Origin of the sequence: Massilia sp. ST3, assembly GCF_018119405.1 — a bacterium.
Classification (GTDB): domain Bacteria; phylum Pseudomonadota; class Gammaproteobacteria; order Burkholderiales; family Burkholderiaceae_D; genus Telluria.
Window position 1 is genome coordinate 1 of sequence record NZ_JAGPWC010000036.1, and the last position, 47,636, is coordinate 47,636.

49 protein-coding genes, 1 pseudogene and 1 riboswitch are annotated in these 47,636 nt (G+C 66.1%); of the genes and pseudogenes, 26 read left to right on the plus strand and 24 right to left on the minus strand.

The window, feature by feature from the left end; genetic code table 11:
* Positions 1-337: pseudogene (locus KBW98_RS13750) on the minus strand (hypothetical protein); the annotation flags it as partial.
* Positions 338-689: 352 nt separating this feature from the next.
* Here KBW98_RS13750 and KBW98_RS13755 point away from each other — a divergent pair.
* From KBW98_RS13755 to flhA, 3 genes are all read left to right on the plus strand, one after another.
* Entirely contained in the window at positions 690-1,883 is a 1,194-nt protein-coding gene (locus KBW98_RS13755; RefSeq protein WP_211520715.1) for a glycosyltransferase, read from the plus strand.
* A 242-nt stretch (positions 1,884-2,125) separates the two neighbouring features.
* Positions 2,126-3,322 (plus strand): flagellar biosynthesis protein FlhB, encoded by a 1,197-nt coding sequence (gene flhB, locus KBW98_RS13760; protein ID WP_211520716.1) that lies wholly within the window; start codon positions 2,126-2,128, stop codon positions 3,320-3,322.
* Positions 3,319-5,430 (plus strand): flagellar biosynthesis protein FlhA, encoded by a 2,112-nt coding sequence (gene flhA / locus KBW98_RS13765; protein WP_211520717.1) that lies wholly within the window; start codon positions 3,319-3,321, stop codon positions 5,428-5,430. The genes flhB and flhA overlap by 4 nt, the downstream gene beginning before the upstream one ends.
* Positions 5,431-5,533: 103 nt before the next feature.
* On the opposite strand, the gene KBW98_RS13770 is transcribed toward flhA, so the two are convergent.
* Positions 5,534-5,770: a hypothetical protein gene (locus KBW98_RS13770; RefSeq protein WP_211520718.1), complete on the minus strand. Its 237-nt coding sequence runs from the start codon at positions 5,768-5,770 to the stop codon at positions 5,534-5,536.
* 399 nt (positions 5,771-6,169) lie between these two features.
* Here KBW98_RS13770 and flhF point away from each other — a divergent pair, with 399 nt between their 5' ends.
* From flhF to KBW98_RS13800, 6 genes are all read left to right on the plus strand, one after another.
* Positions 6,170-7,624: a flagellar biosynthesis protein FlhF gene (gene flhF / locus KBW98_RS13775; RefSeq protein ID WP_211520719.1), complete on the plus strand. Its 1,455-nt coding sequence runs from the start codon at positions 6,170-6,172 to the stop codon at positions 7,622-7,624.
* Positions 7,617-8,438: an antiactivator of flagellar biosynthesis FleN protein gene (locus KBW98_RS13780; protein WP_211520720.1), complete on the plus strand. Its 822-nt coding sequence runs from the start codon at positions 7,617-7,619 to the stop codon at positions 8,436-8,438. Before flhF ends, KBW98_RS13780 begins: the two co-directional genes overlap by 8 nt.
* Before the next feature lie 63 nt (positions 8,439-8,501).
* Positions 8,502-9,230: an RNA polymerase sigma factor FliA gene (locus KBW98_RS13785; protein ID WP_211520721.1), complete on the plus strand. Its 729-nt coding sequence runs from the start codon at positions 8,502-8,504 to the stop codon at positions 9,228-9,230.
* Positions 9,212-9,955, plus strand: a complete 744-nt coding sequence (locus tag KBW98_RS13790; RefSeq protein ID WP_211520722.1) for a flagellar motor protein — start codon at positions 9,212-9,214, stop codon at positions 9,953-9,955. Before KBW98_RS13785 ends, KBW98_RS13790 begins: the two co-directional genes overlap by 19 nt.
* 13 nt (positions 9,956-9,968) lie before the next feature.
* Positions 9,969-10,724 (plus strand): flagellar motor protein MotD, encoded by a 756-nt coding sequence (gene motD / locus KBW98_RS13795; RefSeq protein ID WP_211520723.1) that lies wholly within the window; start codon positions 9,969-9,971, stop codon positions 10,722-10,724.
* Between the two features lie 111 nt (positions 10,725-10,835).
* Positions 10,836-11,309, plus strand: a complete 474-nt coding sequence (locus KBW98_RS13800; RefSeq protein WP_211520724.1) for a hypothetical protein — start codon at positions 10,836-10,838, stop codon at positions 11,307-11,309.
* A gap of 253 nt (positions 11,310-11,562) precedes the next feature.
* Here the strand turns inward: KBW98_RS13800 and KBW98_RS13805 are convergent, their stop codons facing one another.
* Both KBW98_RS13805 and KBW98_RS13810 read right to left on the minus strand, forming a co-directional pair.
* Complete coding sequence (locus tag KBW98_RS13805; protein WP_229429183.1) at positions 11,563-12,522, minus strand: M35 family metallo-endopeptidase; 960 nt, start codon at positions 12,520-12,522, stop codon at positions 11,563-11,565.
* A gap of 335 nt (positions 12,523-12,857) precedes the next feature.
* Positions 12,858-13,943: a M35 family metallo-endopeptidase gene (locus tag KBW98_RS13810; RefSeq protein WP_211520726.1), complete on the minus strand. Its 1,086-nt coding sequence runs from the start codon at positions 13,941-13,943 to the stop codon at positions 12,858-12,860.
* Positions 13,944-14,254: 311 nt separating this feature from the next.
* On the opposite strand from KBW98_RS13810, the gene KBW98_RS13815 reads away from it, so the two are divergent.
* Entirely contained in the window at positions 14,255-16,831 is a 2,577-nt protein-coding gene (locus tag KBW98_RS13815) for an EAL domain-containing protein (RefSeq protein ID WP_211520727.1), read from the plus strand.
* A gap of 35 nt (positions 16,832-16,866) precedes the next feature.
* Here KBW98_RS13815 and KBW98_RS13820 read toward each other — a convergent pair whose 3' ends face one another.
* The 4 genes from KBW98_RS13820 to KBW98_RS13835 form a co-directional block, all read right to left on the minus strand.
* Complete coding sequence (locus tag KBW98_RS13820) at positions 16,867-19,278, minus strand: ATP-binding protein (RefSeq protein ID WP_211520728.1); 2,412 nt, start codon at positions 19,276-19,278, stop codon at positions 16,867-16,869.
* A 64-nt stretch (positions 19,279-19,342) separates the two neighbouring features.
* Entirely contained in the window at positions 19,343-19,945 is a 603-nt protein-coding gene (locus KBW98_RS13825) for a C39 family peptidase (RefSeq protein WP_211520729.1), read from the minus strand.
* Positions 19,946-19,983: 38 nt separating this feature from the next.
* Positions 19,984-20,718, minus strand: a complete 735-nt coding sequence (locus KBW98_RS13830) for a hypothetical protein (RefSeq protein WP_211520730.1) — start codon at positions 20,716-20,718, stop codon at positions 19,984-19,986.
* A gap of 425 nt (positions 20,719-21,143) precedes the next feature.
* Positions 21,144-21,234, minus strand: a riboswitch (glycine riboswitch).
* 99 nt (positions 21,235-21,333) lie between these two features.
* The gene (locus KBW98_RS13835) at positions 21,334-21,762 is read right to left on the minus strand and encodes a hypothetical protein (RefSeq protein WP_211520731.1); all 429 of its coding nucleotides are present in this window, start codon (positions 21,760-21,762) and stop codon (positions 21,334-21,336) included.
* A gap of 214 nt (positions 21,763-21,976) precedes the next feature.
* Between KBW98_RS13835 and KBW98_RS13840 the strand changes: the two genes are divergently transcribed.
* From KBW98_RS13840 to KBW98_RS13855, 4 genes are all read left to right on the plus strand, one after another.
* A complete protein-coding gene (locus tag KBW98_RS13840; protein WP_211520732.1) occupies positions 21,977-22,570 on the plus strand; it encodes a hypothetical protein in 594 nt (197 codons plus the stop codon).
* A gap of 83 nt (positions 22,571-22,653) precedes the next feature.
* The gene (locus KBW98_RS13845; protein ID WP_307727599.1) at positions 22,654-23,232 is read left to right on the plus strand and encodes a DinB family protein; all 579 of its coding nucleotides are present in this window, start codon (positions 22,654-22,656) and stop codon (positions 23,230-23,232) included.
* Entirely contained in the window at positions 23,225-23,602 is a 378-nt protein-coding gene (locus KBW98_RS13850) for a hypothetical protein (protein WP_211520733.1), read from the plus strand. Before KBW98_RS13845 ends, KBW98_RS13850 begins: the two co-directional genes overlap by 8 nt.
* A gap of 131 nt (positions 23,603-23,733) precedes the next feature.
* Complete coding sequence (locus KBW98_RS13855; protein ID WP_211520734.1) at positions 23,734-24,219, plus strand: hypothetical protein; 486 nt, start codon at positions 23,734-23,736, stop codon at positions 24,217-24,219.
* Here the strand turns inward: KBW98_RS13855 and KBW98_RS13860 are convergent.
* Both KBW98_RS13860 and htpX read right to left on the minus strand, forming a co-directional pair.
* Positions 24,216-25,283: an AI-2E family transporter gene (locus tag KBW98_RS13860; RefSeq protein ID WP_211520735.1), complete on the minus strand. Its 1,068-nt coding sequence runs from the start codon at positions 25,281-25,283 to the stop codon at positions 24,216-24,218. The two genes, KBW98_RS13855 and KBW98_RS13860, sit on opposite strands and share 4 nt — an antisense overlap.
* Before the next feature lie 39 nt (positions 25,284-25,322).
* A complete protein-coding gene (gene htpX / locus KBW98_RS13865) occupies positions 25,323-26,195 on the minus strand; it encodes a protease HtpX (RefSeq protein ID WP_211520736.1) in 873 nt (290 codons plus the stop codon).
* Positions 26,196-26,426: 231 nt separating this feature from the next.
* Between htpX and KBW98_RS13870 the strand changes: the two genes are divergently transcribed.
* A complete protein-coding gene (locus KBW98_RS13870; protein ID WP_211520737.1) occupies positions 26,427-26,873 on the plus strand; it encodes a hypothetical protein in 447 nt (148 codons plus the stop codon).
* Positions 26,874-26,994: 121 nt separating this feature from the next.
* On the opposite strand, the gene KBW98_RS13875 is transcribed toward KBW98_RS13870, so the two are convergent.
* From KBW98_RS13875 to flgA, 3 genes are all read right to left on the minus strand, one after another.
* On the minus strand, positions 26,995-27,468 hold the full coding sequence (locus KBW98_RS13875; protein WP_211520738.1) for a flagella synthesis protein FlgN: 474 nt from the start codon (positions 27,466-27,468) through the stop codon (positions 26,995-26,997).
* A 3-nt stretch (positions 27,469-27,471) separates the two neighbouring features.
* The gene (gene flgM, locus KBW98_RS13880; protein WP_211520739.1) at positions 27,472-27,783 is read right to left on the minus strand and encodes a flagellar biosynthesis anti-sigma factor FlgM; all 312 of its coding nucleotides are present in this window, start codon (positions 27,781-27,783) and stop codon (positions 27,472-27,474) included.
* Positions 27,784-27,884: 101 nt separating this feature from the next.
* Positions 27,885-28,589, minus strand: coding sequence for a flagellar basal body P-ring formation chaperone FlgA (flgA, locus tag KBW98_RS13885; RefSeq protein ID WP_211520740.1), 705 nt, complete (start codon positions 28,587-28,589; stop codon positions 27,885-27,887).
* Positions 28,590-28,755: 166 nt separating this feature from the next.
* Between flgA and flgB the strand changes: the two genes are divergently transcribed.
* The 11 genes from flgB (at position 28,756) to flgL (ending at position 39,624) form a co-directional block, all read left to right on the plus strand.
* Positions 28,756-29,166: a flagellar basal body rod protein FlgB gene (gene flgB, locus KBW98_RS13890; RefSeq protein WP_211520741.1), complete on the plus strand. Its 411-nt coding sequence runs from the start codon at positions 28,756-28,758 to the stop codon at positions 29,164-29,166.
* Between the two features lie 14 nt (positions 29,167-29,180).
* Complete coding sequence (flgC, locus tag KBW98_RS13895; protein WP_211520742.1) at positions 29,181-29,582, plus strand: flagellar basal body rod protein FlgC; 402 nt, start codon at positions 29,181-29,183, stop codon at positions 29,580-29,582.
* 19 nt (positions 29,583-29,601) lie between these two features.
* Positions 29,602-30,309, plus strand: a complete 708-nt coding sequence (locus KBW98_RS13900) for a flagellar hook assembly protein FlgD (RefSeq protein ID WP_211520743.1) — start codon at positions 29,602-29,604, stop codon at positions 30,307-30,309.
* 37 nt (positions 30,310-30,346) lie between these two features.
* The gene (locus KBW98_RS13905) at positions 30,347-31,882 is read left to right on the plus strand and encodes a flagellar hook protein FlgE (protein ID WP_211520744.1); all 1,536 of its coding nucleotides are present in this window, start codon (positions 30,347-30,349) and stop codon (positions 31,880-31,882) included.
* 133 nt (positions 31,883-32,015) lie between these two features.
* Positions 32,016-32,756 (plus strand): flagellar basal-body rod protein FlgF, encoded by a 741-nt coding sequence (flgF, locus tag KBW98_RS13910; RefSeq protein WP_211520745.1) that lies wholly within the window; start codon positions 32,016-32,018, stop codon positions 32,754-32,756.
* A gap of 64 nt (positions 32,757-32,820) precedes the next feature.
* Positions 32,821-33,603: a flagellar basal-body rod protein FlgG gene (flgG, locus tag KBW98_RS13915; protein ID WP_211520746.1), complete on the plus strand. Its 783-nt coding sequence runs from the start codon at positions 32,821-32,823 to the stop codon at positions 33,601-33,603.
* Entirely contained in the window at positions 33,600-34,250 is a 651-nt protein-coding gene (locus tag KBW98_RS13920; RefSeq protein WP_211520747.1) for a flagellar basal body L-ring protein FlgH, read from the plus strand. Before flgG ends, KBW98_RS13920 begins: the two co-directional genes overlap by 4 nt.
* A gap of 17 nt (positions 34,251-34,267) precedes the next feature.
* Complete coding sequence (locus KBW98_RS13925) at positions 34,268-35,386, plus strand: flagellar basal body P-ring protein FlgI (protein ID WP_211520748.1); 1,119 nt, start codon at positions 34,268-34,270, stop codon at positions 35,384-35,386.
* A 12-nt stretch (positions 35,387-35,398) separates the two neighbouring features.
* Positions 35,399-36,340, plus strand: coding sequence for a flagellar assembly peptidoglycan hydrolase FlgJ (gene flgJ, locus KBW98_RS13930; RefSeq protein WP_211520749.1), 942 nt, complete (start codon positions 35,399-35,401; stop codon positions 36,338-36,340).
* 80 nt (positions 36,341-36,420) lie between these two features.
* Complete coding sequence (gene flgK / locus KBW98_RS13935; RefSeq protein ID WP_211520750.1) at positions 36,421-38,388, plus strand: flagellar hook-associated protein FlgK; 1,968 nt, start codon at positions 36,421-36,423, stop codon at positions 38,386-38,388.
* A 15-nt stretch (positions 38,389-38,403) separates the two neighbouring features.
* Positions 38,404-39,624, plus strand: coding sequence for a flagellar hook-associated protein FlgL (gene flgL / locus KBW98_RS13940; RefSeq protein ID WP_211520751.1), 1,221 nt, complete (start codon positions 38,404-38,406; stop codon positions 39,622-39,624).
* A 31-nt stretch (positions 39,625-39,655) separates the two neighbouring features.
* On the opposite strand, the gene KBW98_RS13945 is transcribed toward flgL, so the two are convergent.
* The 11 genes from KBW98_RS13945 to KBW98_RS13995 all read right to left on the minus strand — a co-directional run.
* A complete protein-coding gene (locus KBW98_RS13945) occupies positions 39,656-39,970 on the minus strand; it encodes a hypothetical protein (RefSeq protein ID WP_211520752.1) in 315 nt (104 codons plus the stop codon).
* Between the two features lie 95 nt (positions 39,971-40,065).
* Positions 40,066-40,674, minus strand: coding sequence for a PH domain-containing protein (locus KBW98_RS13950; protein ID WP_211520753.1), 609 nt, complete (start codon positions 40,672-40,674; stop codon positions 40,066-40,068).
* Positions 40,675-40,784: 110 nt separating this feature from the next.
* The gene (locus tag KBW98_RS13955; RefSeq protein ID WP_211520754.1) at positions 40,785-41,402 is read right to left on the minus strand and encodes a glutathione S-transferase family protein; all 618 of its coding nucleotides are present in this window, start codon (positions 41,400-41,402) and stop codon (positions 40,785-40,787) included.
* Positions 41,403-41,478: 76 nt separating this feature from the next.
* Positions 41,479-42,324 carry a flagellar biosynthetic protein FliR gene (fliR, locus tag KBW98_RS13960; RefSeq protein ID WP_211520755.1) on the minus strand — a complete coding sequence of 282 codons (846 nt, stop codon included), beginning with the start codon at positions 42,322-42,324 and terminating at the stop codon, positions 41,479-41,481.
* Between the two features lie 57 nt (positions 42,325-42,381).
* Complete coding sequence (gene fliQ, locus KBW98_RS13965) at positions 42,382-42,651, minus strand: flagellar biosynthesis protein FliQ (protein ID WP_020654801.1); 270 nt, start codon at positions 42,649-42,651, stop codon at positions 42,382-42,384.
* Positions 42,652-42,661: 10 nt separating this feature from the next.
* Positions 42,662-43,411 carry a flagellar type III secretion system pore protein FliP gene (gene fliP / locus KBW98_RS13970; RefSeq protein WP_211520756.1) on the minus strand — a complete coding sequence of 250 codons (750 nt, stop codon included), beginning with the start codon at positions 43,409-43,411 and terminating at the stop codon, positions 42,662-42,664.
* Entirely contained in the window at positions 43,401-44,132 is a 732-nt protein-coding gene (gene fliO, locus KBW98_RS13975; protein WP_229429184.1) for a flagellar biosynthetic protein FliO, read from the minus strand. Before fliO ends, fliP begins: the two co-directional genes overlap by 11 nt.
* A gap of 143 nt (positions 44,133-44,275) precedes the next feature.
* Complete coding sequence (gene fliN, locus KBW98_RS13980; RefSeq protein ID WP_211520758.1) at positions 44,276-44,716, minus strand: flagellar motor switch protein FliN; 441 nt, start codon at positions 44,714-44,716, stop codon at positions 44,276-44,278.
* Positions 44,717-44,767: 51 nt separating this feature from the next.
* Positions 44,768-45,751 (minus strand): flagellar motor switch protein FliM, encoded by a 984-nt coding sequence (gene fliM, locus KBW98_RS13985; RefSeq protein ID WP_211520759.1) that lies wholly within the window; start codon positions 45,749-45,751, stop codon positions 44,768-44,770.
* A 20-nt stretch (positions 45,752-45,771) separates the two neighbouring features.
* Positions 45,772-46,305 (minus strand): flagellar basal body-associated protein FliL, encoded by a 534-nt coding sequence (gene fliL / locus KBW98_RS13990; RefSeq protein ID WP_211520760.1) that lies wholly within the window; start codon positions 46,303-46,305, stop codon positions 45,772-45,774.
* Between the two features lie 295 nt (positions 46,306-46,600).
* A partial coding sequence (locus tag KBW98_RS13995; RefSeq protein WP_211520761.1) for a flagellar hook-length control protein FliK occupies positions 46,601-47,636 on the minus strand: 1,036 nt, incomplete at its 5' end.

Sequence of the window (47,636 nt, forward strand, 5' to 3'; positions counted from 1 at the left end):
AGCGCGCCAGCTCGCGGTTGCGCGCGGCCAGGTCCTCGCCCAGGCGCACCAGGGCGCCCTCGACGCTGCGCGCCGCCACCATGCCTTGTGCCGTGGCCGGGTCATGGAGGAGGGTGGAACGGTCCGGCGGCAGGGCGGCGCAGACCTCGGCCGCCAGATCGAGCGCCAGGTCGAAGGCGCGCGCCAGGCCTGCCGCGCCGAACTGGCGGGTGTCGATGGCGCCGCTCAGGGGCTTGGCCTGCGCCGGCGGCAGCCGCGCCAGCAGCTCGGCACGCTCGGCTTCGGCCAGCGCCTGCCGGGTTTCGGCCTCGGCCAGGCGCGCTCGCGCTTCGAGCACCTCCGCCTGGCCGAAAACTTCCGCGTTCAGGATCGAACAGAAAATGACAAAAAGAAAACGCCTTTTATTATTTTGACTACGCTGTTTCATTCCTGTTCTCTCCTGTTGTCGAAACAATTATTAACAGCGCATTTGAGCGGCGGAAAGTTGTAACAAATTGTCAGGAATATTAGGAGAAGTTTCTGTGCGATTGATTGAAAGGGCGCAAGCTCCCTAGAATTGTCCGATTGTTCTCGAACAATCAAGGGCTTGCGGCCCGGGCACATGCAGATTGCGCAGGAACAGGCGGCGCACGGCTCGACGTTGGCGATTTAGAAATGCGATAGAATTGACGAGTTAACAAAGTGGTTCTATGAGTATTATTGATCTGTCACTTGCCAGCCTCGAGATGGGCTTCGCCGTTTCGCTGATATGTTCGCTGCTGCTCGTCTTCACGACGCGCTGGCATGGACGCTTTTCGCTCGACGCCACGCACGGCGTGCAGAAATTCCACATCACTCCCACGCCGCGCATCGGCGGCGCCGCGATCATGACCGGCTTGTGGCTGGCCTTCTGGGCCTTGCCGCAGCCGCAGCAGGAACTGCTGCTGCCGGTGCTGGTGGCGGCGCTCCCGGCCTTCGTGTTCGGCCTGGCCGAAGACCTGACCCGCAACGTCTCGGTGCGCGCGCGCCTGCTGGCGACCATGGCCAGTGGCGCCGTCTGCTGGGGCCTGACCGACATCAGCCTGCAAGCCAGCGGCCTGGCGCCGCTCGACGCGCTGCTGGCCTGGCTGCCGTTCTCGGTGGCCTTCACCGCCTTCGCCGTGGGCGGGGTCGCCAACGCGGTCAACATCATCGATGGCTTCAACGGCCTGGCCAGCGGCACCGTCCTGATCGGCATGGGCGCCCTGGGCCTGATCGCGCTCGGCGCCGGCGACGTGCACCTGGCCCAGCTGTGCTTCCTGGTCTGCGCCGTGACGGCCGGTTTCTTCCTGGTTAATTTCCCGTTCGGCAAGCTGTTCCTCGGCGACGGCGGCGCCTACCTGCTCGGTTTCCTGCTGGCCTGGATGTCCGTGATGCTGGTCCAGCGCAACCCCTCGGTGTCGTCCTGGGCCGCGCTGCTGGCCTGCGCCTATCCCGTGTTCGAAACCCTGTTCACGATCGTGCGCCGCCTGTGGTGCCGGCGCCATCCGGGCCATCCGGACAGCTGGCACCTGCACAGCCTGATCAAGACCACCATCACCGCGCACTACCTGCGCCGCCTGCCGGCGCCGCTGCGCAATGCCTGCGTCTCGCCGTTTTCCTGGATCGTGGCCCTGGTGCCGGCGCTGCTGGCCGTGCGCTTCGCTGGCTCGCCCGAGATCCTGATGCAGGGCGCGGCGGCCAGCTTCGCCCTCTACCTGGCCGTGTACGGGCTGGTGGCATCGGCCTGGCGCGCGCGCCGCCGCCAGATCCGGCGGGTGCGCACCCAGCCTGCCACGGCGGGCAAGGGCGCCAAGCCGGCCAAGGGCCTGCCGGACATCGCCCTCGAACAGCCTGCCACTTCCTTCGTCCGCCGCAGCTTGTAGGCGGCCGTGTCCCTCGGCCGCTTCGCGGCCACTCCCACCCATTGCACAGCAGGCAAGCGCATTTTCAGGCGCGCACGGTGGGCATTCTGTCATCGACATGCCCATTGTTGCGCGCCGCCAGCGAGATCAGGACCGCGAATAAGCGGGACTTTCTCCGCCTGTTTCGAATATGGACGTACGGCAATACCACCGATAATCTGTTTCGCGCGGGGTAAAGGCGCGGCGAACTCAGGAGTGGTTGGATGGCGGACGACAGCGACGCGGAACGGACGGAAGAGGCCTCACCCAGAAGGCTAGAGAAAGCGCGTGAAGAAGGCGACGTTCCCCGGTCGCGAGAAATCGCCACGTTTACCGTCCTGATGACCGCCGGCGCCAGCCTGTGGATGTTCGGCGGCTCGCTGGTGGGCCGCCTTGGCGCCACCCTGCATTCCGGCCTCTCGCTCGACCGCGAGCAGGTCTACAACCCGGACATCCTGCTCGAGCGCATTTTCGACGATGTGCTGAACGTGATGCTGGCCTGCCTGCCGATCGCCGGCGCCATCATGCTGGTGGCGCTGCTGTCGCCGCTCCTGATCGGCGGCTGGCTGTTCTCGTCCAAGGCATTCATGCCCAATTTCATGAAGCTGAACCCCATCAAGGGCATCGGCAACATGTTCTCGACCAATTCCCTGATCGAACTGCTGAAGGCGATCGCCAAGACCGTGCTGGTCGGCGCGGTCGCCTGGGTCGTCATCATGGGCCAGAAGGAAGCGATGCTGGGCCTGGCGGTCGAGCCGCTGAACGCCGGCAGCGCCCATGCTGGCGAGATGATCGCCAAGTCCTTCCTGTTCATCGTCGGCGCCCTCGGCGTGGTGGCCCTGATCGACGGCCCCTACCAGCTTTGGCACTACAACAACAAGATGAAGATGACGCGCCAGGAAATGATCCAGGAGCACAAGGAATCGGACGGCAATCCTCAGATCAAGGGCAAGATTCGCCAGATGCAGCGCGAGATGGCGCGCGGCCGCATGATGCAGAATGTCCCTACCGCCGACGTGATCGTCACCAACCCGACCCACTATGCGGTGGCGCTGAAGTACGCCGACGGCCAGAAGGGCGCGCCGCGCGTGGTCGCCAAGGGTGTCGACGAGGTCGCCGCCAAGATCCGCGAACTGGGCGCCGAGCACAAGATCGCGATGCTGGAAGCCCCGGCCCTGGCCCGTGCGCTGTACAAGCACACCGATATCGACGAGGAAATCCCGGAGAAGCTGTACTCGGCCGTGGCCGAAGTGCTGGCCTATGTCTACCAGCTGCGCGCCTTCAAGAAGGGTGACGGCGCCTACCCGGATCGTCCGAGCAAGCTGGCGGTGCCGCCGGAGATGGACCCGCACGATCCCGCTTACCAGCAGCCTGGCCGCCGCGCCGCGCGCCCCGATTCGAATGATGGAGTGATGCAATGAACAGCATGAAATTGCCCGCCTGGATGAGCGGCCTCGGCGCACGGGGCGGCAACGCACTGGCCGCGCCTTTCCTGATCATCGTGCTGCTGGCAATGATGATCCTGCCACTGCCGGCCTTCGTCCTGGACGTGTTTTTCACGTTTAACATCGCCCTGTCGGTGATCGTGCTGCTGACCGCGCTCTACACGGTCAAGCCGCTGGACTTCATCGCCTTCCCGGCGATCCTGCTGGTGACCACGATGTTGCGCCTGGCGCTCAATGTCGCTTCTACCCGTATTGTGCTGACCGAAGGCCATACTGGCGGCGCAGCCGCGGGCAAGGTGGTCGAGGCCTTCGGCCACTTCCTGATCGGCGGTAACTACACGGTCGGTATCGTCGTGTTCGTCATCCTGACCATCATTAACTTCTCGGTCGTGACCAAGGGCGCGGGCCGTATCGCCGAAGTGGGCGCGCGCTTTGCCCTGGACGCGATGCCGGGCAAGCAGATGGCGATCGATGCCGACCTGAACGCCGGCCTGATCGGCGAAGCCGAGGCGCGCCAGCGCCGTGCGGAAGTGGGCCAGGAAGCCGAATTCTACGGCGCGATGGACGGTGCCTCGAAGTACGTGAAGGGCGACGCGGTCGCCGGCATCATGATCACCCTGATCAACGTCATCGGCGGCCTGATCGTCGGTGTGGTGCAGCACGAGATGGCGGTCGGCGACGCGGCCACCACCTACACCCTGCTGGCGATCGGTGACGGCCTGGTGGCCCAGCTGCCCTCGCTGATCATCTCGATCGCGGCCGGTATGGTGGTGTCGCGCGTGGCGACCGACCAGGACATCAGCTCGCAGCTGACCGGCCAGCTGCTGTCCCGCCCGGAAACCCTGTACATCACCGGCGGCATCATCTTCGGCCTGGGCCTGATCCCGGGCATGCCGACCCTGGTGTTCCTGCTGCTGGGCGGCGCGCTGCTGGCCGGCGGCTACATGCTGTCCAAGCGCGCCAAGGAAAAGCCGGTCCAGGAAGCGGCCGCGGCGGCGGCCGACCAGGCTGCGGCGGCCACCCAGGCGCCGGCCGAGAACGAGGAAGCGACCTGGCAGGACGTGATGCCGGTCGACACCCTGGGCCTGGAAGTGGGCTACCGCCTGATTCCGCTGGTCGACAAGACCCAGGGCGGCGAGCTGCTCAAGCGTATCAAGGGCATCCGCAAGAAGTTCGCCCAGGAAGTCGGCTTCCTGGCGCCGCCGGTGCACATCCGCGACAACCTGGAACTCAAGCCCTCCGCCTACCGCATCACGCTCAAGGGCGTCGAGGTGGGCGCGGGCGAGGCGATGAACGGCCAGTTCCTGGCGATCAACCCGGGCATGGCCAGCGGCACCTTGCCGGGCCTGGTCACCACCGATCCGGCCTTCGGCCTGCCGGCGATCTGGATCGACGCCGCCCTGCGCGACGAAGCCCAGAGCATGGGTTATACCGTGGTCGACGCCGGCACCGTGGTGGCGACCCACCTGAACCACCTGATCACGACCCACGCCTCGGAACTGCTGGGCCGCATGGAAGTGCAGGCGCTGCTCGACCACCTGGGCAAGGACACCCCGAAGCTGGTCGAGGAACTGGTGCCGAAGATGGTGCCGCTGTCGACCCTGCAGAAAGTGCTGCAGAACCTGCTGGTGGAAGGCGTGCACATCCGCGACATGCGCACCATCATCGAGGCGCTGTCCGAGTATGCGAGCCAGACCCAGGATCCGGGCGAGCTGACCGCGATGGTGCGGGTGGCGCTGGGCCGCGCGATCGTGCAGCAGCTGTTCCCGGGCACCAACGAGCTGTCGGTGATGACCCTGGACAACCGCCTCGAGCGCCTGCTGATGGGCGCCATGAGCGCGGGCGGCGACGGCACCGGCATCGAGCCGGGCCTGGCCGACACCATCGCCCAGCAGGCGGCGAATGCCGCCCAGCAGCAGGAACAGATGGGCCTGACCCCGGTCCTGCTGGTGCCGGCGCCGCTGCGCGTGCTGCTGTCGCGCTTCCTGCGCCGCGCCGTGCCGCAGCTGAAGGTGCTGTCGCATGCGGAGATCCCGGAAACCAAGACCATCCGGGTGACCAGCCTGGTCGGCGCGCAGATGTAAAGGCGCAGGCGGGCGCGGTCACCAGGCCGCGTCACCGGAAAAGACAAGGCGCGCACCGGACACCAGTTCCGGGCGCGCCTTGCTGTTTTCCAGCGCCGTCAATTCAGCCGGGCTTGCGCAGCCACCAGTTCTGGAACCAGATCGAGAACTGCAGGAACAGGCCGGTAAGGAAGAGGAAGTCCGCCACGACGCCGGTGCGCAGCAGCGCGCCGGCGAGGCCGGCGGCCAGGAAGAGGGTGCGCAGCAGGGGAATGCTGTTGTCGACGGCGGCGCAGCAATGGTCGATGAACGCGACAACATCAGACGCCCGCGACTGACGCTTCGGTATCCGTGATTTCATCGGCTGCCCTTTCCATGACACTGCGACGTTGTGCGCTACGTCTTCAGTATGCACCGGATTGTCCGCTCTTACAATTACAACAATAGGCTTGCCGGCAATTTGTGCGAAAGGGGCGAACCCGGGCGCGGCGGCCGCGCTCCGGGCTCGGCGTGCCTGGAGAAAATGTTTCCTAGGATCAGATACTTAGCAGTCCAATGTTGTCGGGGTGTTAAAAATAACGACATCAGGTATGCATGATTTCGCGCTCGATAGTCGTCATGGCGCAGGCCTGATGGCCGAATTAGCCCGGTTTCCCCATCCTTTTCCCACGATCGTTTCCTGAGGGCATCGACAATAATGCTTGCTATGGAAGGGCCATTGCGCCCGCGGCGAGTCAGACATTGAAGTGCGGAGAATAAGATGAAAGTGAAGAAATTTACGGCGGCGACTTCCCGGGATGCCCTGCGCAAGGTGCGCGAGGCCCTCGGTCCTGACGCCGTCATCCTCTCCAACCGCCCGGTCGACGGCGTGGTCGAAATCCTGGCGCTCGACAACGACGATGTGGCCTCGCTGGCCTCGCCTTCTCTTGACTCGGAAATGGCCCAGCCGGCGCCGCATTTCCAGCACTTCGCCGATCCGGAACCGCTGGCCCAGGCTGCCCCGGCTCATGCGCCCGCCTTCGCGTCGCGCCGCATGGAAGAGCCGGCCCCGGTATTCGCCGCGCGCCGCATGGAACAGGCGGCCCCGGCCTTCGCACCGGCCCGCATGGAAGAACCCGCTTCCGACTTCGCCCAGCCCGCCGCCACCTACGCCAACCGCCGCGCCCCGGCTCCCGAACCGGCCTTCGACATGGCCGCGATGAGCTCGATGATGAGCGCCGCCATCGCCCAGGCCAAGGAATCGGCCGCCGCCGAGATGAGCGGCATGATGAACGAGATCCGCGCCATGCGCGGCCTGATGGAAACCCAGCTGGCCGAACTGTCGTGGAACGCCACCGCCCAGCGCGAGCCGCAGAAGGCCGCCGTGCTGCGCGAGATGCTGGCCGCCGGCTTCTCCGCCACCCTGGCGCGCTACCTGATCGAGAAGATGCCGGCCACCAAGGATGCGGCCGACGCCCTGCGCTGGATCAAGACCGTGCTGGCGCGTAACCTGACCACCATCGCCAACGAAGACGACCTGCTGTCGCGCGGCGGCGTGTTCGCCCTGGTCGGCCCGACCGGCGTCGGCAAGACCACCACCACCGCCAAGCTGGCCGCGCGCTGCGTGATGCGCCACGGCCCGGACAAGCTGGCCCTGATCACCACCGACGCCTACCGTATCGGCGGCCACGAGCAGCTGCGCATCTACGGCAAGATCCTGGGCGTGATGGTGCACTCGGTGAAGGACGAGGCCGACCTGCGCATCGCCCTCAAGGAACTCAAGAACAAGCACACCGTGCTGATCGACACCATCGGCATGTCGCAGCGCGACCAGATGGTGACCGAGCAGGTGGCGATGCTGAGCGAATCCGGCGCCGACGTGAAGCGCCTGCTGTGCCTGAATTCCACCTCGACCAACGAGACCCTGAACGAAGTCGTGCGCGCCTACCAGGGCAGCGGCCTGGCCGGCTGCATCATGACCAAGCTCGACGAAGCCGCTTCGATCGGCAACGTGCTCGACGTCGTGATCCGCCAGAAGCTCAACCTGCACTACATCTCGAACGGCCAGCGCGTGCCGGAAGACCTGCACCTGGCCGACCGCGCCATGCTGATCGACCGCGCCTTCCGCAACAACCGTGCGGCCGCCGCGCAGTTCGGCGACGCCGACCTGCCGATGATGATGTCCGGCGCCGGTTCCCTGAACGACCGCAGCCTGCGCGAGGTGTCCCTTGGCTAGTTTCGACTTCGACCAGGCCGAAGGCCTGCGCCGCATGCTGCAGGGCCCGCGCCCGCGCATCGTGACCTTCCTCTCCGCCACGCCTGAAGACGACAAGGGCGCCATGCTGGTCAACCTGGGCGCCTCGCTGGCCCAGACCGGCAATGAGGTCCTGATCGTCGACGCCTGCGAATACGACTACGGCGTCGCGCGCCGCCTGGGCCTGAACCGCAAGGCTTCGTTGCTGCAGGTCGCGCGCCAGGAATGCGCGCTCAACCAGGTGATCCATCCGGCGCCCCAGGGCTTCTCGGTGGTGCCGATGGGCGCGCCGCAGGGCGGCGACGACACCCGCCGCCTGGCCAAGACCTTCGACGTGCTGGCCAAGCAGGCCGGCATCGTGATGGTCGACGGCGAACTGGGTCCGGACGGCGGCTTCCCGGTGCCGCTGATGGCCAGTTCCGAGATCGTGGTCCAGGTCTCGACCAGCGCCACCTCGATCACCAACGCCTATGCGCTGATCAAGCGCCTGTCGCAGCAGCTGGGCCGCCGCCCCTTCGGCATCCTGGTCACGGGCGCGACCGAGGCGGAGGCCAAGGTGGTATACGATAATATGTCAGCAGCGGCAACACGCTACCTGGCCGTCAAGCTCAGTTCCATGGGTTCGGTGCCGGCCGACGAGTACCTGCACCGGGCCGCGCGCCTGGGCCGGGCCGTGGTCGACGCCTTCCCGCTCGCGGGCGCGTCGGTCGCCTTCCGCCAGCTGGCCGGCAAGTTCGCGCTGCATGCGATGCCCGGCTTCGGCCGCCAGGGCGGCGGCGCGCACCTGGGCAACTGAACGGTCATCAGGTAGCACCCGGGCAGCACCCAACAACACCAAGAAGAGAACGACGCATCAAGCATGTACACGGTCAAAGGGAAAGCGGACAAGAACCATTTGCTGACGGAGCACATGCCGTTGGTGAAGCGTCTTGCCCACCACATGAAGGCCAAGCTGCCGCCTTCGGTGGAAGTGGATGACCTGGTACAGGCCGGCATGATGGGCCTGCTCGACGCCATCAACCGCTACGAAGACAACCACGGCGCCCAGTTCGAGACCTACGCGGTGCTGCGCATCCGCGGCGCCATGCTGGACGAGCTGCGCAACAGCGACTGGATGCCGCGCAGCACCCGCCAGAACATGCGCAAGGTCGAGACGGCGATGAACGAGCTGCAGCAGCGCCTGGGCCGTCCGCCGAGCGAATCCGAGGTGGCCAAGTCGCTCAAGATGTCGCTGGCCGACTACCAGGACCTGCTGTCCGACGGCGGCGGCCACCAGCTTGTCTACTACGAGGACTTCCGCGGCGACGACGACGACGGCAGCTTCCTCGACCGCTATGCGGTGGACGACGAGGATCCGCTGCGCAGCCTGCTCGACACCGACTTCCGCCAGGCCGTGATCGACGCCATCGACAACCTGCCGCCGCGCGAGAAGATGCTGATGGGCCTGTACTACGAAGAAGAACTGAACCTCAAGGAAATCGGCGCCGTCATGGGCGTGAGCGAATCGCGGGTGTCGCAGCTGCACACCCAGGCAGTGGCGCGCCTGCGCGCGGCGCTGCGGGAGCAATTGTGGACTGGTCCAGCGTAATCGGCTTATTCCTGGCGCTGGCCGGCGTCTTCGTCGGGCATACGCTCGACGGCGGACGCTTTGCGTCGCTGTTCCAGCCGGCCGCCTTCGCCATCGTGGTGGTCGGCACCGCCGGCGCCGTGCTGCTGCAGAGCGAGCGCAGGACCTTCTTGCGCGGCATGCGCATGCTGCGCTGGGTGTTCTTCCCGCCACGCGGCGAGCGCGACAAGCTATCGCGCGAGATCGCGCTGTGGAGCCTGTCCGCGCGGCGCGACGGCCTGCTCTCGCTGGAGCAGTACATGGCTACCCCCGACCTCTACATCCAGAAAGGCCTGCGCCTGGTGGTCGACGGCATCCAGCCCGACAAGCTGCGCAGCCTGCTCGAGCACGAGATCAACGGCTACGAATTCACCCAGCGCCAGGCGGCCCGCATCTGGGAATCGGCGGCCGGCTATGCGCCCACCATCGGCATCCTGGGCGCGGTGCTGGGCCTGATCCACGTGATGGAAAACCTGTCCGACCCGTCGCGCTTGGGCTCGGGCATCGCGGTCGCTTTTGTCTCCACCGTCTACGGGGTGGGGCTGGCCAACCTGTTCTTCCACCCGGTCGGCAACAAGCTCAAGGCCATCGTCGCCGACAAGGTGGCGCAGTACGAGATCCTGCTCGAAGTCTTCCACGACATCGCCACCGGCGACCACACGCGCGTGATCGACGAACGCGTGGCCAGCCTGCTGGTGCGCCACTAGGCCCGGCCCAGCCATGGCGCGCAAACGCTACGACGAGCAGGAACCCCAGGAGCACCACGAACGCTGGCTGATCTCCTACGCCGACTTCATCACCCTGCTGTTCGCCTTCTTCGTCGTGATGTATGCGATCTCGATCGTCAACGAAGGCAAGTACCGGGTGCTGTCGGATGCGCTGGGCGACGCCTTCGGCGGGCGCGGTGCGGCCGCCACGGTCAACACCCAGGTCGAGCCGGTGCTGCCGCTGTCGCACATCATCAACCGCAAGCGCAACGAGATGGCGCGTCGCGAGCGCGAGAAAATGGGCGAGCTGGCGCGCGACCTGTCGGCGACCCTGCTGCCGCTGGTGAAGTCGGGCCAGGTGCGGGTGACCCAGAACGCGCGCGGCGTCAGCGTCGAGATCAATGCCAGCGTGCTGTTCGGCCAGGGTGAGGCGGTGCTGCAGGCCGAAGCCCAGGAAGTCCTGCGCTCGGTCGGCGGCCTGCTGCGGAACGATACCCACCGCATCGAGGTCGAAGGGCATACGGACAACGTGCCGATCGCCAGCACCGTCTATCCATCCAACTGGGAACTGTCGGCCGCACGCGCCAGCAGCGTGGTGCGCCTGTTCATCGACAGCGGGGTGGGCGAGGCGCGGTTGTCGGCGATCGGCTATGCTGCTACCCGGCCGGTGGCCCTGAATACGGACGCGGCCGGCCAGGCGCGCAACCGCCGGGTGGCGGTCATGATCCTGGCGGCGCTGCCGGAAACCGGCGGGGAGCTCGCCCCCTGATCGTGCGATCCTAATCACCATTTAAGAATTGCAAGAATATTTCGTGGTAGCCTGCTTGCTGAAATATTATTTCACACGGCCATGGGAGCACGAATGCATGTCAAACGGAGTATGCCGGCACTACTGCTGGCGCTGGCGGGACTGGTCGGTGCAAGCGGCGCCGTGGAGGCGGACGTGACCGTGCGCCATCGCCTGGACGTGGAAACCACCGGCGGCAAGGTGCTGGTGCGCGTCACCATCGAGAACCATGGCGAGCAGACCATCTGGGTCCCGCGCGAAGTGGCGGCCGACGACGAGCTGATGGGCAAGCGCTTCGAGCTGCGCGAAGTGAAGGGCGGCAAGGAGGTGGAGTATGCCGGGCCGATGGTCAAGCGCGCCGCCTACACCGCGGCCGACTACCTGGCCGTGAAGCCGCACACCATGCACCTGAACACGATCGACATCACCCGCGCCTATGCCTTCCGCAAGGGCACGCACGCCTACGACATCACCTATCCCGGGCCCTGGCTGCCGGACGTGAACAAGCTGGATGAAGTCAGCATGAGCCCGTCGGAGCCGGTGCGTTTCACTTATACGGTGAAGTAGGGCCGGCGGGTTTCCCGCCGACGCGGTGATGGTTGTAGGCTCGATTTTCGTGCCGGATGATCTTGCGGCAAACTCTCACCGCGTCGGCGGCGTAGCCGCCAACCCTACGTGCAGCGCACGGCTCGTAAACGTAGCGTGGACGGGTCCCCCGTCCACGCGTCCAACCCGTTTCCGATCCGCCGTACGGCATGCCGGAGTGCGTTGAACGCGTGGGCGGCGAAGCCGTCCACGCTACGATTGCTACCTCGGCCGCTTAGTTCAGCGCCGGCGTATTCTCACCGAAGTATTCATGGTTGTCGGCATTGTCGACAGCCTTGTTCGGATCGGTCAGCGCCAGGTTGGCGGCGCCCGACTGGCCATAGATGTGGTCGTCGGTGCCGGCGACGGCGTTGAAGTGGCTCATTTCATGCACAAGGGTGCCGCCCTTCGAGTCCGTGCCGGTCATCGGCGCCGACCAGAAGGCCTTGCAGACGTAGATCTTGTACGGCTGGGTCGGGTACACGTAGGCGTAGTAGCTCTGCTTGCAGCCGCAGTCCACGGTCACCGGCTTGTTGTCGAAGGCATCCTTGATCGCCGCAAAGTGGGCCTTCACGGTTGCCTGGCGGGTGCTGTTCACGGCGCCGAACCACTTGGTGTAGCGCGGACCCATGCTGGTCTTGCCCATGTAGGTCACACCGCTGTTCGCCATCGAGGAACCGGCCGACATGGCTTGCTGGACGGTGGTCTGCTGGCTGGCGGTGCAGTTGGTATAGGCCAGGCTGGCCGGCTGCACGCCGCTGTCGCGCTTCATCGCCTCCAGGTCCAGGATGGCTTGCGGGGTGGCGCCGCGCGGCAGGCGGGCGTCGATCCACATGGTGGCGGCGTTGGATTCCATCTCGCGGTCGGCCTTGGCGGCGGCGTTCATGAACAGCGCCGGCGAAGCGACCTTGTAGCTGATCTTGTAGTCACCGGTAACGCTCATGTCGTACAGGGCCGACAGCTCGACCTTGACGGTGTGCGAGGCGCCCGGCTTGATCACGAAGTAGTCCGACTTCTTCGGCACGCCACGCTTGATGACCGGGCCCAGGTAAGGGACCGGCTCGCCGTCGCGGGTCACGTCGAACAGCGGCGTATCCAGACCCTGGAACGGGGTCAGCCATTTCAGCACATACTGCGGGGTGTCCGAGGTGTTGGTCATCGTCACCTTGACCACCACGTCGTCGTTTTGGGTCAATGCGTGTTTTTCCGACTCAACTGCGATCGAGATGCCCTTTGGCGCAGCGCTTGCGCCGCAGGCCATCGCGAGTGCTGCCATACCCACTGCCGACTTCCAGAATCCGTTCAAGCTCATGTCTGTTCTCCGTATGTGAAAGTTATGCGGCTTGCTGCTGCCATCGTTATCGGTCCGCGCCCCGACGAGTTGTCTGTACAGGACGCAGCCCGTTGACGATCTTTACGGATTCAAGTTCCCATGTAAAGTTGATTCATGTCAGTTGTGACATTTTTTGCGAAATGTCAACGGAATCCGACACTCAATCGAAACACGCTTGCATTTCAAAATCCACAGTGCTAACGCTTTGACTGGACTGGCGTGTTTTCCCCGAAATACTCGTGCGAATCGGCATTGTTGACCGCCCGATCGGGCGCCGTCCGGGCCAGTTCGGCCGCGCCGGCCTGGCCATAGACGTGGTCGTCCGTGCCCGCCACGGCGTCGAAGTGGCTCATCTCGTGCACCAGGGTGCCGCCGCGCGAATCGGTGCCGGTGTTGGCGGCGCTCCAGAAGGCCTTGCAAACGTAGATCTTGTAGGGCTGGGCTGGATACACGTAGGCGAAATAGGGCTCGTCGCAGCCACAGTCGATCGCGAGCGGCCGGGTCTCGAAAGCGTCCTTGATGGCCGCGAAGTTGGCGCCCACCTTCTGGCCGCGCTGCAGATCGGGGGCGCCGAACCAGGTGGCGTAGCGCGGACCGTAGGCCTCCTTGGCGGCCAGGTAGGCATGGGCGTCGAGCGTCATCGCGCGGCCGGCGTCCACCGCCGCCACCAGTTGATCCTGCTGGGCGTTCGAGCACTGGCTGAACGCCAGGCTGCCCGTACCCGCCGCCTCGGGCGCGGCCGCGGGCGTGGCCTTGGCGCCGCGCGGCAGCCGGCCCTCGACCCAGATGCTGACCGGGCCAGAGGCCAGCTCCCCCGCCGCCGCCTGCAGCGCCAGGTCTGGCTGGGGCTGCGGCGCCGCCGGACTGCTGTAGCGCACCGTGTAGGCGCCCGTGATGTGCATTTCGTACAGCGAGGACAATTCCACGGTCTGGGTCACCGAGGCGCCCGGCTCGAGGCGCACGAAGTCGGCCGCCTGGGGCGCGGGGCGCTTGATGCGGACACCGAGATAGCGCGCCGGCTGGCCGTCGCGGCGCACCTCGAACAGGGGCGCCCGGACCCCGTCGAGCGGGGTGCGCCAGCGCAGCACGTGCTGGTCGACGCTGGAGGTATTGCTCAGGGTCACCCGCACCAGCACGTCGTCGCCGCGACCGACCGAGGGACGCGGCGCCTCGAGCTTGACGGCGATGCCGGCCTGGACCGGCTGCTGGGACTGGGCCGCTGACTGTGCCGTTGCGCAGGCCAGGACAAGGGGAAAGAGCAGGGCGCTGCGTTTGCCCGTCATGATGCCTCCTGGGGGTTGTGGTCCGCCTACTGTCCTGCCGCAATGCACCCAAGATATTGCGTCATTTCAAAACTTCAACGCCGGCCCAATTTGCGAGGAATAACCCTGCTGCCAATAAGGCAAATAAACAACAGTGCCGCGGTATTTACTCGATCTCCTCCCGGATGGTTTGCTATGATGCAACGGAGATAGCCATTTAGCCAACCATCCGTTCCGCCAACCCCGGCAGCAGGCGCTTTTCCCATGACATCCCAGACCAGACACGCAACGATGCACAATCAGGTGCGGCATGCCCGCGCGCGGAGGCGCGCATGAGGGAGGGGATGAACATGCTCGAGGCGATCGCCCGCGAGATCGGGCTCGATGGCGACGAAGTCGCGGCGCGCAAGGCCTTCCTGGAGTTCCGCGAGGCCGATATCGCCGCCCTGCGCGACGTGCACGCCATGCTCGAGCAGGAGCGCGAGCGCTTTTCAGGCGAGTTCTACGACCACCTGCTGCGCCACGCCCACACCCGCGGCATGCTCGGGGACGAAGACGCCATGCAGGCGCTGCGCCACGCGCAGTCGGACTATTTCAGCAGCCTGACCGCCGGCGAGTATGGCGAACCGTATATCCGCGAACGCCTGCGGGTCGGCGTGGCGCACCAGCGCATCGGTCTCGAACCCAAGTGGTACATCGGCGCCTACCGCAAGTACCTGTCCGAGATCGTCGACATGCTGTGGTCGCGGCTGCAGCACGAGCCGCAGCGCTGCACCGCGGCGATCGACGCCGTGCTCAAGGTCGTGTACTTCGACATGGGCCTGGCGCTGGACACCTACGCGCACGCAGCCCAGCGCAGCATGCTGCAGAACCAGAACTACCTGGAGCAGGTCATCGACGGCATGCCCGCCGGGCTGCTGGTGGTCGACGCCGACCGCCGGGTGCGCTCGATGAACCGGATGATGGCCGACCTGCTGGACGCGCCGGAAGACGCGGCCGCCGCCGGCTATCCGCTCGAGCAGCTGATTCCCGGAGAGGAGCTGGGCGAGCGCCTGGCCGAGGCACTGCGTTCCGGCGCGCCGCAGGACAACGTGCTGGTGACCCTGGACGGGCGCGCCGACGGCCTGCGCTACGTCGAGTTCAACATCCGCCGCACCCAGCAGGCGGGCGGCCAGCTGCTGCTCCTGATCGGCCAGGACGTCACCTTCCGCCGCAAGGCGCGCCTGCGCCTGCAGGAGAGCGAGGAATTCTTCCGCCTGACCTTCAACCAGGCCGCGGTCGGCATTGTCCTGCTCTCGAGCGACGGCCGCCTGCTGCGCGTGAACCGCAAGATGTCGCAGATCCTCGGCTATACCGAGGTCGAGCTGCTGCAGCGCTTCTTCCAGCAGCTCACCTGCGAGGAAGACCTGCCCGACGAGCTGGCCCTGATCCGGCGCCTGAAGGCGGGCGAGATCAACGACTACCAGCGCGAGAAGCGCCTGATGCGGCGCGACGGCACCACGGTCTGGGTCAACGTCAGCGTCTCGGTGATGCGCGACCCGCACGGCGACCAGCGCTTCATTTCGGTAGTGAAGGACATCTCGCGCCGCAAGCTGGCCGAGGAAGCGCTGCTGCGCATGGCCAACCATGACGCGCTCACCGGCCTGCCGAACCGCGCGCTGCTGCAGGACCGCCTGGCCCAGGCGATCGCGCACGCGCACCGCAACGGCAGCCAGGTGGCGGTAATGTTCATCGACCTGGACCGCTTCAAGCATGTCAACGACAGCCTTGGGCACGATGCCGGCGACCGCATGATCGTCGAGATCGCGCACCGCCTGTCCTCGACCCTGCGCGACAGCGACACCGTGGCGCGCCAGGGCGGCGACGAATTCGTGGTGGTGCTGCCCGACCTGGCCGGCGAGGAGGATGCCGCCACCGTGGCCGAGAAGCTGCTGGAAAACCTGTTCCAGCCCCTGGTCCTGTGCGGCCAGGAGGTGTTCCCGACCGGCTCGATCGGCATCGCCATGTATCCGCGCGACGGCCAGGACAGCGCCACGCTGCTCAAGAACGCCGATACCGCCATGTACCGTTCCAAGGGGCAGGGCGGCCACCACTACAGCTTCTACATGGCCGACATGGGCGCCCAGGCCTTCGAGCACCTGCGCATGGAGGGCGCCCTGCAGCGCGCCCTGCAGCGCCAGGAGTTCCTGCTGCACTACCAGCCTGTGGTGGACATCGGCAGCGGCGCCGTCAGCGGCGTCGAGGCGCTGCTGCGCTGGCAGCCGCAGGGCCAGCCCATGGTGTCGCCGGCCGACTTCATCCCGCTGGCCGAGGAGACCGGCCTGATCGTGCCGATCGGCGAATGGGTGCTGGCCACCGCCATGGAGCAGCAGGTGGCCTGGCGCCGCCAGGGCCTGCCGCCGGTGCGCATCAGCGTCAACCTGTCGGCGCGCCAGTTCCTGGGCCAGGACGTGGCTCACCAGGTGGCCATGCTGATCGCCCGCACCGGCTGCGACCCGCGCTACCTGACGCTCGAGATTACCGAGAGCGTGCTGATGGAAAACCCGGTGGCCGCCACCGAGACCATGGCGCGCCTGGCCGAGATGGGCGTGCAGCTGGCGATCGACGACTTCGGCACCGGCTACTCCAGCCTGGCGAGCCTGAAGCGCTTCCCCATCCACAGCCTCAAGATCGACCGCTCCTTCGTGATGGACCTGACCCAGGACGCGGACGACGCGGCCATCGTCAACGCCGTGATCGCGCTGGCGCATTCGATGAAGCTGAACGTGATCGCGGAAGGCGTGGAGACCGCCGAGCAGCTGGCGATCCTGTCGGCGCGCGGCTGCGACCAGATGCAGGGCTACTGCTTCTCGCGGCCGGTGTCGCCGCAGGGGATCGAGGCGCTCTTGCGGGCTGCGAAGGCGGCGTAAAGCCGAACGGCATCCTGCCGATACCCGCAAAACCGTCAGCTGGCGACTTGAGTCCGCCCCGCCGCCAGGATCTGCTTCAGCTTCTCCGGATCCATCGGCTTCACGAAGTGATGATGGAACCCCACCGAGCGTGACAGGATGCGGTCGTGCGCCTGGCCGTAGCCGGTGAGGGCGATGAACAGCGCGCCGGCGGTAACCGGGTCGGCGCGCAGGCGGCGCGCCAGTTCGTACCCGTCCATGTCCGGCAGGCCGATGTCGAGGATGAACACTTGGGGCGGGGTGCTCCGCGCGGCCTCGATCGCGTCGCGAGGGTGGGATTGCACCGACACCGCGTGGCCCTGGGCCTCGAGCAGGATCGCGAGCGACTCGGCGGCGTCGACGTTGTCGTCCACGATCATGACCCGCATCGCCGGCGCGGCGGCCGCGGCGGCGGCCTGGCCGGCTAGCGGCGTCCGTGCGCGCGCCGCATCCGCGTCGATCGACGGCAGCTCGATGGTGAAGGTGCTGCCCGCCCCGGGTCCCGCGCTCTCGACCTTGACCGTGCCGCCGTGCAGGGTGACGATGGTCCTGACCAGCGCCAGGCCGATGCCCAGCCCGCCCTGGGCGCGGTCGGGCGTGCGCTCGGCCTGGGTGAACAGCTCGAACACGTGCGGCAGCAGGCCGGCATCGATGCCGATGCCGTTGTCGCTCACGCTGATGGCGACCGTCTCGCCGCCCGCCCTGACCTCGAGGCCGATGGCGCCGCCCTGGGGCGTATACTTGGCCGCGTTGTTCAGCAGGTTGGCGACCACCTGGACCAGGCGGGTGCGGTCGCCGTGGACCATGGCCGCACCCGGCTGCGCGCGGACCGTCAGCGCATGGCGGCGCGCCTCGATCAGCGGACGCGATTGCTCGACCGCGCTGGCCACCACCGCGCCGACGTCGACGTCGTCCTTTTCCAGTTCCACCAGGCCGCGCGTGACGCGCGAGACGTCGAGCAGGTCGTCGACCAGCGACACCATGTGCTTCACCTGGCGGCTGATGACTTCACTGGCCTTGCGCGCCCGCGCGGGATCGTCGGCGCTCAGGCGCAGCATCTCGGCCGCGGTGCTGATCGGCGCCAGCGGGTTGCGCAGCTCGTGCGCCAGCATGGCCAGGAACTCGTCCTTCTTGCGGTTGGCTTCGCGCAGCTCGAGTTCGGCCTGGTAGCGCTCCGTCACATCCACCGTGACCCCGCGCATGCGCGCCGGGCGCTTCTCGGCGTCGAACTGCACCTTGCCGCGGCTGTCGAGCCAGATCTGGCGCCCGTTGTCGGGGCGGATGAAGCGCACCACTTCCTGGTAGCTGCCGGCGCCTTCCAGCGCCCGGCGGTGCGAGGCGGCGATCTTGTCGCGATCGTCCGGGTGGATGTGCTCGCGGACCGCGTCCATGGTCGTCGGCAGGAAGCCCAGCACCAGCAGGGTGTTGTCGGAGTAGGCCAGTTCGCCGCTGGCGAAGTCCCAGTCCCAGACCACCATCTTGGCCGCGTGCATGCCGTCGCGCAGCCGTTCCTCGCTCTCGCGCTGGGCCGCCTGGGCCTCGACCGCGTCGGTCACGTCGTAGCCCTGGGCAAAGATGCCGATGGTGGTGCCGTACTGGTCCTTGTAGGGCTCGTAGACCAGGTCGACGTAGCGCTGGACGATCGGGCCGCCCGGTTCGCGCTGTACCGCGATCGGCCGCGCGCGCGTGGACCAGGCCTGGCCGGTGGTGTAGACCCGGCTCAGGAATTCCTCGTAGCCCTGGCCGGCGACTTCCGGCAGCGCTTCCCACACCGCCTTGCCGACCAGCTCGCGGTGGCCGACGAGCTGGTAATAGGCTTCGTTCACCATCTCGAACACGTGCTTGGGGCCCATCAGCACGGCCACGAAGCCGGGCGCCTGGTTGAACAGGCTGCGCAGGTGCTCGCGTTCGTTGTTGAGGATGCGCGACAAGGCCTCGTGCATCTGCGCCCGGTTGAAGTTGCCGGCGTTGCTCTCGCTGGGCGGCGTGAGCTGGAGCGTGGCGACCTGCGCGTCGGCGTCGAAGCGGTACAGTTCCGTGACGTCCACCGGGTTCTGGATCACCAGCTGTGGCTTGCCGTCGTCGTCCAGCACCGGCGTGTGCACGGTGCTCCAGTAGCGTTCCTCGAAGCGGAAACCGTCGGGCGTCGGCACCTCGACCGCATAGCGCACGAAGGCAGTGGTGTCCGGCTCGCCCTTGGCCAGGGCGCGCAGCAGCGAAGCCTTGACCTCGGCGATATCGGTGGCGTCGGGATTGGCGGGATCGGCCGGGAAAGCCTCGAATACGTAGCGGCCGACGATGTCTTCCTCGGTGCGCTGGACCGAGCGCAGGTAGGCCCCGCTGGCGGCGACGATCGTCAGGTCGGGGGCCATCACCAGGTAGGGGTAGGGGGTAGCGCGAAACAGGGCTCGGTAGTCGTTCAGGTTCATGCGCCGGATTGTCGCATGGATGGCCCCATTTTCCGCTGACGCTTGCCCCCCACCCCGCCGGTCCTTACAGCGCCGGGCTGACGTTCATGCGCTGGGTATGGGTCCAGCGGTGGTCGGAGGCCGACACCGCCGAGCTGTAGGTGCGCCAGGTCTGGCCCTCGCCCGGCCACGGATCCATGATGTAGACGTAGTTCACGCCGTTATAGGTCTCGTAGCCGCGGCCGGCCATGATGTGCCCGCCGCCATTGGTCCAGCCGTAGCGGATCACGAACGGGCGGTTGGCATTGATGTCGGCCACCACGCTGTTCCACGACGAGGCCACGCTGTAGGCGGTGTTCGGGACTCCCCATGCGGCCAGGATGTTCTGCACGCTGCCGCCGGTGCCGTACATCGAGTTCGGCTGGTTGGCGTAGCTGTTCCAGTTGAAGGTGGTATTGCCGCAGGCGTAGTTGATGCCGAAGGCCCAGTTCACGATCTGGCACTGGCTCGGGGTCTTCTTGTACAGATTCAGGATGGCCTTGCTGCTGGCCGACCAGCACCATTGGCTGTGCTCCTGGGTGGTCAGGGGAACGTTGAGGGTGCGCCACTGGGCGAAGGCGCTCGGGGCGGCCAGGGTCAGCGCCGCGGCGGCCAGCAGGCCGCTCAGTGTCTTGTGTTTCTTGTTCATGGCTTGTCTCCGTATGCTTGGTTGTCGTTGGCGCCGTCTTAGCGGTGCTCGTCCAGGTTGCGCTTGACCGCGGCGCGCAGCGCGGGCAGCAGCGCGGCTTCGTCCGCCAGGACCGCGGTGGGACGGCCGAAAGCGTCTGCGCGCTGCAGCGGCAGCGAAGCGCGGGCCGAAAACAGGGGCGCGAAGCGCGTGCCGCCCGCGGTCTCGACTTCGAGCAGGTCGGAACGGGCCTGGTAGATGCGCAGCAGGCGCAGGTTGGAGCGGTCGGCGTTGCCGTGCACGCCGGCCAGGGCGTCGAGGTCCTTCGACAGCACCGCGCCGCCGTAGGCGACGGTCTCGAAGCGGCCCTGCTGCCCTTCCACCGTCGCCAGCCCGATCGGACGGTCGCCCAGCAGCACCACGAAGCGCCACTGGTTGGCGTGGCGCGCCATGTCCTTCATCTTGCCGCGGCCATTCAGCAGCTGGTCCGGATCGATGGTGTAGACCGGGAAACCGTAGCCGATGCGCGCCTCCTTCAGCGCACGCGGGTCCTGGACGTCGAAGGGGAAGCCTTCCGGCGCCGATCCGCGCTGCAGCTGGTGGTTGATGAACTGGCTGAGATCGCGCTGGGCGGCGGCGAGGGCGCTTGAATGCTGGGTGGCGGCCAGGCGCGCCGCGCCGGGATCGCCTGCCTGCGCCAGTGCCTGTGGACCGGCCAGGCCGAGTCCGAGGCCGAGCGCCCACGCCGCGAGCAGTGCGCGCGGCTTGCCGTGTTGCCGTTGTTGAGCTTGCATTAGTACTCTCCATAAAAATGAAAATGCGACTCCCCGCCAGTCCGAGCGGGCGTCGGTTGCTGCTGCAAAGGACACGCCACAGGCGTGCCGGACAATCTGCGGCCGCGGCGTCAGCGCCACGGCCGGCGAGATCGGCTAGGACGGCGCGGCGAGGCGGCCGTGGGAAGGGGCTGGGTAAGGAGACAGGGAAACAGGGGCGCGTTGCGCAGGCGCGCAAGGGCCCACGGCGCCGCACGCGGCGCCGGACAGGAGTTCGGTCGACATGACAATCCAGGCACAGAAAGCGTCACAAGGGAAGACCGCGCGCCATCGGCGCGTCGGCACCCCCTCTGTGCTGGACCTGAGAGATTCACAGCCGCCATTGCGGCTGTTTGCTCCTTCGGTGTGCCGCGACGACGAACTCGCGGCAACTCTTCAGAGTGTACTTCGCGGTATCGGTCCTTTTGCCTGAGAGATTCCGGGGTGGTTGCTCCTTCGGCGCCGTCGGGATAGGACAGTCTCTCCCGATACCGCGGTTGGCTGTGTGCCAACTGTCTAGACAGGATAGCCCAGGTATTTCAATAAACTCAACGGTTTTGTGCGGCCTGTTGTTTCCGCACCCGCGTGCGCCAAGATTCAGCGCGACTCGTCGTCTAGCTTGTCCGCATCGTCGTCGGTTCCCGCGCGGTTCCCCATGCCGCCATCGGTGGCCGCCGCATCGCTGGGATTGCCGCCGCCGGACATGGCGACCTCGTCTTGCTGGCGGTTCTGCTGGCCCTGGCTGCCCTCGGCCTTGTCCACTGTGCTGCCCGGCACGCGTCCGCCAGCATTGCCGTGACTCGACTGTGCTGCGCCCGCTGGGCCAACATTGCTCTCCGGCGAGGCATGGTTGAAGTTGGTGTAGCGTCCCGAGCTGGCTTCTGTGCTGCGCTGCTCGCTCTGGCCGACGCTGGAGTAGCCGGCGCTGTCATCGGCGACGAAGCCGGACGCGGGATCGGCGCTCTGGCGCAGGCCCTGCGGCGGCGGATGGTCACCCGAAGCGCGTGGTTTTCGATCACTCATCATGGTCTCCTTGGCGTAAATGATGGACAGCTTCGATCTTAGCCATTCTTGCCTGAAGCCCAATAGGAGCACGGTCCAAGGCCGCGTAGGAAGAGTCGGACGCGGCCGGAAGGGGCAGGCCAGGGGGCTTCCAAGCTTGCTTAAAAAATAGTTCCGCTCGTACACTCAAGGTATCCGGCTTTCCACCTGCGGGGAAGGCGCACACGATTTGCAAGTGATGACCTATCTCATCAACAAGACCCTGGCAAATAAATGTCGTCTACGCTGGCGAATCGTTCTTTTCGTCTGTGCCATCGTTGGCGCATTGCTGCTGCAGATGTATCGTGACCGCTTCGTGTTCTACTACGCGCAGACCACTGCCAAGGTAGCGTTGTGGTCCCTGTTGCTGTTCACCCCATTCATCCTGTATCGAATGCGGCGCGCTCCCTTGTTCGTGGCGGAACTTAAAAAGAAATATCCGACATCCTGGCTACGCGATATCGTCGTAATGCCCCTGATGGCAGCGATGGTGGCCGGCCTGCTGGTTGCTGCGCCGCTCGGGTGGGTTTTGGCGATAGCAGCATGGTCCGGAGGCGTGGTACATCATGTGGACGCCGTTGCGACCGAGGTCGGCACGTATTCGCAGCGCAAGGGTTGCGATCAGTTCGCGACCTTGCGCTTTGCATCGGTCGAGAAGGAGGTGTGCATCGCCAGCCTGTCTCCGCACTCGTCCTTGCATCCTGGGCAGTCGCTCGCGGTTGGTATCGTCAGGTTTTCGTTCGGCTTCCTGATCGTTTCGATTGCACCGGTCAAGAAGGCGGAAACGATATGACGGCCGATCGTGACGATAAGTGACTTTTCCGGAAGTTCACGATGCTATGCTGCATCAGGTGGCCGAGTCCGCCGGAAGCGGACATGACGCTTCAATTTTCAACAACGCGTGAAAGGACATCAGCGAGCATGCCTAGCCGGGAAGACCTTGGTCTATTTGCCACATATAACGCCGCGATGAATGCAAAGCTCTATGCCGCGGCGGCCGCCTTGCCCAAGGAGGCGCTGGTCGCCGACCGGGGCGCTTTTTTCGGCTCGGTACTTGGAACCCTGAATCATATTGCTGTTGGCGACACCATCTGGTTGCGCCGGTTCATGGCGCATCCCTCGGATTTACCGGCGTTGAAAGCCATGGCCGGCATTCCAGCGCCGACCGGTCTCGCTCACATGATCTGCGACGATCTGCAATCGCTGTGGGAGTATCGCAGGCGACTCGATGCGATCATCCTGGCACTGGCGGCAGAGGTCTCGGACAATGACCTGGAGCAGCCGCTCCGGTACAGGAATGCGCGTGGCGACTTTCAGAAGCGCTTCGGGACCTTGCTGCTACACCTGTTCAACCACCAGACACACCACCGCGGCCAGGTAAGCACCCTGCTGTCACAGTCGGGGCTCGATATCGGCGTCACTGATCTGCTCGAGTGGATACCAGACCATGCATAAGGTGGCAGGAAAGCGTGAGTTGAGAAAAGGGGGTTTTCGCATCGGGCCTGTTGTCGCGTCCTGCCTGATCGCAGCCGCCTTCACCTACCTTTCGCTCGCGGTTCCGGGGCGTGTCAGCGCGGTATGCTCCAACGTGGACACACCCGTCTATTGCCCGGTGCTGGCCTATGGTTTTCCGCTGCCGTTTCTCGCGGACAGCCAAGGGGTCTCGCCGCTCGGATCGGTGGCGCGCGACCCCTTGTCCCTGCTGATCGGCCTGGATGACATCCTGTGGCCGCGGCTGGGTCTGTCGTTCCTGTTCTGGATGCTGCTCGTCCTGGGTGGCCGGTTCGCCTGGCGGCGCTGGAAGCGGGTTCGCCACGGCGTGTGAGCCGGTCGCGGAAACCTGGGTGGCGACACGGCGGGGCGAGCCGAACTACAGTCGAGTGGCGTTCCCGACGCGGGCGGCCCTGCAAGCCGCGCCGCCCCGGGCCATTTCCACTTGCACAGGAGTCCGTCACGATGAATTTCCGCAGCCTGCTTTCCTCCGCGCTGATCGGCGCCGTCGCCAGCGCACGATCGATGACCCCGATGGCCACGCTCGCCGCGGCGCGCATGGCGCACCGTCGCACCCCTGGTGAGCTCGTGCTCCTGGATCGTCCCTTGTTCAAGTACGGCGCCCTGGCGATGGGGGCAGGGGAGCTGCTGGGCGACAAGATGAAATCCGCGCCCGACCGCACTGTGTTCCTGGGACTGCTGGCGCGCGTCATGAGCGCCGGCATCGCGGGCGCGGCGCTGGCTGCCCCAGGACGCGAGAAGGCCGGTGCGGCGGTCGCCGTCGCCACCGCCGTGCCGCTGGCCTACCTGACCCTGGCCGGACGCAAGCGCGCCATGGCGCGCATCGGCCAGACCCGCAGTGGATTGATCGAGGATGCGCTGATCGTGGCCGCGGGCTCGGCGGTGGTGGCCATGTCGACGCGGCCGCGGCTGGGCCAGGCGCGGGCCTAGCCGATCCGTTCGAGCTTCTCGGCCGCCGGCGCGGGCTGCGGCGCCGCGTCGCGGCTGTCGCGCAGCCAGGCGAACAGCACCGCCATCATGAACGGCCCCACGAACAGGCCGATCACGCCCATGGTCGAGACGCCTCCCAGCAGGCCGAACAGCACCGCCAGGAAGGGCAGGTTGACGCGCTTGCCGATCAGCTTGGGGCGAATGAACTTGTCCACCATGAACAGTTCCACCGCCCCCCAGCTGAACAGCCCGAGGGCCGCGCCCGCATGGCCCTGTCCCAGCAGCAGGAGCGAGACCATCGTGAAGGACAGCGGTGCGCCGCCCGGAATCAGGGCCAGGTAGCCGGTGATCACCCCCAGCAGCGCCGGCGCGGGCGCCCCGGCGATCGCATAGGCGATACCCAGCACCACGCCTTCCAGCACGGCGATCGAGCACAGGCCCAGGGCCGTGCCGCGCACCGACAGCGGCAGGATGGCGCGCAAGCGCGGGTAATGGGCGGGCAGCAGGCGCTCGCCGGCGCCGTCGACGTAGCGCACCACGGCCGGGCCGTGCAGGTAGAGCACGAACAGGGTCAGCAGGGTCAGGAACAGGTAGAGGGCATTGGCCAGGATGGTCGAGCCCCAGATGCGCGCCGCGCCGGTGAGCTGGGGCATGAAGTCGCCCAGCCCGCTCTGGATCAGGGTGCGCAGGCCACCCGGCACCGCCAGGTGCTCGTTCCACCACTTGACCGCCGGCTCGGCGATGAGCGGCAGGCGGTACAGCCAGGCGGGCGCCGCCACCCCAGTGAGGTTGAGATTGGTGAGCAGGCGCTCCAGGCCCGCCAGCTCGTTGGTGAGGGCGTTGAACAGCAGGATCGAAGGGCCGACGAAGCTCACCAGCAGCGCCACCAGCAGGGTGGTGGCGCTGGCCAGCGGAGGCCAGCCGCGGCGCAGCAAGAGCTGGTGCAGCGGCCAGGTGATCACCGCCAGCAGCCCGGCCCAGGCGAGCGAGCCCAGGAAGTGCTGCAGCAGGAAGGCCAGCGCCGCGGCAAACAGTACTGGCAACAACAGTGGAGCGTACCGCATACCTGGTTCCTGGCCTCGTCAATGTGTCTTGCTTGTCTTTTATGCGCGTTGCAGGGCGGCGATACGGTCTTCGCACGACGGATGGCTGCTCAGCAGCGACATCATACCGCCTCCGGCGATGCCCGAGGCGGCCATGTTCTTCGGCAGGCCGCCTTGCGCAATGCCGCCGAGGCGGGCCAGCGCGTTGATCATCGGGCGCGGCGTGCCCAGGATGCGGGCGGCCCCAAGGTCGGCGCGGTATTCGCGCTGGCGCGAGAACCAGGCCACGATGACGCTGGCCAGGATGCCGAACAGGATGTCGCAGACGATCGCCGTAATGGTAAAGGCAATCCCCGGGCCCGTGTTTTCCTCACCCTCCTTGCGCAAGGCCTGGTCGACGAACCAGGCGACCACGCGCGCCAGGAAGATCACGAAGGTGTTGACCACGCCCTGGATCAGGGTGAGGGTGACCATGTCGCCGTTGGCGATGTGGGCCACCTCGTGGGCCAGCACGGCTTCGACTTCCTCCTGGGTCATCGATTCCAGCAGGCCGGTCGACACCGCGACCAGCGACGAATTCTTGGTGGCGCCGGTAGCGAAGGCGTTCGGCTCGCCGTGGTAGACGGCGACTTCCGGCATGGCGATGCCGGCGCGCTGGGCCTGGGCCGCGACGGTGTTCACCAGCCACTGCTCGGTCGAGTTGGACGGGTGTTCGATCACGCGCGCGCCGGTCGACCACTTGGCGATCGGCTTGGACATCCACAGCGAGATAAAGGCGCCGCCAAAGCCCATCAGGGCGGCGAAGCCGAGCAGCATGCCGAAGTTCAGGCCGTTCGCGCTCAGGTATTTGTTCACACCCAGCACGCTGGCGGTGATGCTCAGCACCAGCATGATGGCGAAGTTAGTGGCGATAAAGAGAAGTATGCGTTTCATGTTCGTATCCAGTCTTGTTTTTGATGGCAAGGCGGTATTGCCGATGTGAAAGGATACGGTAGGCGAAACATCTGGAAAAGCGAAGTTTTTTGAAGGATTTCTTCGAAAAAAAAGGAAGTTAAGAGGCGGCGTGGGCTTCACACCACGCAGGGGGGATTCGTCGCCGGCCACGGTTTGCAGGCCGTGGCCGCTCCTATAATTCGGGCACAACAATCACTACCGGGAATGACCATGAAAGCCAGCCGTATTGCCGCCTCCCTGCTCGTCGCGCTCTCCCTCTGCGCGGCGCCCGCCTTTGCCGCCGATCCTGAAGAACACTTCCTGCTGACCCCGGCGCTGCTGGCCAAGATCAAGGCCGCCGCTCCCGAGCTCAAGAAGCTGGAAAAGGATGAGGACGAGAAGGACGATGGGAAAGACCAGTTGTCGGTCGACGATTATGTGAAGGCCATCAATGCCGAGCCGCGCGCCAGGGCGGTGCTGGCCAAACATGGCCTGGGCGTGCGCGATTTTGCACTGAGCACCTTCGCGCTGGTGCATGCCGGGATGTTCGTGGGCATGGAGCCGATGATGAACAAGAAACAGGCGGCCGAGATGCTGGGCGGGTTCACCAAGGAGCAGAAGGCGAATATCGCGCTGCTGCGCAAGATGGGGCCGGAGGCGTATACGCTGGCGCGCTGATTCCGATTTCGCGCACGGGCCGGAAAACGTGGTTTGAACGCGTGGGCGGGAAACCCGCCCACCCTACGCGTCAACAAAAATGGCCGCTGCTGCGGCCATTGTCGTTGGAAGCGGATCCGGCTCAGCCGATCACGTAGCGCTTCGAAGGACCCGCTCCCAGGGTCTGCCCGGTCGCGCCATACACCATGCCGGCCGCGGCGCCGCCCGTCGGGGTGCGCAAGGCGTTCAGCACGCCCTGGTTGTGCGCCAACTGCTTGTTGATCAGCATGCCGTTGACGCGGTTGAGTTCCTTGGCGTCGCGCGAAGCCTGCAGCAGCTGTTCCCACTGGCCGCGCACCTCGGGATTGCCGGCCACCGCCAGCCAGGGCTCCATGCCCGCTTCCGAGCCTTCGCATCCGGCCGCGCTGAGGGCGGCATGGCGCTGCCTGGAGAGCGCCGCCAGTCCGGTCAGCAGCGCATTTTTCTTTGGAGTAAGTTCCGCCAGCCCATCGGCGTCGAGCGCTACCAGCAACTGCTGTTCCTGTTTCATCAGCTCCACGAGGGAGGCGACGTGTTGGTGTTCGGAGGCGAGAGTGTGGTGCGGGCTGGAGGTCATGGATTATCGCTTGCGTGAATGCAGCAAGTCGCGCACGGTCTCGAGGAGACCGTCGGCGACTTTCTCTGAGTTGACTTGGAACTGGCCATCGGCGATGGCCGCCTTGATGCGCTCGACTTTCTTGGTGTCGAATACCTGGTTGTTGCCGCCGACGGCATTCGCCATCGCCTGGCCCTGCGAGGACAGGCGCACGCTGTCCGTCTGCGCCGGGGTCGGGGCAGTGCTGGCGGCCTTCTCGGCGCCACGCGCATTGTTGGTTTGCGTGGTCGCCGGCTGGAGGCCGGGGTTGTTCTTGAGAGTATCGTTGATTTTCACAGCATCATCCTTCTCTGTTCGGAGCGGAAACTCCGGGATCTGTCTGTTTATCGGCAGCGATGCCGCAAACTTTAGCGCAGAAAAGGGCTTTAGATGGTTTGTTACAAAACGACTTCGACCAGGCCGCCCATGCGCGCCGTGCCGCTCACCACCGTGCCCGACTGGGTGCGCACTTGCACCACCTGGCCTTCGCCGGCACTGGCGATCGCCTTGGCTTCCGCCGACACCGAGAAGTTCGCGCCGCGCGATACCAGGCGTACGGCCTGGCCCTGCTGGACCACCGGCTTGCTGCGCAGGGTATCGCCGCGCAGGGCAGTGCCGGCAGGCAACGAAATAGTGGGGGTGCGGCCGATCGCCTGGGCCATGTCGGTCAGGATGCCGTTCGGCATGGCGGCGATATCGCCTTTCATCAGTACCAGCTGACCCTGCTCGACCGGCTGGCCCTGGGCCAGGGGCACGGCGGCCGCCACGTAGTCGGCCAGCACGCTGACCTGGGCCTGGATATAGACGGTCCAGGCCGTGGGGGCGGTGCAGCGCACGCCCACCGTTGTTTTTCCCCACGGACGCGCGCCGGGCTGCTGGAAGGCTTCCGGCGCCGGGCAGTGCGCCAGGCTCATGCGCTGGTCGACCGCCCCCACCTTGACCGTCACCTGGCCCGGCATGCCCGCGCTCTGGGTCTGCAGGTATTGCTCGACCACGCCGCGCAGGGCGGACAGGTTCTGGCGCTGGGCCGTGGGCTGCTGCTGCGCCTGGGCGCAGGCGAAGGGCAGGGCGAGGAGCAGCATGGCGGCAAACTGTCGTTTCATGGGAAAACACCTGGATGGGAAACCGGGAATGCTGCCATCTTAGGGGTGATGATTCCGTAGCGAAACTTTGAATAGCCGGGTTTTGCCCATCTTTCTCCTTCGATTGCCCGGCTGGACTGATCCGTATGATCGGTGCTGTCCCAACAAGAATCTGCCTGGAGGCGGCATGATCGGCAAAATCGACGACTACCTGCGTTTTCATGAATCGGCCCTGTCCCTGCGCGCCCAGCGCCAGGAATTGCTGGCGTCGAACATCGCCAACGCCGACACGCCGAACTACAAGGCGCGCGACATCGACTTTTCCAGCGCCCTGCAGGGCGCGCTGGCCGGCCGCCAGGGCGGCCTGGCGACCACCGCCCAGGGCCACCTGGCGCGCGGCCAGGCCACCGGCGACACCCTGGCCAACGGCACCCCGGTCCAGTACCGCGGCGTGGTCCAGGGCAGCGTCGACGGCAACACGGTCGACATGGACGTCGAGCGCAACCAGTTCGCCGACAACGCGCTGCGCTACGAGGCCGGCATCACGATGATCAACCACCAGATCAAGGGCCTGCTCGCGGCCATCCAGGGCCAATAAGAAGGTAATTCATCATGTCGCTCTTCAATATCTTCAACGTATCGGGCTCGGCGATGAGCGCCCAGGCCCAGCGCCTGAATACCACCGCCAGCAACCTGGCCAACGCCGACAGCGCCACCAGCGCCACCGGGGAAGCCTACCGCGCCAAGGCGGTGGTGTTCGAATCGGTGCCCACCGCCTCCGGCGCCACCGGCGTGCGGGTGCGCGAAGTGGTCGAGGACCAGTCGCCCATGAAGCAGGTGTACGACCCCAAGCATCCGCTGGCCGACGACAAGGGCTATGTGACGATGCCGAACGTGAACGTGGTCGACGAGATGGTCAACATGCTGTCGGCCTCGCGTTCCTACCAGACCAACGTCGAGACCATGAACGCGGCCAAGACCATGCTGCTCAAGACCCTGACCCTGGGCCAATAACGTTTCCTGACCATCCACCATGACCACCGTTAATACCAACAGCACCGCGACCACAGTCAACGACCTGATGTCGACGATGAACGCGAAGCCCAAGGAAGTCGACAGCGTCCAGGCCGATACCGACAAATTCATGACCCTCTTGGTCACCCAGCTGAAGAACCAGGATCCGCTGAATCCCCTCGACAACGCCCAGGTGACCAGCCAGCTGGCCCAGCTGTCGACCGTGACCGGCGTGAACAAGCTGAACGCGACCCTGGAAACCCTGAAGTCGAGCTACCAGTCCTCGGAAGCGATGCAGGCGACTGGCCTGATCGGCCATGGCGTGCTGGTCGAAGGCAAGGATGTGCAGCTCTCCGGCGGCAAGGCGATCCTGGGCGCCGAACTGGCCAGCCCGGCCGACAAGGTCCAGCTGGTCGTCAGCGACTCGACCGGCAAGGAAGTCGCCGTGATCGACCTGGGTCCGCAGGAAGCCGGCATCGTCCCGGTGGCATGGGATGGCGTGCCCGACCCCGAGAAGCTCGGCGCCGACGGCAAGCCGCTGACCCTGGCCGACGGCAAGTACAGCTTCAAGGTCGTCGCCACCCGCGCCGGCGAGGAACTCGACGATGCCAAGGGTCTGGCCTTCGACAGCGTTGCCAGCGTCACCACCAATTCCAAGGACGGCGTCAAGCTCAACCTGCCCGGCAAGGGCGCGGTAGCGATGTCCGACATCAAACAAGTGCTGTAAGCAAGCCGCTTACCAAACTAACTAGCAGGAGAACGACATGTCTTTCCAACAGGGCCTGAGCGGCTTGAACGGCGCAGCAAAATCGCTGGACGTCATCGGTAACAACATCGCCAACGCGAGCACGGTCGGTTTCAAGGGCTCGACCACCCAGTTCGCCGACGTCTACGCCAACTCGCTGAACGGCGCGGGCGGCAACTCGGCCGGTATCGGCGTCAAGGTTGCCTCCATCGCCCAGCAATTCACCCAGGGTAATGTCGAAGCATCGAACAACCCGCTCGACATCGCCATCAACGGCGCCGGCTTCTTCCGCGTCGAAGCGGCGGGCGTGGTGCAGTATTCGCGCAACGGCCAGTTCCAGCTCGACAAGAACGGCTTCCTGATCAATGCCCAGGGCGCCAAGCTGACCGGCTACGGCCTGAACGCGACCGGCCAGCTGTCGGCCGGCGCCCCGGTGCCGCTGCAGATCGACACCGCCGACCTGGATCCGGTCCAGACCTCGGACGTGGACATCCAGCTGAACCTGGATTCGCGCACCCAGCCGCCGGTGAATTCGCCTTTCGACGCCAACGACCCGACCACCTACAACAAGCAGACCCCGATGAGCGTGTACGACACGCTGGGCAATCCGCACGTGCTGTCGACCTACTACGTCAAGAACGGCGCCGGCAGCTGGGACGTGTACGCCGCCAACGACGGCACCGAGGTGACCGCCCTGAACGTGGCCGGCGCCGCCACCGGCACCGGCGCCGCCTTCACCGCGGTGAACACCGCGCGCGCCAACTGGGAAGCCGCGACCCGCGCCGTGCCGCCGGTCCCGGCCACCATCAGCGCCGCGCTGAGCGCCTACGCCGCCGCCGCGTCAGGCATGGTCGTGACCGCCGCCGGCACCGCCGGCGCCACCGCAGCGAACCAGACCGAGATCTCGACCGCGGCCACCAATGCCGCCGCCGTCCCGGGCACCACGCCGGACGAGATCGACGCCGCCATGGCCAAGGCGATCCGCGTGCCGGCCGTGCGCGTCGGCCAGTTGAATTTCGACACCAACGGGGCGCTGAACCTGGCGACCACCGGCACCGCCGGTAAGTTCAACGTCACCCTGCCGATCATCCCCTCGACCGGCGCCGAGCTGACCCTGCCGATGGAAATCGACTATGCCGGCACCACCCAGTACGGCAGCCCGACCAGCGAGAAGAAGCTGGTGCAGGACGGCTACAAGGCCGGCACCCTGCAGCGCTTCACCGCGGGCGCCGACGGCGTGATCCTGGGCCAGTACAGCAACGGCCAGACCAAGCCGCTGGGCCAGGTGGTGCTCGCCAACTTCACCAACCCGAACGGCCTCGAGCCGCTGGGCAACAACACCTGGGCCGAATCGTCGAACTCGGGCGTGCCCCTGGTCGGCACCCCGAACACGGGCGGCATGGGTGTGCTGCAGTCGTCGGCGGTGGAAGCCTCGAACGTCGACCTGACGGCCGAGCTGGTCAACATGATCACGGCGCAGCGCGTGTACCAGGCGAATGCGCAGACCATCAAGACGCAGGATTCGGTGCTGCAGACCTTGGTGAACCTGCGTTAATGCCGGCGTAGCTTGAGCGCGTCGGCGGCGGAGCCGCCAACCCTACGGCGTATCGGTATCGTAGGGTCGGCGGGTCTCCCGCCGACGCGTTCAACGAACCGTCGCACAGAAGCAAAGCAAAAAGGACAAGGAAATGGACCGCCTGATCTACACCGCCGCCTCCGGCGCCAAGCACATCCTCGAGCAGCAGGCCACCACCTCGAACAACCTGGCCAACGTCAACACGACGGGTTTCCGCGCGCAGCTCGACATCTTCCGCGCCGCCCCGGTCCAGGGCCCGGGCCTGCCGACGCGCGCCTTCGTGCTCGACTCGACCGCCGGCCACGACTTCACGGCCGGCCCGCTGCAGGTCACCGGGCGCGACCTCGACGTGGCGATCAAGGGCGAAGGCTGGATCGCGGTCCAGATGGCGGACGGCACCGAAGCCTATACCCGCAACGGTTCCCTGCAGATGAGCCCGAACGGCCTGCTGCAGACGGCTTCCGGCAATACCATCGCGGGCGAGGGCGGTCCGATCACGATTCCGCCCGACGCCACCGTCACCGTGGGCGCGGACGGCACCATCTCGACCATCTCGAATACCGACCAGCCGGCCGCGCCGGCCGTGCTCGGCCGCCTGAAGCTGGTCAATCCGCCCACCGGCGACCTGGTGAAGGGCGACGACGGCCTGTTCCGCCTGAAGGACGGCGCCGCCGCCCCGATGGACCCGGCCGTGCGCGTCGCCGGCGGCGCCCTGGAAGGCTCGAACGTGAGCGCGGTCGATTCCATGGTGCAGATGATCTCTTTGGCACGTTCCTTCGAAACCCAAATGAGCCTGCTGAAGAACGCCGAGAATAACGCCGCGAAAGCCACCCAGATCCTCGCTTTGAATTGATAGTTGCTGCAGCATAATTCTCCTGTACGTGGCGGACTTCGTCCGTCACCCTTAGGAGAATTCCATGATCCGTTCGCTGTTTATCGCCAAGACCGGCCTCGAAGCGCAGCAGACCAACCTCGACGTCATCACCAACAACCTCGCCAACGTCAGCACCAACGGCTTCAAGCGTTCGCGTGCGGTGTTCGAGGACCTGCTGTACCAGAACGTGCGCCAGCCCGGCGCGCAATCCTCGCAGCAGACCAACCTGCCTTCGGGCCTGCAGATCGGTACCGGTGTGCGCACCGTCGCCACCGAGCGCATCTTCACCCAGGGTAACCCCCAGCTGACCGGCAACTCCAAGGACGTCATGGTCAACGGCTCGGGCTTCTTCCCGGTGCTGCTGCCGGACGGTACCCAGGCCTATACCCGCGACGGCTCCTTCCAGACCGATGCCAACGGCCAGCTGGTCACCTCCAGCGGCTTCGTGGTGCAGCCGGCCATCACCATTCCGTCGAACGCCGAATCGATCACCGTCGGCCGCGACGGCACCGTCTCCGTCAAGCTGCCCGGCGCCGTGGCCCCGACCCAGGTCGGCTCGCTCCAGCTCGCCACCTTCGTGAACCCGGCCGGCCTGGAATCGCGCGGCGAGAACCTCTACGTCGAGACCGGCGCGTCGGGCAACCCGAACCTGAACGTGCCCGGCACCAACGGCGCCGGCGTGCTGATGCAGGGCTATGTCGAATCATCGAACGTCAACGTGGTCGAGGAAATGGTCAACATGATCCAGACCCAGCGCGCCTACGAGATCAACAGCAAGGCGATCACCACTTCCGACCAGATGCTGCAGAAACTGTCCCAGTTATGAAATCGCTTATTTGTTCCTTTGCTGCGCTGCTGGCCCTGGCCGGCTGCGCCACCGCCCCCAGCTCCATCGTGCAAGGCCCGACCAGCGCGCGTCCGATGCTGGTCGAGACCGCGCCGCCGACCTCGGGCGCGATCTACAACGCCAACAGCTACCGTCCGATGTTCGAGGACCGCCGCGCGCGCCATATCGGCGACCTCCTGACCATCAACATCAGCGAGCGCACCTCGGCCAACAAGGCAGGCGCCAGCTCGGGCAACAAGAACGGCAGCGCCAGCTTCGCGGCGCCGGGCGTCCTGCAGTCTGCGATCGGCGCCAGCGTGGCGCTGGAGTCGGAAGCCAAGTTCTCGGACGGCGACAAGCAGAGCGCCTCGAACGACTTCACCGGCACCCTGGGCGTGACCGTCACCGAGGTGCTCCCGAACGGCAACCTGATCGTGGCCGGCGAAAAGCAGATTTCCATGAACAAGGGCGTCGAATTCATCCGTTTCTCGGGCATGGTCAGCCCCGACACCATCCAGCCGGGCAACATCGTCTCGTCGACGGTGGTGGCCGACGCCCGTGTCGAGTACCGCACCAACAGCCGGATCGACCGCGCCGAGGTCAACTCGATGCTGTCGCGCTTCTTCCTGTCGATGCTGCCGTTCTAAACGTCTTTTTATACGCCATGCGCAAGTTCACTTCCTTCCTCCTGCTGTCCGCCACCGTCCTGGTCACCGCCCTCGGCATCGCGCCGCCGGCCCAGGCCGAACGCCTGAAGGACCTGGCCAGCATCGCCGGCGTCCGCCAGAACCAGTTGTCCGGCTACGGCATCGTGGTCGGCCTGGACGGCACCGGCGACCAGACCAGCCAGACCCCGTTCACCGTGCAGTCGATCCAGGCGATGCTGCAGCAGAAGGGCGTGAACCTGCCGCGCGGCACCCAGCTGCAGCTGAAGAACGTGGCCGCCGTCATGGTCACCGCCTCGCTGCCGGCCTTCGCCCAGCCGGGCCAGACCATCGACATCACCGTGTCCTCGATCGGTAATGCGAAAAGCCTGCGCGGCGGCACCCTGCTCATGACGCCGCTGCACGGCGCCGATGGCCAGGTGTACGCGATGGGCCAGGGCAACCTGGTGGTCGGCGGCGTCGGCGCACAGGCCGGCGGCGCGCAAGTCCAGGTCAACCACCTGGCGGTGGGCAAGATCTCGGGCGGCGCCACCGTCGAGCGCGCCGTCGCCTCGAACCTGGGCGAGAACAACCAGATCCGCCTGGAGCTGAAGGAAACCGATTTCTCGACCGCCGCGCGCGTGGTCGAAGCTGTCAACGACCAGTTCGGCGCCGGCGTGGCGACTGCCCTCGATGGCCGCGTGATCCGTGTGCGCACCCCGTCCTCGAGCGACCAGCGCGTGGCCTTCCTGGGCATGCTGGAACAGATCGACATCAAACCTTCGTCGGCTTCGGCGAAGGTGATCTTGAACGCCCGCACCGGCTCGGTGGTGATGAACCAGGCCGTGATGCTGGACAACTGCGCGATCTCGCACGGCAACCTGTCGGTGACCATTGGCGCCGACACCAATGTCAGCCAGCCGGCCCCGGGTTCGCGCGGCGCCACCGTCGTGACCCAGAATCCTTCGGTCGAGATCAAGAAGGATCCGGGCAAGGTCCTGATGGTGAAGGGCGGCGCTTCGCTGGCCGAAGTCGTCAAGGCCATGAATTCGATCGGCGCCACGCCGCAAGACCTGCTGGCCATCCTGCAGGCCCTGAAGGCCTCCGGCTCGCTGCGCGCCGACCTCGAGATCATCTAAGGAAGACCCGTCATGATCGCCTCGAACAAATCCGACCTGAGCACCAAGTTCGCCCTCGACACCAAGGGCTTGAGTGAACTCAAGCAGGGCGCGAAGGCCGGTTCGCCGGGCGCGCTGAAGGAAGCGGCCACCCAGTTCGAGTCGATGTTCATCAACATGATGATGAAGAGCATGCGCGACGCCACCCCGCAAGAGGGCATGCTCGACAACCAGCAGACCAAGATGTTCACCGGCATGCTGGACCAGCAGATGAGCCAGAACCTGGCCAAGCGCGGCATGGGCCTGGCCGACGTGCTGACCCGCCAGCTGGGCGCCCAGAACATGGGCCAGCAGGCGCTGGCGATCGGCGGCGAAGGCAATGCCACGACCTCCGGCAACGCGATGCCGACCCCGATGGACGCGGCCACCATGATCAAGACCGGCGCCGCCCCGGCCGGCGTGCCTTCGGCCGGCGCGCCGCCGCTGCCCCTGACCACGGCGAGCGGCCGCATCCAGGCGCCGCACGTGCGCTCGTTCCAGGAAAAGCTGCACGTCCACGCGGCCGAGGCCGAACGCGCCACCGGCGTGCCGGCCAAGTTCATGCTCGGCCAGGCGGCGCTGGAAAGCGGCTGGGGCAAGCGCATGATCCGCAATGCCGACGGCAGCAACAGCCACAACCTGTTCGGCATCAAGGCCGGCCCTGGCTGGAAAGGCAAGGTTGCCACTTCGGTCACGACCGAGTATATCAACGGCCGTCCGCACACCAAGGTCGAGAAGTTCCGCGCCTACGACTCGCCGGCGGAGTCGTTCAAGGACTACGCCAACATGCTGGCCAAGAATCCGCGCTATGAAAAAGTGCTGGCCAGCGGCGGCGATGCGGCCGCCTTCGCCCATGGCCTGCAGCGCGCCGGTTATGCGACCGACCCGCACTACGCCACCAAGCTGACCCGCATCATCAAGAATTCGCTGGCCTGACCGGACCGATGTTGATCGACGATCCATCAAGTTTCCGAAAAAGCTGCCGTCAACGTAGAGAGTGAGAGAAAGAAGACAACATGGCCGGTAACCTTCTCAGCATTGGCAAGAGCGGCCTGTTCGCGGCACAGGCGGGCCTGTCCACGACCGGCCACAACATCACCAACGCCAACGTGCCCGGCTACAGCCGCCAGGGCGTGGTGCAATCGACCACGACCGCGCTCGACATGGGCAGCGTCGGCTTCATGGGCACCGGCACCCAGATCGCCCAGATCAAGCGCTACAGCGACGAGTTCCTGAACACCCAGGTGCGCACCGCCCAGGCCAGCGTGAGCGGCCTGGAATCGTATTATTCGCAGATCTCGCAGATCGACAATCTGCTGGCCGACCAGACCGCCGGCCTGTCGCCGGCCCTGCAGGGCTTCTTCAAGGGCGTGCAGGACATGGCCGCCAACCGCGCCTCGATCCCGTCGCGCCAGGCCATGCTGTCGGGCGCCGGCACCCTGGCGGCGCGCTTCCAGTCGCTGGATGCGCGCCTGGGCGAGATCCGCGAAGGCGTCAATACCACGATCGAAGCCAGCGTCAACGTCATCAATTCCTACGCCCAGCAGATCGCCCAGCTCAATGAGCAGATCGGCAACTTCGCCACCACCGAGCAGCGCGCCCCCAACGACCTGCTCGACAAGCGCGACCAGCTGGTGCTGGAACTGAACAAGCAGGTCAAGGCCACCGTCACCCCGGGCGACAACAACAGCCTGACGGTGTCGATCGGCAGCGGCCAGCCGCTGGTGGTGGGGCAGCAGGCCTTCCAGCTGGCGGCCACCAAGTCGCCGACCGACCTGACCCGCCTCGAAGTCGGTTATGTGGTCGGCAACAAGGTCTCGGTGCTGCCGGACGGCGCCCTCAGTGGCGGCGAACTGGGCGGCGCGCTGGACTTCCGCGTCACCACCCTCGACCCGGCCCAGAGCGCGCTCGGCAAGGTGGCGCTCGGCATGGCGATCGAATTCAACAAGCAGCACAAGCTGGGCCTGGACGCGAACGGCCAGCCGGGCGCCGACTTCTTTGCCGAGTCGCCGGCCTTCGTGGGCAAGAACATCAACAATGCGACGGTCTCGACCACCCAGGTCGCGGCCCAGGTGACGGATCCGAGCCTGCTCAAGGACAGCGACTACAAGGTCGAGTTCGACGGCACCAACTACAACGTGATCCGCTTGTCGGACAATACCTCGACCGCCATCACGCCCTATAACGCGGCCGGCACCACCCAGGTGATCGACGGCGTCGAGTTCACGGTCTCGGGCCTGGCCCAGGCCGGCGACAACTTCCTGGTGCGCCCGACCATCAACGGCGCCGCCAATTTCAAGGTGCTGGCCAACGACGTGTCGCAGATCGCCGCGGCGGCGCCGATCGCCACCAGTGCGCCGCTCACCAACACCGGCACCGGCAAGATCAGCGAAGGCAAGGTCGACAGCAGCTTCCTGGGATCGGCCCCGGCCATGCCGGTGACCCTGAGTTACGACGGCGCCACCGGCCAGATGACCGGCTTCCCGGCCGGCCTGGCGGTGCGCGTGACCGACACCAACGGCGCCGTGACGAACTACCCGGCGCCCGCCGCCAACGTGCCCTTCACCAACGGCGCCACCTACAGCTTCGGCGGCGTCAGCGTGACCATGACCGGGGCGCCGGGCAATGGCGACACTTTCCAGATCGCCGCCAACAGCGGCGGCAGCGGCGACACCCGCAACATCGGCCTGCTGGGCGACCTGCAGACCAAGAACATCTTCAACAACGGCAGCGCGACCCTGCAGTCGTCCTACGCCCAGCTGGTCAGCACGGTCGGCAACAAGACGCGCGAAGTGCAGGTCAACGCCAAGGCGGGCGACGCGCTGCTGGCTCAGGCACAAGGCGCCGCCAGCGACGTCTCGGGCGTGAACCTGGACGAGGAAGCGACCAACCTGATCAAGTACCAGCAGGCCTACCAGGCGGCCGGCAAGGTGATGCAGATCGCCGGCACCATCTTCGACACCCTGCTGTCGATCGGCCGCTAAGGAATGGAGTAACGTATGCGCATCAGCACCCTGAACATCTTCAACACCGCCACCAACCAGCTCGGCACCTTGCAGAGCGCGATCGCGCGCACCCAGCTGCAGCTGGCGACCGAGCGCCGCATCCTGACCCCGGCCGACGATCCGGTGGCCTCGGCGCGCGCGCTCGAAGTGAGCCAGGCGCAGGAGATGAACACCCAGTTCGCCACCAACCGCACCAATGCGCGTTCCTCGCTGTCGCACGTCGAGACCACCCTGCAGGATGCGGGCGACCTGCTGCAGGACATCCAGCAGCTGGCGGTCAACGCCGGCAACGGCACCATGGTGCTGAAGGACCGCGAGGCGCTCGCGACCGAACTGGAAGGACGCCTGGACGACCTGCTGGGCGTGGCCAACACCACCGACGGCGCGGGCGGCTACCTGTTCTCGGGCTACATGGCGAACACCCAGCCCTTCACCCGCACTCCGGGCGGCGCCCAGTACCAGGGCGACCAGGGCCAGCGCCAGCTGCAGGTGGCGGCCTCGCGCAAGATCCCGCTGTCGGCTTCCGGAAGCGCCGTGTTCGAAGCCATCCCGACCGGCAACGGCAGCTTCCAGACCCAGGCGGCATCGGCCAACACGGGTGCGGGCATCATCTCGTCCGGCTCGGTCAGCGACCGCGCAGCCCTGACCGGCCACGACTACGCCCTCAGCTTCACCGTCACCGGCACGCCGGCCGTCACGACCTATACCGTCAACGACAACAGCACCGCGCCGCCGACCGCGGTCCTGAGCAACCAGCCCTACGAGGCGGGCAAGACGATCTCCTTCGACGGCCTGTCCTTCGACATCAAGGGCGAGCCGGCCAACGGCGACACCTTCACCGTGCAGCCGAGCGAGAAGCAGTCGGTGTTCACCACCGTGACCGACCTGATCGCGGCCCTGCGCTCGCCGGCCGAGGGCTCGAGCGGCAAGGCGGCCCTGACCAACAAGCTGAACACGGCGATGGACAACCTCAAGTCGGCGCACGACAACGTGCTGACGGTGCAGGCCTCGGTGGGCGCCCACCTGAAGGAACTCGACTACCTGGACAGTGCCGGCGACGACCTCAACATCCATTACGCCAGCACCCTGTCGGACCTGCAGGACCTGGACGTGGTCAAGGCGATCTCGGACTTCCAGCAGCAGCAGACCACCCTGCAGGCGGCGCAGATGTCGTTCAAGACGATGTCGGGGCTGTCGCTGTTCAACTACCTCTGATCGCGGTTCCCGGGCAGGCGGGGGCGCCTGCTCAGCGTTTCCTGTAGATCTCCTCGGTGGTGCCGAAGGCGTATTCGTGGAACTGCGGACCATCGGGCTCCACGATCAGCGTCGCATCCTCCTCGTCGTCCGTGAACGCCACGAACGGCCGATAAGTGTGTCCTTCATGTTCGATTTCGCCCTGGTCGAACAGCATCGACAAGTCGAAGCTGAAGTCGCCGCAAACCGCCTTGGCGGTCGCGTCAGGCACCCCATGCTTCGCGAGCGTGTCACTGAGCAGTGCAACCCACTGGCGCTGGAAACCCGCGCATAGCGCTTCCAGGTCGTCGTCCGAGATCTTGCGCATTAGCTTCTCTCATGCATGGCTGTTATCAGGGCTGCGCAGGCCGGCGTGTCCGTCCGCATGCGCAGCCATGGCGAATCCTTGCGCTTGCGCGCGGATCAGTTGTGGATGTACTTGGCAAACACGTCGCTGAAATCGCGCTTGGTATGCGTCTCCAGCATGGCAGTGTTCAAGGCCGCCAGCAGTTCGCCGTAATGGCCGGCGAGGGCGCCTTCGGCCGAGGCGATATTCAGCTTGTGCACGGAGGCTGTGGCGTCCAGCGCGCGCAGCGCGTTGTCGCGGCATACGGCATCGCGCCGCTGCTGCTTGCCGATCGAGATCAAGGCCTTGTAGATGTCCTTGAGCTGTTCGATGAAGGCCTTCTTGACGTCGATCGAGAACACCGTGTTGTCGACGTTGAACTTGAGCTCGACGTCCATGTCGAGCGTGCCGGCGGTCTCGATGCTGACGTTCGAGACCAGGTGCGAGCCATAGTCGTAGCGCTTGATCGAGCGCTTCGACGAGACCGCGGAGTCGCCGTCGACGTGGATCAGCGCCAGGTTGGTGAAGCAGTACTCGTCCTTCTTGCTCTTGATGAGGAAGAAGATCTGTTCGCCGTCCTCGTTGAACAGGTAATCGTCCGCATCGACCTTGCTGTAGTCCGCCGGCCCGACGATGATGCCGATATCGCTGATGCCCAGTGCTTCCGCCGCCAGTTTCTTGAACATGATCGCCCCCCGTGTGGTGAAAGCGACCACATTATCACTATTTGCTGACAGCGAAAAATTCCTGAAGGTTAATTGCTGAGCTGGTTTGATCTGGCTCTCGGCGAACCTGTTCACCAGACCGGCGTCGTGTGGCGCCACGCCGGCAACTCCCGCACCCGCGCAAACCACGCCAGCAGCTGCGGATAGTCGTCGAGCGGCAGCCTGGCCTGTTCCATGTACATCAGCGGCGCCGCCACGGCATACTCGGCCAGGGTGACGCAGCCGCCGACGAGCCACTCGCGTTCGGACAGGTGCTTGTCGAGCACGGCGGCGGCGCGTTGCAGGTCGGCCGTCCCGCGCGCCAGCTCGCGCGGATCCGGTTCGCCCGCTTCGACGATCTTCTTCCATACTTGTTCCCACACGAGCACCCCGATCGCAGGCGAGAAATGCTGGCAGGCCCAGAACATCCAGCGGTTGACGCAGGTGCGCGGCACCAGGCCGCGCGGGTAGAGCGCCTGGTCCGGCTTGCCGTCGGCCAGGTATTGCATGATGGCGCAGGATGCCCACAGCACGAGCTCGCCGTCCACCAGCACCGGCACCTTGACGTTGGGATTGAGTTCCTGCAGGCGGCGCCGGTCGTCGTCCCGCATCAGGTTGACTTCGATGCTGTCGAGACGGATGCCGAGGTGCGCGGCCGTCATCGCGACGCGGCGGGCATTGGACGAAAGGGGATTGTGGTAGAGCTGCATTGCCGTCTCCGCAAGATTGATGAGAAGGCAATGCTAAGACGGAGCACTGACAGATCCTGTCAGGAGTCTTGCCGCTTTAGCCGGGCGCAGGCTGCACCGGACCGGCCGGCGCCGGCGCCGCTGGTCCTGCGCCGGGCCGCACCGCTCCGGCACGCGGGATCGCGCGCCCGGCCTCGATGCCCTGGTTGAACAGGTTGAGGATGGGCGTGCCCAGGTAGGGCATCACCAGGCTCAGGGTCAGGAAGCCCACGCCCAGGGTGACGGGGAAGCCGATACCGAAGATGTTCAGCTGCGGCGCGGCGCGGGTCAGGATGCCCAGCGCCACGTTGGTGATCAGGAGGGCGGCCACGATCGGCAGCGACAGCTGCAGGCCCGCCGAGAAGATGCGGGCGCCCCAGCGCACCAGTTCCAGCGGCGCATTGCCGGAGAACGGCGTGCTCGTGATGGGCAGGGTGATAAAGCTTTCCGCCAGCGCCTCCAGCAGCGCCAGATGGGCGTTCACGGCCAGGAAGGCCATGGTCGCGACCAGCGACATGAACTGGGCCACCGCCGCCGAGCGGCCGTGGGTGTTGGGGTCGAAGGAGACGGCGAAGCCCAGGCCCATGGTCATGCTGGACACCTCGCCCGCGTACTCGATGGCGGCGAACACGATGCGCATGGCGAAGCCCATCGCCACCCCGATCAGGAGTTCCTTCACCACGATCAGGAGGCCCGCCCAGGAGGTCGGGTCCATGGCCGGGACGGCCGGCACGATGGGCGCGATCACGGCCGCCAGCAGCACGCCCAGCGAGACCTTGATCGACACCGGCACGCCCGCATTGCCGAACAGCGGCGCGGCCGCGACCAGCCCCAGGATGCGCGTCAGGGGCCACAGCAGCCCCGCGATCCAGGCGTTGATCTCGCCTGAGGTCAGGCTCAGCATCCCGTAGGGTGGGCGGGTCCCCCGCCCACGCGTCCAAATGGCGCCGGCATCACCGCACTATCCAATCAGTCCGGGAATGCCCGTAAACACCTGCCGCATATAGTCCAGCATCACCGACAGCATCCACGGCCCGGCGACCACCAGGGCGACGAAGATGCCGATCAGCTTGGGGATGAAGGACAGGGTCGCCTCGTTGATCTGGGTCGCGGCCTGGAAGATGCTGACGATCAGGCCGATGATCAGGGCCACCAGCAGCAGCGGCGCCGACACCATCAGGGTCACCTCCATGGCCGTGCGGCCCATGGTCATCACGCTTTCGGGAGTCATCTGTCGGCCCTCAGTAGAAACTCTGGGACAGCGAGCCCAGCAGTAATTGCCAGCCGTCGACCAGCACGAACAGCATGAGCTTGAACGGCAACGCGATCACGGCCGGCGACATCATCATCATACCCATCGACATCAGCACCGAGGCCACCACCATGTCGATGATCAGGAAGGGAATGAAGATCGCAAACCCAATCTGGAAAGCCGTCTTGAGTTCGCTGGTGACGAAGGCCGGGATCAGCACGCGCAGCGGAATGTCCTCCGGTCCCTGCAGGGCCGGGGTGCGCGAGATCTTGACGAACAGCGCCAGGTCGGACTGGCGGGTCTGCTTCACCATGAATTCCTTCAGGGGGATGACCCCGCGGTTCATGGCCTCGGTCATCTGGATCCGGTTTTCCTGCAGCGGCACATAGGCCTCGGTGTAGATCCGGTCGAACGTCGGTCCCATCACGAACAGCGTCAGGAACAGGGCCAGGCCGACCATCACCTGGTTCGGCGGCGCGGTCTGGGTGCCGAGCGCCTGGCGCAGCAGGGACAGCACGATGATGATGCGCGTGAAGCTGGTCATCATCAGCAGCGCGGCCGGCAGGAAGGTGAGGGCGGTCAGCAGCAGCAGGGTCTGCACCGGCAGCGAATACTGGGTACCGCCGCCGGGGCCCGGGCTGGTGTTGAAGGCCGGGATGCCGGGCTGGGCGGCCGCCAGCAGCGGCAGCAGGGCCACCAGCCCCGTCGCCACGGCCAGCCATGTCTTCTTATTTCGCATTGCGTTTGTCGATCGTATTCTTGAGCCAGTCCGAGAAGCTGCCGGACGGCGCGGCGCCCGTGGCGGCCACGGCGGCGTCGCCTTCCACGCCGGCCTGGCGCGGCATGGTGGCCAACGCGTTGATGCGGCCGGGCGAGGCGCCGACCACGATCCACTGGTCGCCCACCTCGACCACCATGATGCGCTCGCGTCCGCCGAGGTTGAGCGAGCCGACCATGCGCAGGTTGCTGTTGGCGCCGCCCATCATCTTGGGCGCGAAGCGCTTCAGGAACCAGGCCAGGCCGGCCAGCACGGCCAGCACCAGGACCAGGGCCAGGATGGTCTGCATCAGGCTGCCGGCGGCGGGGCTGCTGGGCGAACCCGGCAGGGCGGCGCGCGGGGTCCGCTCGGCCGGCGCCGGCGCGGGCGCGACGATGGGAGCTTGAGGCGTCACACCGGCGGGCGCCTGGGCGCCGTCGGCCGGCAGCGGCGCCGGGACGGGGGGGGTGTTGGCCGGGGAAACCGATGGGGCCGGGCGCGCGGGAGCCGGGACACGGCCAGTGGTGGTTTCGCCGGCGCGGCGCGGGGTGGTGGCCGGTTCCTGGGCGGCAGGGGCGGGAGCAGCCGCCTCGGGAACCGAAGCCGGCGCCGGCACGGGCGCAGGCGCGGTTTGCTGGACGGCGGGCGCGGCTTGCTCAGCCGGCAGTGGAGCTGCGCAGGCGGCCAGGGGGGCAAACAGCAACGCCGCCGCAAAAACACGTAGGGTTGGCGGCTTTGCCGCCGACGCGGTCAACACAAGTGTGCCGGACGTGCCGGCTGTGGTTGAACGCGTCGGCAGCGAAGCTGCCAACCCTACGATGTCGGTTACCGCGACGTTGCGCTTTGTCATTTATTCAGTTTTCGTATCCGTTCCGATGGCGTGATGATATCAGTGAGTCGGATACCGAACTTGTCGTTCACGACCACGACCTCGCCCTGCGCGATCAGGCAGCCGTTGACCAGCACGTCCATCGGCTCGCCGGCCAGGCCGTCCAGCTCGACCACCGAGCCCTGCGCCAGCTGCAGCAGGTTCTTGATGGCGATCTTGGTGCGGCCCAGTTCCACCGTCAGCTGGACCGGGATGTCGAGGATGAAGTCGATGTCGTTCGGGGTCTCGTTGCGCGCGCCCTTGTTCGAGAAATCCTTGAACACGGCGGCAGCCGGCGGCGCGGCGGCGGCGGCCTGCTGCTGGCGCTCGAGCGCCGCCGCCTCGGCCGCGGCCTGCTCGGCAATCGCCGCGCCCCAATCGTCGTCGAGGCCGCTCTGGTCGTCCTGGGTGTCAGACATGTGGTTCTCCTGGTTTGCTTGCGGCCGGCTGCGCCTGGCCAATTCTATGGGTTATTTGCTGAACGTGTCGCTATTGGCGAGCAGCTTCTCGACCTTCAGCGCGTACTGGCCGTTGTGCACGCCGTAGCTGCAATCCATCACGGGCACGCCGTCCACCGTGGCCTGCAGGGTTTCCGGCACGCTGAGCGGGATGACGTCGCCCACCTTCATGTTCAGGATCTCGTCGAAGTTCGCCTTGCCGTGGCCCAGCACGGCCACCAGCTCGACCTCGGCCACTTGGATCTGCTGGGTCATCAGGCGCACCCAGCGCTTGTCGACTTCCAGGGCCTCGCCCTGCAGGCTCGAGGTCAGCGCGTCGCGGATCGGCTCGATCATCGAGTAGGGCATGCAGAAGTGGATCTGGCCCGACACCGAGCCCAGCTCGATCGTGAAGGTGCAGGACACCACGACCTCGTTCGGGGTCGCGATGTTGGCGAACTGGGTGTTCATCTCGGAACGGATGTACTCGAACTCGACCGGGTACACCGGCTCCCAGGACTTGGCATAGGCCTCGAACACGATGTCGAGGATGCGCATGATGATGCGCTGCTCGGTCTGGGTAAAGTCGCGGCCTTCCACGCGGGTGTGGAAGCGGCCGTCGCCGCCGAACAGGTTGTCCACCAGCAGGAATACCAGGCCCGGATCGAAGACCATCAGCGCGGTGCCGCGCAGGGGCTTCATGTGGATCAGGTTCAGGTTGGTAGGAACCACCAGGTTGCGGATGAATTCGCTGTACTTCGAGACCCGCACCGAGCCCACCGAGACCTCGGCGCTGCGGCGCAGGAAGTTGAACAGGCCGACCCGCAGATACCTGGCGAAACGCTCGTTGATGATCTCGAGCGTCGGCATGCGGCCGCGGACGATCCGCTCCTGCGTTGCCAGGTTATAGGTGCGTACCCCCGAGGTGTCTTCAGGCGTCGCAATGTCGTCCTGATCGCCGTTGACCCCTTTTAAGAGGGCATCGACTTCTTCCTGTGAGAGGAAATTATCGGCCATGGTGCTTCTTTATCGATGACTTACTGAATAATGAATGAGGTAAACAATACGTCGGTCACTTCCTGTTCGTCGCCGTCCTTCTCGAAGGGCTCCTTGACGGCGGCCTGGATCTCGGCCGCCAGCTGCTGCTTGCCCTCGACGGTGCTGATCTCGGAGGCCTTCTTGCCGGACAGGAGCAGCAGCACGCGGTTGCGCACCACGGCCATGTTGTCCTTGACCAGCTGGACCTGTTCCGGACCCGCGATCTGCAAGGTGAACTGTACCTGCAAATACTGTTCGCCGTTTTCCGGCTGCAGGTTGACGGTGAAGGCCTCGACCGGCACGTACTCGGCCTTGACGTCGTCGTCCTTCTTTTTCTTCTTCTTGTGTTCCTTGGCCGGCGCTTCCTCGGCATGCGCGCCGGACTGGCTGAAATACCAGCCGCCACCCGCGCCCGCGCCGAGCACCAGGACCGCCGCGGCGATCATGATCATCAGCTTCTTCTTCGAGCCCGCCGGGGCCGCATCTGCCGCATCCGCTTTCGGATCGGCCTTCGCTTTGGGATTCGCTTTCAAGATTACCTGCTACCTATGGATGGTGAACGACATTATGGCATTGTCGCGGATAGATGCGCCTGGGCAAGCCTCGAAAAGAGGGCGGAAGAGGCGGCATTCTCCAGGATTGTTGTGCGCGCGTGATGACGAATTAGAAAAAAGCTGCACATTGTAGGTGTTCGATATTCAGTTCGCCAATGCACGTCGCTCCGGCGAAGGCCGGAGCCCAAGTTCTGCGTATGCTGTCGAAACGCTCAACTTAGGCTCCGGCCTTCGCCGGAGCGACGACGATCTTGCTGCCAACTCAATGAATCGATCAGGCGAAGGTATCGACCATCCCCCGCTCGCCCAGCGCCACGGTGCGGGCCGCGCGCGGTGCGCTCTCGACAGTATCGCCGCCACTGCCGTTCAGGCCGCCCGCGCCGCCGCTGCCGCGGCGTTCGCCATCCTGCGAGGCCTGGCGCTGGTCGGGCGTGCCGGCGTCGACCGTCGCATTACCCAGCGCGATGCCGCTTTCGCTCATCATCTCGCGCAGGCGCGGGATCGCGTTTTCCAGGGCCTGGCGCACCTCCAGCTGGTTCGAGGAGAACTGCACGCTGGCCTGGTCGTTGCTCACGTTCAGCACCACCTGCACCGGGCCGAGATCCGGCGGGTTGAGGGTCAGGGTGGCGGCCTGTTCCTTGCCGACCATGTAGACGATGCGCTGGCTGACCTGGTTGTCCCAGCCCTGGCTGCCCACGCGGGCCGGGATACGGTCGGCCGGCACGGCGCCAGGCTGCACCGCTTCCAGCTTGGCCGCCTGGGCCTGCAGCTGGGTGACGCTCGGCGCCGGCGCTTCGGCGGCGGCCGCGCTTTGCTGGGTCGCTTCGCGCAGTTGGGCCTGGAACTGGGCGGCCTCCGGCTTGGCCTGGGCAGCGGCGGGTTGCGAAGCCGCGTCCTGGGTCGTGCGCAGCTCGGCCGGCGCGCGTTCGAGGCCGGTCGGCAGGGTGATGCCGCCCGATGCGGCTTCCTGCGTCAGGGCTTCGCCTTCGGCCGGCACGGCGGCCGCGAGGCCGTCCTGGGCCTTGATCTGCTGGAAGGCCGCCTGCAGTGCGGCGTCCGCACCCTCGGCCGCCACCGGCTGGGCCGCCGGCGTGGCTGCCGCAGGCTGGGCCAGGCTGGCCATGAAGGCTAGCATGTCGGTGACGGGCGTGGTGGCCGCTTCGGCGGCGGCGCTGGCCGCGGCCGCGTCCTTGCCTTCCTCGCTGACTTCCGTAGCCTCGGCTTGCGCGGTCTTGGCGGCGGGCGCCTCGTCCTTGGGCGCGGCGGCCTGGGTTGGCCTGGCCGGTTCGCGCTGTGCGGTACGCTGGGCT

What these genes read in the sequence shown, in the direction of transcription:
- KBW98_RS13755 (WP_211520715.1), top strand. Translation starts at nt 690, where the DNA reads ATGAGTATTATTGATCTGTCACTTGCCAGCCTCGAGATGGGCTTCGCC.
- flhB (WP_211520716.1), top strand. Translation starts at nt 2,126, where the DNA reads ATGGCGGACGACAGCGACGCGGAACGGACGGAAGAGGCCTCACCCAGA.
- flhA (WP_211520717.1), top strand. Translation starts at nt 3,319, where the DNA reads ATGAACAGCATGAAATTGCCCGCCTGGATGAGCGGCCTCGGCGCACGG.
- KBW98_RS13770 (WP_211520718.1), bottom strand. Translation starts at nt 5,770, where the DNA reads ATGAAATCACGGATACCGAAGCGTCAGTCGCGGGCGTCTGATGTTGTC.
- flhF (WP_211520719.1), top strand. Translation starts at nt 6,170, where the DNA reads ATGAAAGTGAAGAAATTTACGGCGGCGACTTCCCGGGATGCCCTGCGC.
- KBW98_RS13785 (WP_211520721.1), top strand. Translation starts at nt 8,502, where the DNA reads ATGTACACGGTCAAAGGGAAAGCGGACAAGAACCATTTGCTGACGGAG.
- motD (WP_211520723.1), top strand. Translation starts at nt 9,969, where the DNA reads ATGGCGCGCAAACGCTACGACGAGCAGGAACCCCAGGAGCACCACGAA.
- KBW98_RS13800 (WP_211520724.1), top strand. Translation starts at nt 10,836, where the DNA reads ATGCCGGCACTACTGCTGGCGCTGGCGGGACTGGTCGGTGCAAGCGGC.
- KBW98_RS13810 (WP_211520726.1), bottom strand. Translation starts at nt 13,943, where the DNA reads ATGACGGGCAAACGCAGCGCCCTGCTCTTTCCCCTTGTCCTGGCCTGC.
- KBW98_RS13815 (WP_211520727.1), top strand. Translation starts at nt 14,255, where the DNA reads ATGAGGGAGGGGATGAACATGCTCGAGGCGATCGCCCGCGAGATCGGG.
- KBW98_RS13820 (WP_211520728.1), bottom strand. Translation starts at nt 19,278, where the DNA reads ATGAACCTGAACGACTACCGAGCCCTGTTTCGCGCTACCCCCTACCCC.
- KBW98_RS13825 (WP_211520729.1), bottom strand. Translation starts at nt 19,945, where the DNA reads ATGAACAAGAAACACAAGACACTGAGCGGCCTGCTGGCCGCCGCGGCG.
- KBW98_RS13830 (WP_211520730.1), bottom strand. Translation starts at nt 20,718, where the DNA reads ATGCAAGCTCAACAACGGCAACACGGCAAGCCGCGCGCACTGCTCGCG.
- KBW98_RS13835 (WP_211520731.1), bottom strand. Translation starts at nt 21,762, where the DNA reads ATGATGAGTGATCGAAAACCACGCGCTTCGGGTGACCATCCGCCGCCG.
- KBW98_RS13840 (WP_211520732.1), top strand. Translation starts at nt 21,977, where the DNA reads ATGACCTATCTCATCAACAAGACCCTGGCAAATAAATGTCGTCTACGC.
- KBW98_RS13845 (WP_307727599.1), top strand. Translation starts at nt 22,654, where the DNA reads ATGACGCTTCAATTTTCAACAACGCGTGAAAGGACATCAGCGAGCATG.
- KBW98_RS13850 (WP_211520733.1), top strand. Translation starts at nt 23,225, where the DNA reads ATGCATAAGGTGGCAGGAAAGCGTGAGTTGAGAAAAGGGGGTTTTCGC.
- KBW98_RS13855 (WP_211520734.1), top strand. Translation starts at nt 23,734, where the DNA reads ATGAATTTCCGCAGCCTGCTTTCCTCCGCGCTGATCGGCGCCGTCGCC.
- KBW98_RS13860 (WP_211520735.1), bottom strand. Translation starts at nt 25,283, where the DNA reads ATGCGGTACGCTCCACTGTTGTTGCCAGTACTGTTTGCCGCGGCGCTG.
- htpX (WP_211520736.1), bottom strand. Translation starts at nt 26,195, where the DNA reads ATGAAACGCATACTTCTCTTTATCGCCACTAACTTCGCCATCATGCTG.
- KBW98_RS13870 (WP_211520737.1), top strand. Translation starts at nt 26,427, where the DNA reads ATGAAAGCCAGCCGTATTGCCGCCTCCCTGCTCGTCGCGCTCTCCCTC.
- KBW98_RS13875 (WP_211520738.1), bottom strand. Translation starts at nt 27,468, where the DNA reads ATGACCTCCAGCCCGCACCACACTCTCGCCTCCGAACACCAACACGTC.
- flgA (WP_211520740.1), bottom strand. Translation starts at nt 28,589, where the DNA reads ATGAAACGACAGTTTGCCGCCATGCTGCTCCTCGCCCTGCCCTTCGCC.
- flgB (WP_211520741.1), top strand. Translation starts at nt 28,756, where the DNA reads ATGATCGGCAAAATCGACGACTACCTGCGTTTTCATGAATCGGCCCTG.
- flgC (WP_211520742.1), top strand. Translation starts at nt 29,181, where the DNA reads ATGTCGCTCTTCAATATCTTCAACGTATCGGGCTCGGCGATGAGCGCC.
- KBW98_RS13900 (WP_211520743.1), top strand. Translation starts at nt 29,602, where the DNA reads ATGACCACCGTTAATACCAACAGCACCGCGACCACAGTCAACGACCTG.
- KBW98_RS13905 (WP_211520744.1), top strand. Translation starts at nt 30,347, where the DNA reads ATGTCTTTCCAACAGGGCCTGAGCGGCTTGAACGGCGCAGCAAAATCG.
- flgF (WP_211520745.1), top strand. Translation starts at nt 32,016, where the DNA reads ATGGACCGCCTGATCTACACCGCCGCCTCCGGCGCCAAGCACATCCTC.
- flgG (WP_211520746.1), top strand. Translation starts at nt 32,821, where the DNA reads ATGATCCGTTCGCTGTTTATCGCCAAGACCGGCCTCGAAGCGCAGCAG.
- KBW98_RS13920 (WP_211520747.1), top strand. Translation starts at nt 33,600, where the DNA reads ATGAAATCGCTTATTTGTTCCTTTGCTGCGCTGCTGGCCCTGGCCGGC.
- KBW98_RS13925 (WP_211520748.1), top strand. Translation starts at nt 34,268, where the DNA reads ATGCGCAAGTTCACTTCCTTCCTCCTGCTGTCCGCCACCGTCCTGGTC.
- flgJ (WP_211520749.1), top strand. Translation starts at nt 35,399, where the DNA reads ATGATCGCCTCGAACAAATCCGACCTGAGCACCAAGTTCGCCCTCGAC.
- flgK (WP_211520750.1), top strand. Translation starts at nt 36,421, where the DNA reads ATGGCCGGTAACCTTCTCAGCATTGGCAAGAGCGGCCTGTTCGCGGCA.
- flgL (WP_211520751.1), top strand. Translation starts at nt 38,404, where the DNA reads ATGCGCATCAGCACCCTGAACATCTTCAACACCGCCACCAACCAGCTC.
- KBW98_RS13945 (WP_211520752.1), bottom strand. Translation starts at nt 39,970, where the DNA reads ATGCGCAAGATCTCGGACGACGACCTGGAAGCGCTATGCGCGGGTTTC.
- KBW98_RS13950 (WP_211520753.1), bottom strand. Translation starts at nt 40,674, where the DNA reads ATGTTCAAGAAACTGGCGGCGGAAGCACTGGGCATCAGCGATATCGGC.
- KBW98_RS13955 (WP_211520754.1), bottom strand. Translation starts at nt 41,402, where the DNA reads ATGCAGCTCTACCACAATCCCCTTTCGTCCAATGCCCGCCGCGTCGCG.
- fliR (WP_211520755.1), bottom strand. Translation starts at nt 42,324, where the DNA reads ATGCTGAGCCTGACCTCAGGCGAGATCAACGCCTGGATCGCGGGGCTG.
- fliQ (WP_020654801.1), bottom strand. Translation starts at nt 42,651, where the DNA reads ATGACTCCCGAAAGCGTGATGACCATGGGCCGCACGGCCATGGAGGTG.
- fliP (WP_211520756.1), bottom strand. Translation starts at nt 43,411, where the DNA reads ATGCGAAATAAGAAGACATGGCTGGCCGTGGCGACGGGGCTGGTGGCC.
- fliN (WP_211520758.1), bottom strand. Translation starts at nt 44,716, where the DNA reads ATGTCTGACACCCAGGACGACCAGAGCGGCCTCGACGACGATTGGGGC.
- fliM (WP_211520759.1), bottom strand. Translation starts at nt 45,751, where the DNA reads ATGGCCGATAATTTCCTCTCACAGGAAGAAGTCGATGCCCTCTTAAAA.